The sequence below is a fragment of the Actinomadura kijaniata genome (genome assembly GCF_014138665.1).
Classification (GTDB): Bacteria; Actinomycetota; Actinomycetes; order Streptosporangiales; family Streptosporangiaceae; genus Spirillospora; species Spirillospora kijaniata.
Genome location: NZ_JACJIA010000013.1, coordinates 224,781 through 282,451, shown reverse-complemented (window position 1 = coordinate 282,451; position 57,671 = coordinate 224,781). Strand labels below are relative to the sequence as shown.

The following is a 57,671-nucleotide window of genomic DNA, read 5'->3' as shown; positions in this document are numbered from 1 at the left end:
GCGGCTCGGGGGCGTGCGCGTAGCTCTCGATCAGCGCGAAGTCGTTGCGGATGTAGGGCAGGACCAGCTCGCGCAGCTCGGGGTTGCGCATCGCCTCGGCGTCGGTGCCGCCCAGCCCGACGACCTCGGCGACGAGGGCGTCGTCGTCCTTGTCGGCGAGCCGCTCGCCGCCCCGGTCGTGCGGGGGGCGGGCGCCGGAGGCGAACAGGTGGACGGGGGTGTGCCCGCGCCGCTGGAGCAGGCGGGCGACCTCGTAGGCCAGGACCGCGCCCATGCTGTGCCCGAACAGCGCGAACGGCCGGTCGGTGAGCGGCGCCATCGCCCCGGCGATCAGGCGGGTGAGCTGCCCGGCGTCGGAGACCAGGGGGTCGCCCATCCGGTCGGCGCGGCCGGGGTACTGGACGACGTGGACCTCGACGGCGGGACTGATCTCCTTGGCCCAGGCGCGGTAGAACACCGCCGACCCGCCCGCGTGCGGCAGGCAGAACAACCGCAGCGACGCCCAGGGCCGTGCCTCGGCACAACGGAACCAGCTCATGGCGCCGCCTGGTCAGGGTCGAGGGGCGTCACCATCGCAGGCTCGCGAGCGATCGTGGAAGCGACGGGGGAAGCCCCGGCGTCACAGCGCCAGGACCGGCCGCGCGGAGGTGCGGCAATCAGCAGGGTCATGGCGCCGCCTGGGCTGGGCCGGGGAATGTCAGTCGGGGGCGTGCGCGTGGTCTTGTGAGGGGCGGGTGGGCACGTCATGGAATCAGTTCTTCCTCCTTGTCGGTTCGAGCGTCGCTCCGGGGGGCGGTCCGGGGGTCGTGCGGGAGCGGCCAGGGGGCCAGCCGGGGGTCGGGGACGAGCTTGGGCCCGGTCCGCTCGGCGGAGACCTCGAAGCCGCGCCGCCGGTAGTTGGCCAGCGCGTTCGGGTGGTCCAACGTACTGGTCCGCAACCACACGCGGGTGGCGGGGCCGGTGTGCTCGGCCCACAGCCGGCCGCGCCGCCAGGCGCGGCGGACGCACTGTTCGACCAGGTAGCCGCCGTGTCCCCGGCCGACGAACGCCGGGGTCAGCCCGACCAGGTGGATCTCGGTGTCGCCGGAGCGCTGGGCCTCGATCTCGAAGAAGCCCGCGACGGTCCCCTCGGCCATCACGATCCAGGTGCCCAGTTCGGGGCGTTCCACCCAGGCGCGCCAGTCGTCGTGGGACCAGGTGAACCGGTCGGTCCAGCAGACCCGGGCGCCGACCGCCGCGTACAGCGCGCGGTTGAGGTCGGGGGACGGCACCCGGGCCAGGGTGAAGGCCATCTCCACCGGGGGCAGCGGCGCGGGCCGCAGGTCGGCCGGGTCGCGCATCTCCATCACCCACTCGGTGACGGCGGGGACCTCCAGGGGCGGGGACGCCGTCGTCCCCGCCGCCCCGGTCCTACTCACCCATCGCCTCGATCAGGCTCTTGGGTCGCATGTCGGTCCAGTTCTCGTTGATGAAGTCCACGCAGGCCCGCCGGGTGTCCTCGGCCTTGGCGACGCTCCACCCGGCGGGGACCTCGGCGAACGACGGCCACAGCGAGTACTGGCCCTCGTCGTTGACGAGGACGGTGTAGGTGGCCTCGGGGTCCTCGAACGGGTTCGTCATCGGTGTTCCTTCCGGGTCGGGGGGTCGGGTCGGTGGCGCGGCGGGCGGAGCCCGTCGAGGCGGGCGGCCAGGACCGCGCCCATCGCGGCGACGGGTCCGGGTTCCATCAGGTGGTGGTGCTCCACGTCCAGGGGATGGTCCTCGATGTCGCCGTCCACCAGGGGGCCCCAGTTGGCGCGGGCGGTGGGCGTGCCGGGGGCGCGGTCCCGCAGGGCGGTGAAGAACAGCAGGTCGCCGCGGAACGGGCCGGGGCGGTACCCCTCGGCCTGGCGGACGCCGTTGGCGTAGTTGCGGTAGACGTTGACCAGGGCGTTCTCGTCGAGGGTGGCCAGGGCGTCGCCGCGGGCGGCGAGCACGCCCATGATCTGTTCGAGGTCGGGGTGGCCGTCGGGGTCGAGCATGGTGGCGTCCACGCCGATGCCCTGGAGGAGCTCGGGCAGCACGTCGCGCTTCCCGGAGTCCAGGTCGAGGCCGTGGTAGGAGTCGATCAGGGTGAGCAGCGCGACCCGCTCGCCGTCCCTCTGGAGGCGGGTGGCCATCTCGTAGGCGATGAGGCCGCCGAGGGACCAGCCCGCCAGATGGTAGGGGCCGTGCGGCTGGACGGCGCGGATCTGCGCGAGGTAGTCCTCGGCCATCTCCTCGACGGAGCCGGGCAGCTCGTCCTGGGTGAACGCGCGGGCCTGGAGTCCGTAGAGCGGCTGGTCGGGGCCCAGGTGCCGCTGGAACCGGAAGTACGGCCAGGCCAGGCCGCCCGCCGGGTGGACGAGGAACAGCGGCGGGCGCGTCCCGGTGGCGCGGATCGGCAGCAGGACGTCGAAGCCCGGGTCGGCGGGGGCGTCGGCGCGCAGCAGCGCCTCGACGGTCTGGCCGGTGAAGACCTGGCGGGGCGTGAGGTCGATGCCGCTCCGCCGGGCCAGGGCGCACAGCTTGAGCGCGGTGACGCTGTCGCCGCCCAGGTCGAAGAAGCTGACGTCGGCGCCGACCCGGTCCAGGCCGAGGACCTGCGCGAACAGCCCGCACAGGGTCTCCTCCGCGGGGGTGGCCGGGTCGCGGCCGAGGGCGGCCTCGTCGAACGCGGGGGCGGGCAGCGCGGCGCGGTCCAGCTTGCCGGTCGGGCCGGTCGGCAGCGTCTCCAGCGGGACGAACGCCGACGGCACCATGTACTCGGGCAGCCGGTCGGCCAGGTGGCGGCGCAGCGCCGCGGGGTCGGCCGGGGCGGCGGGGACGACATAGGCGACCAGGCGTTTCGCGCCGGGGGTGTCCTCACGGGCCAGGACGGCGGCGTTCGCCACGGCGGGGTGGTCGGCGAGGGCCGCCTCGATCTCGCCGAGCTCGACGCGGAAGCCCCGGATCTTCACCTGGAGGTCGGCGCGGTCGACGTACTCCAGGACGCCGCTCTCGGTCCAGCGCATCAGGTCGCCGGTGCGGTACATGCGTTCGCCGGGCTTGCCGAACGGGTCGGCGACGAACCGTTCGGCGGTCAGGGCGGGGCGGTCCAGGTAGCCGCGGCCGGTGCCGGGCCCGGCGATGTACGCCTCGCCGACCACGCCGGGCGGGACGGGCTGGAGGCCCGCGTCCAGCAGGTAGACGCGCATCCCGGCGCAGGGGCGGCCGAGCGGGGTGCCGTTGCCGGGCGCGGCGAGCGGGCCGCGCATCCCGAGGAGGGTGGCGAAGGTGGTGCACTCGGTGGGGCCGTAGACGTGGCCGACCTCGGTGCCGGGGCAGGCCGCCAGGACCTTGCGCATCGCCGCCGCCGAGCCCGCCTCGCCGCCGGTCAGCACCTCGGCGAGGGGCGCGAACGCGTGCGGGCGTTCCTCGGCGACCAGGTTGAACAGGGTGGTGGTGAGGAACAGGCCGGTGACCCGCTCGTCCCGGACGGTCCGTTCGAGGACGTCGGCGTCGACGCGGCCGGGCGGGGCGACGACGACGGTGCCGCCCGCGAGGAGGGGCACCCAGATCTCGTAGGTGGAGGCGTCGAACGCGTGCGGGGAGTGCATCAGGACGCGGTCGTGCGCGCCGTCGCGCAGCCGCGGGTCGTCGGCCAGCGCGACCACGTCGCGGTGGCGGATCATCACGCCCTTGGGGACGCCGGTCGAGCCGGAGGTGAACATCACGTAGGCGGTCTGGTCGGGATGCGCGGGGACGCCGGGATCGGTCGCGTCGCCGCTGACGTCGGTGACGGCGGTGACGTCGACGATCCGCGCGGCGGTGGTGAGGGCGGCGGCGCGGGGCGCGGTGGCGGCGTCCACGAGCAGGACGGGGGCGGACACCTCGTCGATCGCCCATCGGACGCGGTCGTCGGGGTAGCTGTGGTGGATCGGCGCGTAGGCGCCGCCCGCCTTGAGGATCGCGAGGGTCGCGACGACGACCTCGGCGGAGCGGTCCAGCAGCGTCGCCACGCGGGTCTCGCGGGTGACGCCGAGGGCGGCCAGGCGGCGGGCCAGGCGGTTGGCGCGGGCGTCGAGCTCGGCGAACGTGATCGGCGCGCCCGCGGCGCGGATCGCGACGGCGTCCGGGCGTTCGGCGGCCAGGCGCGCGAAGCGGCCGGTGACGGTGTCGGGCGACAGGCCGGTGTCGGCGCCCTGCCAGGCGGTGAGGAGGCGGTCGCGTTCGGCGCCGTCGAGGACGTCGATCGCGGCGAGCGGGGCGCCGGGGCGGTGGGCGAGCGTCTCCAGGACGGCGGTGAGCCGGTCGGCGAGGCGTTCGGCGGCGGCGGCCGGGTACAGGTCGGCGCGGTGGTCCAGGCGCAGCGCCAGGCGGCGGCCGGGGACGGCGGCCAGCGCCAGGGGGTAGTGGGAGGCGTCGTAGCCGTCGTGCGGGCGGATCGTGAGGCCGCCGAGGTCGGTCCCGGCGGCGTCCGGGTCGAACGGGTAGTTCTCCAGCACCGTCATCGTGTCGAACAGCGTGCCGACGCCCGACAGCCGCTGGATGTCGGCGAGCCCGACGTGGTGGTGGGCCATCAGGTCGGCCTGCTCGGACTGGAGGCGGGTCAGCGCGGCGGCCGCGGTGTCGGCGGGGCGGACGCGGACCCGGACCGGGATCGTGTTGATGAACAGGCCGATCATCCGCTCGACGCCCGGCAGCTCGGGCGGGCGGCCCGACACCGCCGCGCCGAACACCACGTCGGTGCGGCCGGTGAGGCGGCCGAGCAGCACGCCCCAGGCGAGCTGGAGGACGGTGTTGAGGGTGACGCCGTGCGCGCGGGCGCGGTCCTGGAGCGCGGCGGTCAGGTCCGCGGGCAGCAGGCGGCGGACGCGGCCGGGCGCGGCGGCGCCGGGCCCGGCCGCGCCGGGGGCGACGAGGGTGGGTTCGTCGACGCCGCGCAGCGCGCGCCGCCAGGCGTCCTCGGCGGCGGCGCGGTCCTGCCGGGACAGCCACGCCAGGTAGTTCTTGTAGGGGGTGGCGCGCGGCATGCCGGTGTCGTCGCCGCCCGCCAGGTACAGCGCGAGCAGCTCGGTCTGGAGCACCGGGGTGGACCAGCCGTCCAGCAGGATGTGGTGGTTGGTGAACACCATCCGGTGCCGGTCGTCGGCCATCCTCACCAGCACGAAGCGCAGCAGCGGCGGCCGGGCCGGGTCGAAGGGGGTGGCGCGCTCCCGGTCGGCGATCTCGGTGGCGCGGGCCTCGCGTTCGGCCTCGGGGAGGGCCGACAGGTCGATGTCCTGCCAGGGCGGTTTCACCTGGCGGTGGACGACCTGGACGGGGGTGCCCTCCTTGCGCTGGCGGAACCCGGCGCGCAGGTTGGCGTGGCGGCGCAGCAGGGTGGCGGCGGCCCGGCGCAGGGCGGCGGTGTCCAGCGGGCCTTCGAGGTCGAAGACGACCTGCGCGGTGTAGACGTCGTCGCCGTACAGGGCGTGGAAGAACAGGCCCTGCTGGAGCGGCGACAGCGGCCAGACGTCCTCGAGCTGCGACTGCTTCCTCTGCTCCGCCATCAGCCGGGCTCCCCTTCGCCGTCGAAGCCGTCGTCGAAGCCGTCGTCGAGTTCGGCGGCCAGTTCGTCGATCTCGTCCTGGTCCAGGTCCACCAGGGTCAGGTCGGAGGGGGTGAAGCCGCCGACGGGCCCGGCGCCGTCGCCGGTGACGTGCGCGACCAGGCCGCGCAGGGCGGCGGCCCAGCGGCCGGCCAGGTCGGTGAGGTCGGCCTCGTCGAACAGCGCGTCCGCCCACGTCCACACGGCGGTCAGCTCGGGGCCGGTGGGCAGGTCGCGGGTGTGGGCGTTCATCTCGATCGCGTGGACCAGGCCGAGGGCGTCGTCCTGGCCGCCCGCCAGCGCGGCCGGGTCGGCCGGGGACCAGTCGGCGGCGTCCCCGGCGGCGGCGCGGCCCAGGTAGTTGAACGCGATCTGCGGGCGGGGGCGCGGTCCGACCGTGCCCGCGACGTGGCGGAGCAGGCCGTGGCCGACGCCGTTGTCGGGGATCTCGCGGAGCTGCTCCTTGATCCGCTTGAGCGCGGTGCCGACGGCCGGTCCGCCGGAGTCCGCCTCGGCCCAGTCGACGCCGCCCGCGTCCAGGCGGACCGGGTGGATCGAGGTGAACCAGCCGACCGTGCGCGACAGGTCCACGCCGGGGACGATCTCCTCGCGGCCGTGGCCCTCCAGGTCCACCAGGACGGCGGTGTCGTCGGCGATCCCGCGGGCGCGCCGCCACTCAGCGACGGCCAGTGCCAGGGCGGTGAGCAGGGCGTCGTTGACGCGGCCGTGGAACGCGGCGGGCACGTCGGTCAGCAGCGGCCCGGTGATCTCGGGGGGCAGCGTGATGGTGTGGTGGCGGGCGGTGCCGAACGTGTCGGCCGCCGGGTCCAGCGGGCGCGTGCCGAGGAGCGGGTCGGGGGTGGCGAGGATGTCGTTCCACAGCGCCGTCTCGGCGGCGCGGGCCGGGTCGGAGGCGGCGGCGGTCAGGCGCTGCGCCCAGCGGCGGAAGGAGGTCCCGACCGGCTGGAGCCCTCCCCCGGCCCAGGCGGTCACCAGGTCGGGCAGCAGGATCCGCCACGACACCCCGTCCACGACCAGGTGGTGGAGGGTGAGCAGGAGGCGGCCGGAGTCCTCGTCGCCCGCGTCGAACCAGACGAGCTGCGCCATGACGCCGTTCGCCGGGTCGAGGCGGCGGCGCGCGGCCAGGGACTCGTCGTGGAGGACCCGGTCGAGGGCGTCGCCGGTGAGGCCGGTGACGTCCACGCGGCGGACCAGCGGGGCGGCGTCGACGGTGCCGGGCTCGGTGATCTCGAACGTCCACTCCGGGGTGGAGCGGTCGACGCGGAGCCGCAGCATGTCGTGGTGGTCGATGACCTTCCGGAGCGCGGCGGCGAGCCGGTCCGCGCCGAGCGCGGGCGGGACCCGCAGCAGCATCCGCTGGCTGTAGTCGTCCACCGGGCCGGTCAGCTCCTGGAACCACCGCATGATCGGGGTGGCGGGGACGACGCCGACGGCCGTTCCCGGGGCCTCGGCCTCGATCTCCTCGCCCTCGCCGGCGGGCCGGGCGGCGGCGGCCAGCTCCGCGACGGTCTGGTGCTGGAACACATCACGAGGCGTGATGACCAGACCCGACTGACGGGCCCGCGACACCAACTGGATCGCGATGATCGAATCACCGCCCAGATCAAAGAACCCGTCCTCCGCACCCACCCGCTCCAAACCCAGAACCTCCGCGAACAGCGCCGCGAGAATCTCCTCCTCCGGAGTGCGCGGAGCCCGGGAGGAGGCGTGGGTGGACAGGTCGGGTGCGGGGAGCGCCTTGCGGTCGAGCTTGCCGTTGGAGGTCAGGGGCAGCGCGTCGAGCGGGACGACGGCGGCCGGGACCATGTGGTCCGGCAGCGTCCGGTTCGCGAAGCGGCGCAGTGCGGCCGGGTCGATCTCCGCGCCGTCGGCGGGCACGGCGTAGGCGAGCATCCGCCGGTCGCGGACGACGACGGCGACGTCGGCCACCGAGTCGTGGCGGGCGAGGGCCGCCTCGACCTCGCCGGGCTCGATGCGGAAGCCGCGCAACTGGACCTGCTGGTCGGAACGGCCCAGGTACTCCAGGCGGCCGTCGCGACGCCAACGCCCGAGGTCGCCGGTGCGGTACATGCGCTCACCGGACCTGGAGAACGGGTTCGCGACGAAGCGTTCGGCGGTGAGACCGGGACGGCCGAGGTAGCCGCGCGCCAGGCCCGCGCCCGCCACGTACAGCTCGCCGACCACTCCGGGAGGGACCGGCTGGAGATGGCCGTCGAGCACGTAGACGCGCAGGTCGGGGATACCGACACCGATGACGCTGCCGGAGGCGGTAGCCGCAGAGGCGCGGTCCAGGGCGAGGTACGACACGTGGACCGTGGTCTCGGTGATGCCGTACATGTTGACGAGGGTCGGGGCGTCCTCCGGATGCCGCGTGTACCAGTCCTCCAGGCGGCCCAGCTCCAGGGCCTCGCCACCGAAGACGATGTAGCGCAGGGCCAGGTCCAGGCCGGGATTGTCCCGGTCGGCCGCCATGAGCTGGTAGAAGGCCGACGGCGTCTGGTTCAGCACCGTGACCTTCTCCGCCGCCAGCAGCCGCAGGAAGTCCTCAGGCGAGCGGGAGGTCAGGTAAGGAACCACGACCAGGCGGCCGCCGTACAGCAGGGAACCCCACAGCTCCCACACCGAGAAATCGAACGCATACGAGTGGAACAACGTCCACACATCATCCGGCCCGAAGTCGAACCACTGCTCCGTGGACCGCAGCAGCCGCACCACGTTCTGGTGCGGGACCACCACGCCCTTGGGACGCCCCGTCGAACCGGACGTGTAGATCACGTACGCGGGATGCTCGGGACGCAGCGGACGGACGCGGTCGGCGTCGGTCGGGTCGGTGTCCAGGTGGCCGAGCCGCTCGGCCTCCTCCATCAGGAGGCGTTCGATCGTGTCGGGCAGGACGGCGGCGGCCTCGCGCGTGCTGATGGCGAGCACGGGTTCGGCGTCGTCGAGCATGTAGGCGATGCGGTCGGCCGGGTAGTCGGGGTCGATGGGGACGTAGGCCGCGCCCGCCTTCAGCACCGCCAGCACCGCCACGACCAGCTCGACCGAACGCGGCAGCGCCAGCGCCACGAACCGCTCCGGGCCGACGCCGTGTTCGATGAGCAGGTGGGCGAGGCGGTTGGCGCGGGCCTCCAGCTCGCCGTAGCTGAGGGTCGTGCCCTCGAACGTGACCGCCGGGGACGCGGCGTGCGCCGTCACCACCGCTTCGAAGATCTCGGGGAGGGTGGTGCTCGCGTCCACGGTCGCGGTGCCGCCCGCCCAGGTGCGCAGGATCGTGCGGCGTTCGGCGCGGTCGAGGATCTCGGCGGTGCCGATGGGCGCGTCGGGGGCGTCGGCGAGTTCGCGCAGCAGGCGCTGGAAGCGGGCCGCGAGGGAGGCGGCGGTGCCGGCGTCGAACAGGTCGAGCGCGTACTCCAGCCCGGCGTCGATCCCGGCGGGGGCGCCGTCGGCGTCGTGGCGTTCCTCCAGGTGGAGGGAGAGGTCGTACTTGGCCGTGCCGGACGGCAGGGGTTGCGCGCCGCCGGTGAGGCCGTCGAGTTCGAGTTTCGCCTCGGGGTTGTTCTGGAACGTCAGCGCGACCTGGAACAGCGGGTGGCGGGCCATGGAGCGGGCCGGGTTCAGCACCTCCACCAGGCGTTCGAAGGGGAGGTCCTGGTGGGCGTAGGCGGCCAGGTCGGTCTCCCGGACCCGCGCGACCAGCTCCCGGAACGTCGGGTCGCCGCTGGTGTCGGTACGCAGGACCAGCATGTTGACGAACATGCCGACCAGGTCGTCCAGTGCCTCGTCGGTGCGGCCCGCGATCGGGGAGCCGATCGGGATGTCGGTGCCCGCGCCGAGCCGGGTGAGCAGCGCGGCGTAGGCGGCCTGCATGACCATGAACAGGCTCGCGCCGGTCTCGCGGGCCAGCGCGAGCAGCGCCCGGTGGAGGTCGGGGTCCAGCTGGAACGGGACCGTGCCGCCGCGGTGGCCCACCTCGGCGGGGCGGGGCCGGTCGGTGGGCAGTTCGAGCCGGTCGGGGAGCCCGGCCAGGGCGTCGCGCCAGAACGCGATCTGCTTCGAGACCAGGCTGTCGGGATCGTCCTCGGAACCGAACAGCTCGCGCTGCCAGAGCGTGTAGTCGGCGTACTGCACCGGCAACGGCGCCCAGTCCGGGGCACGGCCCTCGGCACGGGCGGCGTAGGCGGTGACCACATCGCGGGCCAGTGGCGCCAGGGACCAGCCGTCCCCGGCGATGTGGTGCAGGACCAGCAGCAGGACGTGCCGATCCTCCCCCAGCCGGAACAGCCGGGCGCGCAGCGGGGGCTCCACCGACAGGTCGAAGCCCCGGCCGGCCTCGGCGGCCAGCTCCGCCGGCAGGCGGGTCTCGTCGGTGGCGGTGACCGGCAGGCGCGGCCGGGCGGTGGCCGGGTCGAGGACGAGCTGCCGGGCGGTGCCGGAGGCGTCGGGGAAGACCGTGCGCAGGGTCTCGTGGCGGGCCACCACGTCGGCGAGCGCGGTTGCGAGGGCGGCGGCGTCGAGCGCGCCGTCCAGGCGGAGCGCGGCGGGCATGACGAACGTCGCCGACGGCCCCTCGAACCGGTTGAGGAACCACAGGCGCTGCTGCGCGTACGACAGCGGGACGACGTCGGGGCGTTCGGCGCGGGTCAGCGGCGGGCGGACGGTCCCGGCGGCCCGCTCCTCGTGGCGGGCGACGCGTTCGGCGAGGCCCGCGACCGTGGGGGCCTCGAACAGGGCGCGGACCGGCAGCTCCACGCCGAGCGCCGACCGGATCCGGCTGATCAGGCGGGTCGCGACCAGCGAGTCCCCGCCCAGGTCGAAGAAGCCGTCGTCGACGCCGACCCTCGCGACGCCGAGGGCCTCGGCGAACAGCCCGCACAGGATCTCCTCCCGCGGGGAGCGCGGGGCGCGGGACACGGTCGCGGCGACGCCGGGCTCCGGCAGCGCGTCCCGGTCGAGCTTGCCGTTGACCGTCAGCGGCAGCGCCTCCAGCGCGGTGATCGCCGGGACCATGTGGTCCGGCAGCCGCGCGGCGGCGTACCGGCGCAGGGCCGCGACGTCCACGGTGGCGGGGACGACGTAGGCCGCGAGCCGGCCGTCGCGGGCGACCACGGCGGCCTGGGCGACGCCCTCGAAGCGGGCGAGCACGTCCTGGATCTCGCCGGGCTCGACGCGGAACCCGCGGATCTTCACCTGGTCGTCGACGCGGCCCAGGTGCTCGATCGCGCCGTCGGCGGTCCACCGGGCCAGGTCGCCGGTGCGGTACATGCGGTCGCCGGGCGCGCCGAACGGGTCGGCGACGAAGCGTTCGGCGGTCAGGTCGGGGCGGTCCAGGTAGCCGCGCGCGAGCTGGACGCCCGCCAAATACAGCTCGCCGGGCACCCCGACCGGCGCGGGCTGGAGCGCGGCGTCGAGGACGTAGGCGCGGGTGTTGCGGTGCGGGGAGCCGATCGCCGGGCGCCCGGTCGCCGTGACCGGCTGGTTCATGGTGTCGATGGTCGACTCGGTGGGTCCGTAGAAGTTGCGGACCGCGGTCCCCTCCAGGGCGCGCAGGTCGTCCCAGAGCGCGCCGTCGATCGCCTCGCCGCCGAGCAGCAGGTGGGAGGGGCGGTGCCCGGCGGTGAGCAGGCCCGCCTCGCGCAGCGCCCGGAAGTGGGAGGGGGTGACGTTCACCAGGTCGACGCGGGCGGTGTCGACGTACCGGGCGAACGCGGCCACGTCGCGGCGCGTCCCGTCGTCGATCAGGTGCAGCTCGTGGCCGTGGAACATCCACAGCAGGCCCATCCAGGAGGTGTCGAACGAGAACGACGCCAGGTGCGCGAACCGCAGCCGCCGTCCCCCGGCCTCGGCGACCGCGGGTTCGAAGAACGTCGCGCGGTGCGCCTCGTAGTAGTTGAGGACCCCGGCGTGCGGGACGACGACGCCCTTGGGGCGGCCCGTCGATCCCGACGTGTAGATCACGTAGGCGGCGTTGTCGCCGGTCACCGGGCGGACCCGGTCGGCGTCGGTGGGGTCGCGGTCCGGGCGGCCGGGGGCGGCCGCGACACCGTCGGCGCCGATCACCAGGGCGGGCGCGGCGTCGGCGAGCATCGCGGCGATCCGGTCGGCCGGGTGGTCGGGGTCGACCGGCACGTACGCCGCGCCCGCCTTGTGCACCGCGAGGATGGCGGTGACGAGGTCGGGGGTGCGGGGCAGGACGAGGGCGACGCGGTCCTCCGCGCCGATCCCGCGCGCGATGAGCTCGTGGGCCAGGCGGTTGGCGCGGGCGTTCAGCTCGGCGTAGGTGAGGCGCCGGTCCCCCGCGACCAGGGCGACGGCGTCGGGGGTGGCGGCGGCCCGGCGTTCCCACAGGTCGGTGAGGGTGCCGGTGGGGAGGTCGGCGGTGGTGGCGTTCCAGGCGTCCAGGCGGGCGCGTTCGGCGCCGTCGGTGAGGACGACCGCTCCGGCGGGCCGCGCGGAGTCCTCGGCGAACGCCTCCAGGAAGCGCCGCGCCCGCGCCAGCAGCGCCTGCGCGACGTCACGCTCGTAGACGTCGGGGCGGTAGTGCAGGCGCAGCGACAGCTCGTCGCCGGGGATCGCCACGAACGACAGGGGGAAGTGGGTGGCGTCGTAGGACTCGAAGCCGGTGACGCGGAGGCCGTTCAGCGACCCGCCGGTGGCGTCGGGGTCGAACGGGTAGTTCTCCAGCACCGTCATCGTGTCGAACAGCGCGCCGTTGTGCCCGGCGGCCCTCTGGACGTCGGTGAGGCCGAGGTGGTGGTGCGGCAGCAGTGCGGTCTGCTCGTCCTGGAGGCGTTCCAGCAGCCCGCCCAGGGACTCGCCGGGCCGGTGCCGCACGCGGACCGGGATGGTGTTGATGAACAGGCCGATCATCTGCTCGACGCCGGGCAGCTCGGGCGGGCGGCCGGAGACGGCCGCGCCGAACACCACGTCGTCGCGGCCCAGCGTCCGGCCCAGCGTCAGGCCCCACGCGGCCTGGAGCACGGTGGACAGGGTCGCGCCGTGGCGGCGGGCGGCGCGGGACAGCCGCTTCGTCAGCCGCGCGTCCAGGGTGGTGGCGGTCCGGGCGGGCGGCACGGGCGGGCGGCCCGCCGCCTCGGGGGCGACCAGGCTCGGCCCGTCGACGCCGTCCAGGGCGCGCCGCCAGGCGTCCTCGGCGGCGGCGCGGTCCTGCCGGGACAGCCACGCCAGGTAGCTCTTGTAGGGGGTGACGCGCGGGAAGCCGGTGTCGTCGCCGCCCGCCAGGTAGAGCGCGAACAGCTCGGTCGCCAGCACCGGCGTGGACCAGCCGTCCAGCAGGATGTGGTGGTTGGTGAGGATCAGCCGGTGGCGGTCCGGGGCGGTCCGCACCAGGGCGAACCGCAGCAGCGGCGGCTTGGTGAGGTCGAACGGGCGGGCGCGTTCCCGGGCCACGACCGCGTCGGCCTCGGCCTCCGACGCGACCGTGACCTCCTCCCACGGCGGCTCGACGCCGCGCGGGACGACCTGGACGGGCCGCGACAGGTCCTCGTGCCAGAACGCGGCCCGCAGGTTGGAGTGCCGCCGCAGCAGGGTCGTGGCGGCGGTCCGCAGCGCGGCGGCGTCGAGCGGGCCCTCCAGCTCCAGCGCGATCTGCGCGGTGTAGACGTCGGCGTCGGCGTCGTCGAACAGCGCGTGGAAGAAGAACCCCTGCTGCAACGGCGACAGCGGCAGGATGTCCTCCAGGTCCCCCCGGTTCACTGGTGCTTCCTCCACGCGTCCTGAAGTTTGTCGATCTCGGTCTGGTCCAGGTCGACCAGCAGGTCCGACGGGGTGAAGCCGCCCACCGGGCCGGTGCCGTCGCCGCCGTCCACGACGTGCGCGACCAGGCCGCGCAGCGCGGTGGCCCAGTGTCCGGCCAGGGCCCGCACCCCGTCCTCGGCCAGCAGGCCGTCCGGCCAGGTCCAGGTCGCCGACAGCACCGGGCCGCCGGCCCGGTCCCGGGTGATCGCGTTGATCTCCAGGGCGTGGGCCATCGGCAGCCGCGGGTCCTCCCCGGCCGGGGGCTCCTCGGGGGCGAGCGTCCAGTCGCCGTCGCCGGGCGCGGCCCCGGCGGGGATCCGGCCGAGGTAGTTGAACGCGATCTGCGCGGGCGGCGCCTCGGCGAGCTCCTCGGCGGCCTCCCGGTCGAGGTGGCGCAGCAGGCCGTAGCCGACGCCGTCGCCCGGCACGGCGCGGAGCTGCTCCTTGACCTTCTTCAGGGCGGTCCCGGCGGCCGCGCCGCCCGCGGCGGCCTCGGCCCAGTCGGCGGTCCCGGCGTCCAGGCGGACCGGGTGGATCGAGGTGAACCAGCCGACCGTGCGCGACAGGTCCACGCCCGGCACCGCGTCCCCGCGTCCGTGGCCCTCCAGGTCCACCAGCACGCCGGTGCCGCGTCCGCCGCGCGTCCTCCGCCAGTGCGCGACGGCGAGGGCGAGGCCGGTGAGCAGGGCGTCGTTGACGCGGCCGTGGAACGCGGCGGGCACGTCGGTCAGCAGCGGCCCGGTGACGTCGGCGGGCAGCTCCAGGGTGAGGGAGCGGGCGCGGGCCGCGACGTCCACGCGGGGGTCGAGGGCGCGGTCGCCGAGCGGCGCGTTCGGGCCGTCCACGATGTCGAGCCAGGTGTCGAGCTCGGCGGTGCGGGCCGGGTCGGAGGCGGCGGCGGTGAGGCGCTGCGCCCAGCGGCGGAAGGAGGTCCCGACCGGCGGGAGCCCTCCCCCGGCCCAGGCGGTCACCAGGTCGGGCAGCAGGATCCGCCACGACACCCCGTCCACGACCAGGTGGTGCAGCAGGACGAGCAGGCGGCCCTGGGCGTCGCCCGCGTCGAGCCAGACGAGCCGCGCCATGACGCCGTTGACGGGGTCGAGGCGGTCGCGGGCGGCGGCGGCCTGCTCGGCGACGACGTCGGCGAGCTTGTCGGCGTCCAGGCCCGCGACGTCCACGCGGGTCACCAGGTCCTCGACGGAGACGGCCGGGCGGACCACCGGCTGCCACCGGTCGCCGTCGACGTCCAGGCGCAGCCGCAGCGCGTCATGGTGGTCCACGACCTTCTGGAACGCGTCCGCGAGCGCCTCCAGGCCGAGCCCGGCGGGGGTGCGCAGCACCGTCGCCTGGTGGAACCCGGCGATCAGGTCGGCGTCACCGCCGGCGCGGTCCCGCAGCCAGGCGACGATCGGCGTGACCGGGACGGGGCCGACGGCCGTTCCCGGGGGTTCGGCCTCGATCTCCTCGCCCTCGCCGGCGGGTCGGGCGGCGGCGGCCAGCTCCGCGACGGTCTGATGCTGGAACACATCACGAGGCGTGATGACCAGACCCGACTGACGGGCCCGCGACACCAACTGGATCGCGATGATCGAATCACCGCCCAGATCAAAGAACCCGTCCTCCGCACCCACCCGCTCCAAACCCAGAACCTCCGCGAACAGCGCCGCGAGAATCTCCTCCTCCGGAGTGCGCGGAGCCCGGGAGGAGGCGTGGGTGGACAGGTCGGGTGCGGGGAGCGCCTTGCGGTCGAGCTTGCCGTTGACGGTCAGCGGCAGCGCGTCGAGGGCCGTGAACACCGCCGGGACCATGTGGTCGGGGAGGCGTCCGGCCAGGTGGCGGCGGAGCGCGGCCGGGTCGTGGTCGTCGGCGACGACATAGGCGACCAGGCGTCTGACGCCGGGAACGTCCTCGCGGACGACGACGGCGGCGTCGGAGACCGCGTCGTGCGCGACGAGCGCCGATTCGATCTCGCCGGGCTCGATGCGGAAGCCGCGCAACTGGACCTGCTGGTCGGAACGGCCCAGATACTCCAGGCGGCCGCCCGGCAGCCAGCGGCCGAGGTCGCCGGTGCGGTACATGCGCTCACCGGACCTGGAGAACGGGTTCGCGACGAAGCGTTCGGCGGTGAGACCGGGACGGCCGAGGTAGCCGCGCGCCAGGCCCGCGCCCGCCACGTACAGCTCGCCGACCACTCCGGGAGGGACCGGCTGGAGATGGCCGTCGAGCACGTAGACGCGCAGGTCGGGGATGCCGACGCCGATCATGCTGCCGGAGGCGGTGGCGGCGGAGGCGCGGTCCAGGGCGAGGTACGACACGTGGACCGTGGTCTCGGTGATGCCGTACATGTTGACCAGCACCGGAGCGTCGTCGGCGTGACGGGAGTACCAGTCCTCCAGGCGGCCCAGCTCCAGCGCCTCCCCGCCGAAGACGACGTAGCGCAGGGCCAGGTCCAGGCCGGGATTGTCCCGGTCGGCCGCCATGAGCTGGTAGAAGGCCGACGGCGTCTGGTTCAGCACCGTGACCTTCTCCGCCGCCAGCAGCCGCAGGAAGTCCTCAGGCGAACGACTCGTCAGATACGGCACCACCACCAGGCGACCGCCGTACAGAAGGGAACCCCACAGCTCCCACACCGAGAAGTCGAACGCATACGAGTGGAACAACGTCCACACATCATCCGGCCCGAAGTCGAACCACTGCTCCGTGGACCGCAGCAGCCGCACCACGTTCTGGTGCGGGACCACCACGCCCTTGGGGCGACCGGTCGAACCGGACGTGTAGATCACGTACGCGGGGTGCCCGGGGTCGAGCGGGCGGACGCGGTCGGCGTCGGTGAGGTCGGTGTCCAGGTAGGCCGCGTGCGCGTCGTCCTCCAGCAGGACGCGCGGCAGGTCCTCGGGCAGCGCCCCGCCCGCCGCGCCCGTGGTGATCGCGATCACCGGCCCGGCGTCGTCGAGCATGAGGGCGGTGCGGTCGGCCGGGTGGTCCGGGTCGATGGGGACGTAGGCCGCGCCCGCCTTCAGCACCGCCAGCACCGCCACGACCAGCTCGACCGAACGCGGCAGCGCCAGCGCCACGAACCCCTCGGGGCCGATCTCGCGGGCGGCCAGGTAGCGGGCCAGGCGGTTGGCGCGGGCGTTCAGCTCGCCGTAGGTGAGGGTGGTGCCCTCGAACGTGACCGCCGGGGCGTCCGGCCGTTCCGCCGCCCGCGCCTCGAACAGGGCCGGGAGCGTCGCCCGAGTGGCGGCGCCGCCGCCGGGCAGGGCCGTGCCGCCCGCCCACTCGTCCAGGATGGTGGCGCGTTCGGCGGGGTCGAGGACGTCGGCCGCGCCGATCCGGGCGTCCGGGTCCTCCAGCAGGGCCGTCAGGTGGCGCGTGAACCGCTCCGCCAGCGCGGCGGCGGTCGCCGGGTCGTACAGGTCGAGCGCGTACTCCAGTTCCCCGGCGAGTCCGTCGTCGGTCTCGGTGAGGACCATCAGCAGGTCGAAGCGGGACACCCCGGCGTGCAGCGGTTCGGCCCGCGCGGTGAAGCCGGGGAGTTCGAGCCGGGCCTCGGGGTTGTTCTGGAAGGTCAGGCCGACCTGGAACAGGGGGTGGCGGCCCAGGTGGCGCGGCGGGTTCAGCACCTCCACCAGGCGTTCGAACGGGACGTCCTGGTGGGCGTAGGCGGCCAGGTCGGTCTCCCGGACCCGCGCGACCAGCTCCCGGAACGTCGGGTCGCCGCTGGTGTCGGTACGGAAGACCAGCATGTTGACGAACATGCCGACCAGGTCGTCCAAGGCCTCATCGGTGCGGCCCGCGATCGGCGAGCCGATCGGGATGTCGGTGCCCGCGCCCAGGCGGGTGAGCAGCGCGGCGAACGCGGCCTGCGCGACCATGAACGGGCTCGCGCCGGTCTCCCGGGCGACCTCGTCCAGCCGGGCCCGGACGCCGGCGGGCAGGGTGAAGCGGGTGGTGCCGCCGCGGTGGCTCGCCTCGGCGGGGCGGGGCCGGTCGGTCGGCAGGTCCAGTTCCTCGGGGAGCCCGGCCAGGGCGTCGCGCCAGAACGCGATCTGCTTCGAGACCAGGCTGCCGGGATCGTCCTCGGAACCGAACAGCTCCTGCTGCCAGAGCGTGTAGTCGGCGTACTGCACCGGCAACGGCGCCCAGTCCGGGGCACGGCCCTCGGCACGGGCGGCGTAGGCGGTGACCACATCGCGGGCCAGTGGCGCCAGGGACCAGCCGTCCCCGGCGATGTGGTGCATCAGCAGCAGCGCCACGTGCTCGTCGCCGCCGAGCCGGTACAGGTGGGCGCGGATCGGGGGTTCGGCGGAGATGTCGAACGCGTACCCGGCGGCCATGCCCAGGTGCGCGGGCAGTTCGGCGGCGGTGGTGTCGGTGACGTGGAGTTCGGGGCGGGCGGCGGCCGGGTCCAGGAGGTGCTGGCGCGGCACTCCCCCGCTGTCGGGGAGGATCGTGCGCAGCGACTCGTGGCGGGCGACGACGTCGCCGAGCGCGGCCTGGAGGGCGCCGGCGTCGAGCGCGCCGGTGACGCGCAGCGCGAGCGGCATGTTGTAGGTGGCCGACGGGCCCTCGAAGCGGTTGAGGAACCACAGCCGGTTCTGCGCGTAGGACACCGGCAGCGGGTCGGGGCGGTCGCGCGGCTCCAGCGCCGGGCGGCCGCGTCCGGTCCCCGCCTCGCCCAGCAGCGCGGCGAGGGCGGCGACGGTCGGGGCCTCGAACAGCGCGCGGACCGGCAGCTCGACCGCCAGGACGCGGCGGACGCGGCTGACGACCCGCATGGCGATCAGCGAGTTGCCGCCGAGCGCGAAGAAGTCGTCGTCGATCCCGACGCGGTCCAGGCCGAGCAGGTCGGCGAAGACGGCGGCGACGGCCCGCTCGCGTTCGTCGCGGGGGGCGCGGTGGGCGGCGCGCGGCGCGGTGATCTCAGGTCGGGGCAGCGCCTTGACGTCGACCTTGCCGTTGGGGGTCAGCGGCATCTCGTCGAGCAGCACGACGGCGGCCGGGACCATCGACTCGGGCAGGTGGGCGCGGACGTGGGCGCGCAGCTCCTCGGGGTCGGCCGTCCGGCCGGGCTTGGCGACGACGTAGGCGACCAGGCGTTTGACGGTGGCGTCGGCGGCGGGCGCGGGGGTGATCGGGACGGGCGCCGCGGTGCGGTGCTCCTCGATGCCGGGCAGGTCCAGGCCGGTGACGGTGACCGCGCCGCGCGACGCCACGGCCGCCTCCAGGACCCGCCGGTACCAGGCCGCGAACCGTTCGACGGTCGTGGAATCGAACAGGTCGCGGGCGTACTCGACGGTCCCGGCCAGGCCGCCGGAGCCGTCGCGCGGCTCCTCCAGCAGGAACTCCAGGTCGAACTTGGCGACCCCGGCGTCCACCGGCTCGACCTCGACGGTCAGGCCGGGCAGCTCGACGCTCGCCATCGGGTTGTTCTGCAGGGTCAGCATGACCTGGAACAGGGGGTGGCGGCCCAGGTGGCGCGGCGGGTTCAGCACCTCCACCAGGCGCTCGAACGGGACGTCCTGGTGGGCGTGGGCGGCCAGGTCCGTGTCGCGGACGCGGGCCAGCAGCTCGGCGAACGCGGGGTCGCCGCCGGTGTCGGTGCGCAGGACCAGGGTGTTGACGAACACGCCGACCAGGTCGTCCAGGGCCTCGTCGGTGCGGCCCGCGACCGGCGACCCGATCGGGATGTCGGTGCCCGCGCCCAGGCGCGTGAGCAGCGCGGCCAGCGCGGCCTGGAGCACCATGAACAGGCTGACCTGGTGGTCGCGGGCCAGCGCGGTCAGGTCCCGGTGCAGTTCCGGCGGCAGCGTGAACGCGACCTGGCCGCCCCGGTGGGAGGCGCGGTCGGGGCGCGGCCGGTCGGTCGGCAGCGGCGTCTGGTCGGGCAGGCCGGACAGGGCCCGCCGCCAGTGGGCGATCTGGCGGGCGGCCAGGCTGTCCGGGTCGTCCTCGTCGCCGAGCAGCGCGCGCTGCCAGAGGGCGTAGTCGGCGTACTGGACCGGCAGCGGCGCCCAGTCGGGGGCGCGGCCCTCGCGGCGGGCCAGGTAGGCGGTGATGACGTCGCGGGCGAGCGGGGCCAGGGACCAGCCGTCGCCCGCGATGTGGTGCAGGACCAGCAGCAGCAGGTGCTCGTCGGGGCCGAGCCGGTACAGGTGGGCGCGGATCGGCAGGTCGGTGGCCAGGTCGAAGCCGCGGGTGGCGTCCGCGAACAGCGCGCCGCGCACGTCCCCGGCGACGACCTCGCCGGCCAGCAGCGGCGGGTCGGCGTCCCCGGGGTCCAGGACGCGCTGCGCCGGCGCGCCGTCCACCTCGTCGAACAGCGTCCGCAGCGGCTCGTGCCGGGCCACGACGTCGCGGAGCGCGGCGCGCACCGCGCCGGGATCGATCTCGCCGGTGAGGCGCAGCGGGATCGGCATGTTGTAGGTGGCGGTCGGCCCTTCGAGGCGGTTCAGGAACCACAGGCGTTCCTGGGCGTGGGACACCGGCAGCGGGTCGGGGCGCGCGGCCGGGGCCAGCGCGGGGCGGACCGGTCCGGTCCCGGCCGCGACGTGCTCGGCGAGCCCGGCGACGGTCGGGGCCTCGAACAGCGCGCGCACCGGCAGCTCGGCGCCCAGCGCGGCGCGGGCGCGCGCCACCACGCGGGTGGCCTTCAGCGAGTCGCCGCCGAGGTCGAAGAAGTCGTCGTCGATGCCGACGCGCGGCAGCCCCAGCACCTCCGCGACGATCCCGCACAGGATCTCCTCGCGGTCGTCGCGCGGGCCGCGTCCGGTGGCGGCGGCGAACACCGGCTCGGGCAGCGCCCCCCGGTCCAGCTTCCCGGCCGGGTTCAGCGGCAGCTCCGGCAGCACCATGATCGCGGAGGGGACCATGTACTCGGGCAGCGTCCGGCCGGCGTGGGCGCGCAGCGCCGCCGGGTCCAGGGCGTCGGCGGGGACGCCGCCCGCCGGGACGGCGTAGGCGACCAGCGCGGTGTCGCCCGCGGCGTCCCGGCGGGCGGCGACCACGCACTGCCCCACACCGGGGTGGCCGGTGAGGGCGGCCTCGATCTCGCCGAGCTCGATGCGGAACCCGCGGACCTTCACCTGGTGGTCCAAGCGGCCCAGGTACTCCAGCTCGCCGCCGTCGTTCCAGCGGACCAGGTCGCCGGTGCGGTACATGCGTTCGCCGGGCGCGCCGAACGGGCACGCCACGAACCGTTCGGCGGTCAGGTCGGGGCGGTCCAGGTAGCCGCGCGCCAGGCCGGGCGTCGCCAGGTACAGCTCGCCGGGGACGCCGGCGGGGACGGGGCGCAGCGCCTCGTCCAGCACGTAGGCGCGCACGTTGCGCATGGGGCCGCCCATCGGCGCGCGGGCGTCGGGGTTCCCGTCGTCGAACCAGTCGGTGACGATGACGGTCGTCTCGGTGGGGCCGTAGATGTTGGAGACGCGCGCGTGCGGGGCGAGGGCGCGCAGGTCCCGCAGCAGGCGGGGCGGCAGGGCCTCGCCGCCGAGGGCGATGTCGCCGACGTCGAGCTTGAGGCCGCCGCGCGCCAGCGTCGCGGCCATCGCCGACGGCACCGCGGCGACCATGGTGCCGCGCCAGCCGCCGCGGTCGGCGAGTTCCAGCAGGTCGCGCACCACCTCGACGCAGCCGCCGGCGGTGAGCGGGACGATCCACTCGATCACCGAGACGTCGAAGTTGAGGGAGCTGGCGAACAGCACCCGGCCGAGGCGCTCGGGCGGGTAGTCGGCGACGATGGAGGCGGCGAAGTCCACGACGTTGGCGTGGGTGACGACCACGCCCTTGGGGCGGCCGGTGGACCCGGAGGTGAAGATGACGTAGGCCGGGTTGTCCGGGCGCAGGGGGCGGACCCGGTCGGCGTCGGTGACGTTCCCGCCGGGGACGCCGGTCAGGTCCAGGGCGTCCAGCTCGACGCGGCGGGCGGTGCCGGGCAGGTCGGCGCCGCCGCTGGTGATCACGCAGGCGGGGGCGGCGTCCGCCAGCATCATCGCCACGCGGTCGGGCGGGTAGGACGGGTCGACCGGCTGGTAGGCCGCGCCCGCCTTGAGGATCGCCAGCGCCGCCACCAGCAGGTCGGCGTCGCGGGGCAGGGCCAGGCCGACGAAGTCCTCGGGGCCGACGCCGAGGCCGATCAGGTGGCGGGCCAGCCGGTTGGCGCGGGCGTTCAGCTCGGCGTAGGTCAGCTCGGTGTCGCCCGCGACGACGGCGGTCGCGTCCGGGGTTCGGGCGGCCTGCGCCTCGATCAGGTCGGGGAGGACGGCGGGCGGGACGTCCAGGGCGGTGTCGTTCCACTCGCGCAGGACGCGGCGGCGTTCGGCGTCGTCGAGCAGCCCCACCTCGCGCAGCGGCGTGGCCGGGTCGGCGTCGGCGAGGGCGCGCAGGAAGCGGATGTAGCGGTCCTGGTGCCCGGCGACCTGGGACGCGGTGTACAGGTCGGGGTGGGCCTCGAAGTCGACGCGCAGGCCGTTGCCGTCGAGGTTGTCGTAGATGTTGACGGCCAGGTCGTCGATCGGGCCGATGGTGAGGGCGTGCATGCGGCCCGGTGTCCCGGCGAAGTCCAGCCGGTAGTCGAACGCCATGATGTTGACGACCGGGCCGTACAGGCGGTGCTGCCGGTCGCCCAGCAGCTTCAGGTCGCGCAGCAGGTCCTCGCGGCGGTACCGCTGGTGGCGCAGGGCGCGGGCGGAGGCGCGGGTGACGGTGCGGACCAGCTCCTCGACCGTCATGTCGGGGCGGACCTCGACGCGCAGCGGCAGGATCGATGACATCATCGCCGGGGTCTCGCGCGCCAGCCGCGTGGTGCGGCCGGTGACGGCCAGGCCGAGGATGACGTCCCGGGTGCCGGTCATGCCCGCCACGTAGGCGGCGGTCGCGGCGATCGCCAGGCCCGGGGTGGCGGTGCGCAGCCGGCGCGACCCGGCGGCCAGGGCCTCGGTCTGCTCCGGCGGGACGGTGACGGTGCGGGCGAGGTGGTCGATGGTCGGCGGCGCCGTGCCCTCGGCGAGGCCGACCGCCACCGGCCGGTCGGCGAACCGTTCGGTCCAGTAGGCGCGGTCCCGTTCGAACCTCTCCGACGCGCGGTACCCGGCCTCCTCGGCGAGCAGCGCCCGGTAGTCGCCGAGCCTGGTCGGCTCGTACTCGCCGCCGCCGGCCAGGGTCGTGTAGAGCTCGGCGGCGCGGTGGCTGAGGATCGGGCCGCAGAAGCCGTCCTGGAGGATATGGTGCGAGCGGATCCACCACCAGTGGTGGTCCTCGGCCAGGCGCAGCAGGGCGGTGCGGTACAGGCGCTCGCCGTCCAGCGGCAGCGGCTCGGCCATCCGCGCGTCGATCCAGGCGCGGGCGGCGGCGCGCGGGTCGGCGGCGTCGCCCAGGTCGACCAGCGGAATGGTCGCGTGCGGTTCCAGGAATTGCTGGACGGCCATTCCGTCGCGTTCGACGAGGCGGACGTGCATCGCCTCCAGCTCGTGGGAGGCGATCCGCGCCACCCGGTCCAGCAGCCCGTGGTCGACCGGCCCCTCGATCTCGATGTAGAGCCCGATATGGATCGGCGTCTCCGGCGTCAGTTGCTGCGCGTACCAGACGCTCTGCTGGGCGGCGGAGAGAGGAACGAACTCGGAGGACGACATCAACAGCACTTTCCCGGTCGGAGGGGGTTTCGGCGATGCCCGGGAGCGGGGCCGTTCCGGTGGCCCGGGGCGCGGGAAAAGAAGACGGAACTGCGAACTCCGGGCCGCTGCGGTCCCCTTTCCCCCCCGTCCCTCTCCGAATCGTGCCGCGCGCACGCGACCGGCGGCCCGTGTGGCTACTCGGCGGTAGCGGAGCCACAGTTAACCAGCCCGTCACATGCCTCGCAATCCCCCCGAAAGTAGAAGTTGAACCCGCGCATTACTCACGCGCGTGACAAAGGATCACCAGAGGGCGGGCGGCATGTCGGGATCGACGCTCGGCCGGTGACAAAGGTTGACGACCGAACCCGGCCAACGCGATTACGGAGGGTGATATCAGGCGCTGTCAGGCCGGATAGTCGTGGACCACGACGGCGGCCGCGCCGACCGCCGGGTGGCGTTGCAGGACCGCCTCGATCTCGCCCAGCTCCATGCGGACCCCGGAGATCTTCACCTGCCGGTCGACGCGGCCCAGGTACTGGAGCGTGGGCCGGGGGTCCCCGCCCGCGCCGGGCGGCAGCAGGCGGACGGCGTCGCCGGTGCGGTACAGGCGGCCGGTCGGGGTCGCCCCGAACGGGTCCTGGAAGAACGCGTCGCGGGTGCGCTCGTGGTCGCCCAGGTAGCCCCGGCCGACGCAGACGCCGCCGACGAACAGCTCGCCGGTCTCGTCGATGTCGCACGCCGCCCAGGTGCCGTCGTCCTCCTCGCGCAACACGTAGAGCCGGGTGTTGACGACCGGCACCCCGATCGGCAGGCGCAGCAGCTCCAGGTCGCCGGCGGTCACGGTGTGGTGGGTGACGTCGTCGGAGCACTCGGTGGGACCGTAGGCGTTGAGCAGGCGGGCGTGCGGCATGGCCGCCAGCCAGCGGCGCGACAGCTCGGTGGGCAGCTCCTCGCCGGTGGCGATCATCCAGCGCAGGCACGACAGCGAGCCCTCGGGGGCGTGCGGCAGGTCGTCCAGCAGGTGGCGGACCATGGTCGGGACCAGCTCGACGACGGTGGTCCCCCGCTCGTCGACCGCGCGGGCGAACGCCACCGGGTCGTGCGCCACCTCGTCGCCGACCACGTCGACCCGGCCGCCGACCAGCAGCGGGCACAGCATCTGCCAGACCGAGATGTCGAAGCCGAGCGGGGCGGTCTGGGCGACGGCGTCCGCGCCGGTCAGCCCCAGGTCCACGATCTTGGCGTGCAGATGGTTGACCATGCCCTGGTGCTCGACGACCGCGCCCTTGGGGCGGCCGGTGGAGCCGGAGGTGAACAGCACGTAGCGGGGCTGGTCCAGGGAGTCCAGGCGCGGATCGCCCGGCCAGGGGTCCAGGGCGTCCGCCTCCCGGACCGGGACCACGCGCACCCGCGCCGCGGCGGCGCCCTCCAGCAGCGCCGGGGCGGGTTCGCCCTCGTCCACGGCGAGCAGGAGCGTCGCGCCCGCCTGGGCGAGGACGTCGCGGACGCGCCCGGCGGGCCAGGTCTCGTCGGCGGGCACGTACACCGCGCCGACCAGCTCGATCGCCAGGAACGCCGCGACCACGGCGGCGCGGCGGGCGCCGCCGACGCCGACGACGGTGCCGGGCGCGACGCCCTCGCGTTCCAGCAGGGCGGCGACGCGGCGGGCCTCGGCCGCCAGCTCCCCGTAGGTGAGGGAGCGCGTCGCGTCGGTGACGGCGGGACGGTCGCGCTCGGCGGCGAACCGCTCCACGCGGGTGATGACGGGATCGGCCAGGTCGACCTCGCGGGCGCTGCTCATGCCGTGCCGCGCGGCCAGCTCCCGGGCGCGCCCGACCTCGGCGGCGGGGACCGGCAGCACCGGCAGCCCGTCGCGGGTCAGCAGCCGTTCGCCGACGGGTCCGCGAGCGTTCATGTTCACTCTCCGTGATGCGAAACTGATCGACCGTCATCGCCGAATAGGCGGGCGGCTCAGCTTATGTCCGCCCTCGCCGTAAGCGGACGAGAATCATCGCATAGCGTCCTACTAGCTGGTAAGTAGGGGGTTGCGGGGCGACATGCCCGAAGGTACCGTGATGCTCCGCCACGGTTCGGCCAACGGTCCGGCGGCGAACTTCGGAGCAGACGGGGGAACGGCCGCAAATTGTTTTCCGGATATTCTCCGGCACTCCGGAGAATGGACGACCGCGTTTTCCCGGAAACGGCCATTGGCATTCGTTCGAGGATGGCAGCGTGCCCATCATAAACTCGCCGCTGGAATTCAATGTCGAGGACCTGTACGTCGATCTGCGGCCGGTTCTCGGCCCGCCGCTGTTCCTCAAGTGCGAGGGGTTCAACTTCGCCGGTTCGGTGAAGCTGAAGGCCGCCGTCGCGATGGTCGCCGCCGCCGAGCGCGACGGGCGGCTGGCCCCCGGCGCGACGATCATCGAGTCGTCGTCGGGGAATCTCGGCGTCGCCCTGTCGATCATCGCCGCGAGCCGGGGCTACCGGTTCGTGTGCGTCACCGACCCGCGCTGCAACCCCGCCTCGGTGCGGGTGATGCGGGCCCTCGGCGCCGAGGTGCGGGTCATCACCCGGCCCGACGGCAACGGCGGTTTCCTGGAGAGCCGCATCCGGTACGTGCGGGGCCTGGTGGAGTCCGGCGGGTACGTGTGGCTGAACCAGTACGCCAACCCCGCCAACTGGCTCGCGCACTACGAGGGCACCGCGCCCGCGATCGACAAGGCGTTCCCCGACCTCGACGTCCTGTTCGTCGGCGCGGGCACCACCGGGACGCTGATGGGATGCGCGCGGTACTTCCGCGAGCACGGGCGGCCGGTCACCGTGGTCGCGGTCGACGCGGTGGGGTCGGTGACGTTCGGCGGCATCCCCGAGCGCCGCATGGTGCCCGGCCTCGGCACCTCCGCCCGGCCGGAGCTGGTCGACGAGTCGTTCATCGACGACGTGGTGCACGTCCCGGAGGGCGACACGATCCGCACCGTGCACGCGCTGGCCGCCAAGGGCTTCCTGTTCGGCGGCTCGACCGGCACGGTCGTGGCGGGCGCGGCGCGCTGGCTGGCCGAGCACCGCCCCGGCGCGCGGCCCGTCGCCGTCGCCCTCGCCCCCGACCTCGGCGAACGCTACCTGGACTCCATCTACGAGGAGAACTGGCTGCGCGAGAACTTCGCCGGGCTGGTCGGCCAACTGCCCGTCCCGGGCGCCGGCGTCCGCGGCGCCTGATCACCCCCGACACCCCACGGAGCCATGCCATGCCCCAGCCGTCGTTCGCCGTGATCTCCGGAGCCCAGGTCCACGAGGCCGTCCACGGGCGCGAGGAGCGGGTCACCGCGATCGTCGAGGCGGCCTACCGGCTGCACGGCGAGGGCCTGACGGTCAACCCCGACTCCTACTTCCTGCGCTTCCCCGACCGCCCCTCCGACCGGATCATCGCGCTGCCCGCGTCGGTCGGGGGCGAGGTGAACGTGCACGGCATGAAGTGGATCTCCTCGTTCCCCGGCAACGTCGCGGACGGCATCCCGCGCGCCTCGGCCGTGCTGATCCTCAACGACGCCGAGACCGGCTACCCGTTCGCGTGCCTGGAGAGCTCCATCATCTCGGCGGCCCGCACCGCCGCCTCCGCCGCGCTGGCCGCCGCGCGCCTGGCGGACGCCCGCGGCGACCGGCCCCGCCGGGCCGGTTTCCTCGGCGCCGGGCTGATCGCGCGCTACGTCCGCACCTACCTGGCGGCCAACGGCTTCGCGTTCGACGAGCTGCACGTCCACGACCTGTCGCGGGAGCACGCCGAGGGGTTCCGGGACTACCTGGAGCGCGCCGGGAAGGGCGAGGTCACGATCCACGACGCGCCCGAGCCGTTGATCCGCGCCTGCGACCTCGTCGCGTTCGCGACGGTGGCGGGCGAGCCGCACGTGACCGACCCGGCGTGGTTCGCCCACAACCCCCTGGTCCTGCACGTGTCGCTGCGCGACCTCTCCCCCGAGATCATCCTGTCGTCGTGCAACGTCGTCGACGACGTCGAGCACTGCCTGAAGGCCGGCACCTCCCCGCACCTGGCCGAGCAGCGGGTCGGCCACCGCGACTTCGTGGACGGCACCCTGTACGACGTGCTGACCGGCCGGGTCACTCCCCCGGCGGACCGGCCGGTGGTCTTCTCGCCGTTCGGGCTGGGCGTGCTGGACCTCGCGGTGGCCAAGTACGTGTACGACCGGGTCGCCGCCACGGGCGGGCTCCAGGAGGTCCCGGGCTTCTTCCACGAGATGAGGCGCTACGGCTGAGGCCGCGTCCCGGGGGCGCCGAGGGTAGGGACGCCCCCGTTCGGGGAACGCCGCCCGCATGGACAACGAACGCGACGACGTGCAGTCGCTCACCGACTTCGAGCTCCAGGTCTACGAGACGGTCGCGGAGATCGACAAGGGCGGCGGCGCCGCCGACATCGACACGCTGAGAACGCTGATCGACCGGCCGGAGGAGGACATCTGGGCGGCCCTGAGCCGCCTGGTCTCGGCCGACCACCTGCACTCCACCGCGAAGGGCTACGTCCTGGGCCCCCACGACTGGTCGGCCTGACCGGCCATCAGGAGAGGTCGGAGGTGTCCAACTCCATGGAGAGGGGTTCCGGCAGTGGGAGCGCCTTGCCGAACGTCCCCGACTCGCTGAGAGTGTAGTCATCGCCCTCGGGCTCGCTGAACAACGTCGTAGCGCGCTGTTCCCTGTCCACCAACAGGTAGAGGGGGATGTCCGCCCGTGCGTAGCAGTGACGTTTAGCCTGACGGTCGAGTTCGGGGCGGCTGGAGGTCACCTCCACGACCAGGAGGACGCCGTCGGCGGGCATCCACGGCTCCGCGTCGCCGAAGAGGTCCATCTCGGCGGGAGCGAAGGTGCCGTCGGGGATCACACGGTTCTTGGGACACCGGCCGCCGCTCGGCACGATCAGGCCCTTGGTCGGCGCGAAGTCGAGCTCGATCGCGCTCTTCCTGGCCAACTGCCAAACGATCTTCCCGATGTTCCTCTCGTGCGCACCCGTGGGGGGAGGGGTCACGACGATCTCTCCGTCAATCAGTTCAGCGCGGAAACCCTCAGGGGTGTCGAGGGCGAGGAAGCCCTCCAGGAGCCAGTCCTCCTGCATGCGCTGCTCCTCAAACGTCGCAGTCATGCTCTGCCCCTTCCTCATCGGGACAACTATAGGCGCAGAGCGTCATTGATGGAGTGCGAATCGTGACCGACGGCCCGCCTTTCCAGGTTACGGCCCAGCGGGCAGGAGCGCGATGACCGGGATGGCGGTGGGGTGGCAGGTGCGGCACAATGCCTCTTACCAAGCAAGCGTCAGGTTGGGGGTTGTCGTGGGGCTCGTGGCCACCGAGGAGCAGCAGGAGCTGCGGGGGACGTTGCGGCGGTTCTTCGCCGAGAAGTCGCCCGGCGCCGAGGTGCGGCGGCTCATGGAGGGCGAGGCCGGGTACGAGCCCGAGGTCTGGGCGCGGATGGGCGGGCAGCTCGGGTTGCAGGGGCTCGCGGTCCCCGAGGAGTACGGCGGGGCCGGGTTCGGGGTGCGGGAGCTGGCCGTGGTGTTCGAGGAGATGGGGCGGGCGCTGGTGTGCGCGCCCTACCTGGCCACGGTGATGGGCGCGGAGGCGCTGCTGTCGTCGGGGGACGAGGCGTTGCGGCGCGAGTGGCTGCCGGGGATCGCCTCCGGCGAGCGCATCGCCACGCTGGCCTGGGTCGAGGGGCGCGGCTGGGACCTGGACGACGTCGCCATGGAGGCCGTCCGCGACGGGGACGGGTGGGTGCTGGACGGGGTCAAGACGCTGGTGCTCGACGGGCATGTCGCCGACGTGGTGCTCGTGGTGGCGCGCGCGGCGGGAGAGCTCGGGCTGTTCGCGGTGGAGGGGCGCGCCGGGGGGCTGACGCGGGCCGTGCTGCCCACCGTGGACCAGACCCGGCGGCTCGCGCGGCTGGGGTTCTCCGGGGTCGCGGCGCGGCGCGTGGCGGGCGGGGACGCGCGGCGCGCGCTGGACGTGGGGCTGGTCGGGCTGGCCGCCGAGCAGCTCGGCGGGGCCCAGCGGGCGCTGGAGATGACCGTCGAGTACGTGAAGGTGCGCCGGCAGTTCGGGCGGCCGATCGGGAGCTTCCAGGCGATCAAGCACCGGTGCGCGGACATGTTCGTGCGGGTCGAGTCGGCGCGGTCGGCGGTGCTCCAGGCGGCGTCGGTGGCCGACCAGGACCCGGCGGAGCTTCCGGTGGCGGCGGCGCTGGCCAAGGCGTACTGCTCGGACGCCTACTTCCACGTCGCGGCCGAGACCGTGCAGATGCACGGGGGGATCGGGTTCACCTGGGAGCACGACGCGCATCTGTACTTCAAGCGGGCCAGGGCGTCGCAGGAGATGTTCGGCCCGCCCGCCGACCACCGCCGGCGGCTGGCCGCGCTGCTGGGGATCGGCCCCTGAACGGTCAGACGGTCGCGGCCGAGAAGTCGTCGAACGCCGCCTTCGTCGGGACCCCGCGGTGCGGGTCGGCGGAGGTGGTCAGGCCCACCGCCCCCGTGCCGGAGCCGAACGGCCGCTCCCGCCGGTCCCGGTACTCCAGGCGCCGGACGCCGTTCACCCACAGGACCAGGCGCAGGTCGCCGCCGCCGGCGTCGCACAGGGCCTGCACCAGCGAGGTCGCGCGGGGTTTCTCGGGCGCGGCCTGGGCGAGGACCGAGACGCGTTCGCCGACGTGGCGGGACAGGCGGGCCGAGCCGTCCGGCGTGACGGTGAACCCGTAGAAGTCGACGGCCCGGCCGTTCCCGCGGCCCAGGCAGTAGACGCCCGCCTCGCCGTCGGCCGCGCGGCTCTCGAACGCCACGCTCGCCGTCACCAGCACGCGGCGCGGCACGGCCGCGGCCCGCACCGGGTCCACGACGACGACGCCCGTGTCCCCGCTGGTCACGTGGAGGGCGCCGGCCGCGACGCGGGTGTAGGGGCCGGCGGCGGCGCGGGTGTCGAACGTCTGCGTCGGGATCACGAAGCTCCGGATCACCGGGGGCGGGTCCGGCGGGGCCGGGGCCGCGGGCCGGGCGGCCGGGGCGGGCGGCGGCAGGAACGCCGCGTTCGGCTCCCCGCCCGGCCGGAACGTCCCCGCCGCCAGGATCGCCGCGACGGTCAGCGCGGTCGCGGCGGCGGGCACGCGGCGGCGCGGCGGGGCGTAGGTGGGCTCGGAGGCGTCGTGGTCGCGGGACCAGCGGGACTCCAGGGCGCGGGAGACCTCCGCGGGGTCGGCCTCGGACTGGGAGGTCAGCTCGGTGAGGATCCGGCGGGCGGTCGGGCGGGCGGCGGGGTCCTTGGCCAGGGCGCGGGCGACCAGGCCGCGCAGGCGGGCGCCGGGGATGTCCAGCTCCGGCGTCTCGTGGACGATGCGGTGGATGATCTCCGACAGGGTGTCCCCGGCGAACGGGGACCGGCCCGTCGCCGCGAACGCCACCACGCACCCCCAGGCGAACACGTCGGCCGCCGCCGTCGCCCGCTCGTACCGCACGACCTCGGGGGGCAGGTAGGCGGGCGTGCCCACCACCTCGCCCGGGACGGTGACCGTGTCGTCGGTGCGGCGGGCGCGGGCGATGCCGAAGTCGATCACGCGGGGGCCGACCGGGGACAGCAGCACGTTGCCGGGTTTGAGGTCGCGGTGCACCACGCCCGCGCCGTGGATGCCGACCAGCGCCGTCGCGATGCCGATCGCCAGGTCCTCCAGGTCCGCGCCGCGCAGCGGGCCCTGCTCGCGGACCGCCCGGTCCAGGGTGGGGCCGGGCACGTACTCGGTGACGACGAACAGCGGCTCGGCGTCCAGGCGGGCGTCCAGCACCGGCGCGGTGCAGAACCGGCGGACGCGGCGGGCGGCGGCGACCTCCCGGTGGAAGCGGACGCGGAACGCCTCGTCGCCCGCCAGGTCCGGGTCGATCACCTTGAGGGCGACCGGGCGGCCCGCCCCGTCCTCGGCCAGGTAGACGATGCCCATGCCGCCCCGGCCGAGCCGCCCCACCAGCCGGTAGGGGCCCAGCCGGCCGGGGTCGTCGGCGGTCAGCGGCCGGGTCGGCGGGAGCGTGCGCGAGGTGGCGGTCACCGGTGCTCCCCCGCCGCGAAGTCGTCGAACGTCGCCTCGGCGGCGCCGGGGCCGGTCCGGGCGACGGCCAGCCCGACCATGCCGGAGCCGCCGGCGAACGCCGGGCGGGTGGGCTCGGTGCGGTCGGCGCGCTTCACCCCGTCCACCCACAGCGCCAGCCGCGTCGCCCCGGCGTCGGTCACCTCGCACAGGGCCCGCAGCCGGTGCTCGCCGGTCAGCGCGGCCCCGCCGCGGACCAGGGGCTCGGCCACGCCGTCGCGGCGGTGGGCGAGGGTGACGCCGCCGGGCCCCACCAGCAGCTCGTAGAGGCTGGGCCGCCCCCGGTCGCCGAGCCGCTGCCCCAGGCAGAAGACCCCGGCCGCGCCCGCCGTGACGCGCACGGTGGCCGACACCAGCACCCGGCGCGGCATGACCGGCTGGGACCGCCAGAGCCAGACGGCCTGGTGGGCCGCGCTGACGCGGCCGGTGTAGCGGCCGTCGCGGTAGCGGCCGTCCCCGTCGCGCGGCCAGCCGGAGCGGGTGTCGTCGAACGCGTCGGAGAGCAGGGCCGTCGCGGCGGCCGGCGCCTGGGAGCGCTCCAACGGAGGGGCGGGAGCGCCGTCCGGCCGTCCCGCCAGCACCGCCCCGGCGACCACGGCCGCCACGACGGTCACACCGGCCCCACCCGCCAGCAGCGGTCCGGGGCGCGCGCGGCGGGCCGACCCCGCCCGGTCCTCCAGCAGCGTCGCGAACACGTGCAGCGCCGTGGGACGCGCCCGCGCGTCGGGGTCCAGGGCCCGTTCGACCAGGTCGCGCAGCGGCCGGTCGATCATGCCGGGCGGCGGGGCGGCGCCGGTGTCCCCGGTGGCCGCGAACACCACCAGCCGCCCCCAGGCGAGCATGTCGTCGGCCGGGTCCCGCCCCTCCCGGGGGGCGGGGGCGTGCACGCGCGGCCCGACCGGTGTCAGCAGCACCGTCGCGGGGGTGAGGTTCCCGTGCGCGGCGTCCGCGCCGTGCAGGCCGGTCAGGGTCCGGGCCACCGCCAGCGCCAGCGCCTCCAGGTCGGCGCCGCGCAGCGGGCCCCGTTCCCGCACGACCTGCTCCAGCGTCGGCGACGCGGCCCGCGCGAGACCCGGAACCGAAACCATGCGCACCTCTCGTCCTGGCCGGGGTGGGCGCGGGGAGAATCCCAGGTAACGCCACCACCCCGGATCACGCAACCCCTGTCCAGATGAGATCACTACATAACCGATATCCGCGACAATTCGCCTATGACGGTGACGCGACGGGCCAGCGGATCGATCTACGGGCTGGCGTACGGGGACGCGCTGGGCGCGCCCACCGAGTTCCTGACCATGAAGCAGATCCACCGGCGGTACGGGGCCGGCGGTCCCCGCGAGCCGGAGCGGACCCCGGCGCTGGTCACCGACGACACGCAGATGGCGCTGGCGGTCGCCGAGGCGCTGCTCGACGCGCTGGCGAACCCGCCGTTCACCCCCGACCTGGTCACGCCGATGTGGCGGCGGCGGTTCGTGGACTGGCTGCGCAGCCCCGACAACAACCGGGCCCCGGGCGCGACGTGCCTGCGGGCCGTCGAGGGCCTGGCCGCCGGCGTCCCCTGGGCGCGGGCGACGCAGGCGGGTTCCAAGGGGTGCGGCGCGAACATGCGGGTCACGCCGGTCGGGCTCGCGCCGGGCCTGACCGACGAGCAGCGGGCCGGGGCGGCGCAGCTCCAGGCGGCGATGACGCACGGGCACCCCACGGCGCTGGCGGCCAGCGAGCTGACGGCGTTCGCGGTGTGGTGGCTGCGGGAGGGCATGGAACCCGGCGGGCTGCCCGCCGCGCTGCGGGACCGCTGCCGCTCCCAGCGCGCCGTCTACCACGCGCGCTGGCTGGGCGACCTGTGGCAGCGGCCCGGGATGGACGCCCCGGAGACGTTCATCGCGCGCGGCTGGGACGAGTGCCTGGCCGTGCTGGACCGGCTCGACGCCGCGCTGGCCCGGCCCCGGCGGGAGATCGACCCGTGCGAGCTGACCGGGGGCGGGTGGGTCGCCGAGGAGGCGTTCGCGACGGGGCTGCTGTGCTTCCTGTACTTCCCCGACGACGCGGTGGGCGCGATCCGGCGCGGGGCGGCCAGCTCGGGGGACTCCGACTCGATCGCCTGCCTGGCGGGCGCGTTCGCCGGGGCGCGCCTGGGCATGGACGCCTGGCCGCCGGAGTGGGCCGACCGGATCGAGTACGCCGACCGCCTAGGGCGTGTCGGCACGGCCTGGGACTGACTCCCAGCCGGTCCAGCCGTCGATCACGATCGCGACGACCGGGCCCCGCGGCGGGCGCTCGCGGTACTGCCGGTAGCGGGCGGCGAGCAGGTCCAGGGGGCCCCGCATCGCGGCCGGGTCGTCCACGACGTGCGCGTGGCCGTCCACGCGGACCCACCACAGGCGGTCCCAGTCGTCCTCGTAGTGGTCGACCAGCAGCGTCACGTGCGGGTTGGCGCGGACGTTGGCCAGGCGCCGCAGGTCCCGGCCGGTCTTGGGCTTGTGGTCCACGGCGGTGTAGACGGTGCCGTGGTCGACCGCGAACGTCACCGGCACCAGGTGGGGTCGGCCGCGCTCGTCCACGGTCGCCAGCCGCGCGACGGGGGCGGCGGCCAGCCTCCGTCGCGCGTCGTCGGCGTGAAGTCTGGGCATGCGGCCATCGTCTCAGTCGCGGAACTCGGGGGGCCGCCCCTCCCTGCGGGCCTGGACCGCCTCCTCGAAGTTGCGGGTGGTGAGGCGGACGAAGAGCTGGCCGAGGCCCTCGTGGCCCATGTGGGACTCCAGGCTCGCGGCGTCCAGGCCCGACCACAGCATCCGCTTGGTCAGCTCCACGCCGGGGCGGCTGAACGCGGCGATGCGCTCGGCCAGCTCGTAGGCGGTGTCGAGCAGCTTGTCGCCGGGGACGGTGCGGGAGACCAGGCCGACGCGCTCGGCCTCGGCGGCGTCCACGTCGCGGCCCGACAGCATGATCTCGAACGCGCGGGACGCGCCGATCGCGCGCGGCAGCAGGTAGGACAGGCCGAGCTCGCCGGCGGTGAGGCCGTTGTTGATCCCGGCGGCGCGGAACAGGGCGGTGTCGGAGGCCAGGCGGATGTCGGTGGCCAGCGCCAGGCACAGGCCGCCGCCGATGGCCGGGCCGTTGACCGCGCCGATCACGGGCTGGTGCAGGCGGCGCAGGGCGCGGATGACGTCGTCGAGCAGCTCCATCGAGCGCAGCGCGATCGTGGGGACGGTCAGGCCGTCGACACCGGGGACCCGGCCGGGCGACTCCAGGTCCGCGCCCGAGCAGAAGCCGCGTCCCGCGCCGGTGACGACCACGACGCGGGTGCCGTTGTCGCGTCCGATCTCCTCCAGGGCCTCGCGGAACGGGACCATGACGTCGAACGCCATCGCGTTCATGCGTTCGGGGCGGTTCAGCGTGACGAGCGTGACGTGCGGGCGGGGCTGGTCGAGCAGGACGAAGGACATCGGCACCCTTTCCGTTAACCTAGCAAGCGCTAGGTTACACGGCGGGGCCGGGCCGGGGGCTCCAGCATCCGGTCCGCCACCCGCGCGAGCTGCTCGTCGGTGAGCACGCGCGGCTCGCCGACCGCCCTGGCGCGCACGTACACGCCGCACAGCCACTCCAGCAGCCGGGCGTTCTCGTAGGCCTCCTCCAGGTCGCGGCCGATGGTGACGCCGCCGTGGTTGGCCATCAGCGCCGCCCTCCGGCCGCCCTCCATCGCCGCGCGCACGTGGGCGGCCAGCTCGGGGGTGCCGTAGGTGGCGTACTCGGCGACCCGCACCACGCCGCCCAGCAGCAGGGTGTTGTAGTGGATCGGCGGCAGCTCGGTCATGGTCGTGGCGACGACCGTTCCGTAGGTGGAGTGGGTGTGCACGACGGCCGCCGCGTCGGTCTCGGCGTACAGCGCCAGGTGCATCGGGGTCTCCGAGGACGGGGCGCGCTCCCCCTCGACGAGGTACCCCTCGACGTCCACCACCGGGCAGTCCGCGGGGGTCATCCGGTCGAGCATCATCCCGCCCGGCGTGACCGCGACCAGGTCGCCGGCGCGGACGCTGACGTTGCCCGACGCGCCCGTGACGAGGCCCGTCCCGGCCAGGCGGCGGCCGACGTCGCACAGCGCCGCCCGCTCCTCCTCCAACAACATGTGAACCACCCTCACGTTCGACGGCCCGAAGGCGTACGCTATCGCCCTCGGTCCCCCCACACCGGAGCTGTGCCATGGCCGTCGTCACCCTGGGCGCGCACATCCTCGACGTCCTCGCCCGCCCCGTCCAGACCCTCCCGAGCGGGCAGGACACGGTGGTCGTGGACCAGATCCGGGTCACCGCCGCCGGGGCCGCCGCGGGCACCGCCGTGGCGCTCGCCAGGCTCGGCAACGACGTGGTGTCGGTCGGCGCGATCGGCGACGACGACCTCGGCGACCTGCTGGTGACGATCATGACACGGCACGGGGTGGACGTGTCCGGGCTGGTCCGGCGCACCGCCGAGCAGACCGCCGCGTCGATCCTGCCGATCCGGCCCGACGGCGGGCGGCCCTCGTTCCACGCGCCCGGCGCGAACCTCACCCTCACCGCGGGCGCCGTCGACCCCGGCCTGCTCCAGGCCGCCGCGGCGATCCACCTGGGCGGGCCGGACGTGGCGTTCGGGCTGAACGACCCGGCGCTGTTCGCGGCGCTGGAGGCGGCGCGCGCGAACGGCGCGTTCGTCACCATGGACCTGCTGTCGACCATGCCCGAGCTGGTCGTGGCGGCCCGGTCGTTCCTGCCGCACGTGGACTACCTGCTGCCCAACGAGGAGCAGGCGCGCCTGATGACCGGCGAGGCCGGCCCCGGGGCCGCCGCCCGCGCGCTGCTGGCCGAGGGCCCGAAGGCCGTGGTGGTCACGCTCGGCGGCGACGGCAGCCTGCTGGTGACCGGCGCCGGGGAGCGGCACGTCCCGGCGCTGGAGGTGGACGTCGTGGACACCACCGGATGCGGCGACGCCTACTGCGCGGGCTTCGTCACCGCCCTGCTGCGCCACCGCGACCTGCCCGAGGCGGCCCGCTGGGGGACGGCGGCCGCCGCGACGGTGGCGCGGGGCCTCGGCTCCGACGCGGGCCCGGCCGACCTGGACGCCGTCCTCGGCCTGCTCCGCCGGGCCCCGGACTAGATCTTGGCCTCGCGGTCCTTCCAGTACGGGTCGCGCAGCAGCCGCTTGTAGAGCTTCCCGGTGGGGGTGCGGGGCAGCTCGGGGACGAAGTCGACCGTCTTCGGGGCCTTGTAGCCCGCCAGGGAGGCCCGGCAGTGCGCGATCAGCTCCTCGGCCAGGCCGGCGGAGGGCACCGCCTCGTCCGACGGCTCGACGACGGCCTTCACCTGCTCGCCGAACTCCTCGTCGGGGATGCCGAACACCGCCACGTCCCGCACCGCCGGATGGGTGATCAGCACGCCCTCGACCTCGGCCGGGTAGATGTTGACCCCGCCGCTGATGATCATGTCGATGGCGCGGTCGGCCAGGTACAGGTAGCCGTCCTCGTCCAGGTAGCCGATGTCGCCGGTGGTGAACAGCCCGTCCGCGCGGTGCGCCGCCGCGGTCTTGGCGGGGTCGCCCCAGTACTCCATGTCGTCGCCGCTGGTGTAGCGGAACCAGAGCTGGCCCCGCTCCCCCGGCGCCGCGGAGGTGCCGTCCTCGCGCAGCACGTGCAGCTCGGTGAGCGGCAGCGGGCGGCCCACGCTGCCGGGCTTGTCCAGCCACTCCGCCGCGGTGATCACGGTGTTCACCGACGCCTCGGTGGAGCCGTAGTACTCGTGGACGACCGGGCCGAGCCAGTCGATCATCTGGCGCTTCACGGCGGGCGGGCAGGGCGCGGCCCCGTGCCAGACGGCCCGCAGGCTGGAGCCGTCGAACGCGGCGCGCCGCCGTTCGTCCAGCCGCAGCAGCCGCACGAACTGGGTGGGCACCAGGTGCACGTTGGTGATCCGGTGCTCGTCGATCAGCCGCAGCGTCTCGGCCGGGTCGAACGACCGCCGCATCACCACCGGCCGCCCCATCAGCAACAGCAGTTGCGAGAACAGCCACTGCGCCGAGTGGTAGACCGGGCCGACCAGCAGCGACCGGCCCGGATCGGGGATCAGCAGCGTCTCGGCGAACGTCTGCCCGACCAGCCGCACCATGTCCAGCGGCAGCCCGGCGCCCAGCAGCTTGCGGCTCACGCCCTTGGGACGGCCCGTGGTGCCGGAGGTGTAGAACATCGGGAAGCCCATGACCTGGCCGGCGGGCTCGCCGTCGCCGCCGGAGGCCAGGAACGCCTCGTAGTCGGCGAACCCCTCGACCGGCCCGCCGACCGCGACCCGGGCGGCCAGCTCCAGCCCCTCGGACGCCGCCCGCGCGACGTCGCCGAACGCGTCCTCGGAGAACAGCGCCCGCGCCCCCGAGTCGGTGAGCACGTAGCGCAGCTCGTCGGCGGTCCAGTGCCAGTTGACCATCACGTAGCGCAGCCCGACGTGCCCGGCGGCGCACATCAGCTCGAAGTACTCGCGGCGGTTGCCCGCGTGGATCGCGACGGCGTCGCCGGTGGCCAGGCCGAGACCGCGCAGCGCGTTGGCGAGCCGGTCGGTGCGGGTATCCAGGTCGCGCCAGGTGGTGACGCCGTGCTCGTCGGTGAGGGCGGGCTCGTCGGGGCGGGACTCGGCGTAGGGACGGAGCAGCTCGGCCATCGCGACCTCCGGGAAGACGGTCCTGCCCTCGGACTCTAGGTCGCGGCCGGGCCGGGCGGAAGATCCGCCCCCCGAACGGGGACACGGTTCCCGGATGCGACCGCGCCGCCGCACCCGGGAACCGTGTCCACCACAGTAGACGCCTGAGCCCTCTCTCCGGTTTCCCACCTTTTAAGAAGTCCGCACCAGATCCGTGATCGATGTCCCCCGGAGTACCGCCTGTGCCGCGCTGACCAGTTGCGCGAGCCGGAACACCTCGGTCCGGTGGAACGGCGGCGCGCCGGTCCGGGCGACCAGCAGCGCCAGGTCCGGCGCCGTTCCGCCCGGCGACATCGGCGTCAGGGCGTACTGGGTGCCGTCGGCGGCGGTGAACGCGCGGTCGCGCACCGGCTCCAGGTCCGGCAGCGCCGTGTCCGGCAGTCCCCCCAGGCTGGCGTGGGCGATCCGCGCCCCGCCGGGACCGGTTTCGGCCAGCGCCGCCCAGTCCGCGCTGAGCAGCGCGGGCACCGCGTCGGTCAGGGTGACCGCGCCGCGCGCGGGGGCGGAGGCCAGCTGCCCGATCAGCGCGGCGTCCGGAAAGGCCCCCTGCGGCTCGACGGTCGGCCAGACGCCGACGATGTCCACGCCGGGCACCGCGCCGAGCCCGTCGACGAGCCGGTCGATCCCCGCCCCCGACGGCCAGGAGACCGTGAAGTCGTCCAGCGCACGGCCGTTGTCGCGTTCCAGGACGTTCATCTGCACCACGTCCGCGCCCGCCGCGCCGAGGGTGCGCGCCACACTCCCCAGCGAGCCGGGCCGGTCCGGCAGCCGAACGCGAATCCGCAACAACATCGTCACCTCCAGTGTCCCCCGCGCCACGCGCGACGTCCGCACCAGCGTCCGGCAGCGACGTTTCGGACGTGTTACCCGTCCGTGTCGCCGCCGAGAAGAACCGGGCGTCACCGTCACGACACACCCAACGGAAGGTCAACGCCAGACCTACCCCCGGCACCTGCGGGCCGTTAAGGTAACTGCACGTGTCGAGCGACCGGGATCGCCCAGTCAGCGCGGAGGCCCAGGTGGAGTCCGAGCCCGATCCCAACATGCCCGGTCCCGCCGCGCCCGAATCCCCCGAATCCCCCGCGTCCCCCGCGTCCGGCGAACCCCCCGCGTCCGGCGGGTCCCCGGACGGGGCCGGCGTCGCCGCCGCGCTCGCCGCGCTGACCGAGCAGCTGCGGCGCGAGCACGAGCGCGCCGCGCACCGCGAGAAGGTCATCGACCGGCTGCACGAGGAGAACCAGCGGCTGCGCCGCGACGAGCTCCAGGCCGCGTTGGAGCCGCTGCGCGCCGCGCTGTTCCGGCTGCACGACCAGACGCGGCGCGCCGCCGGGGACTGGGCCGCCGCGCCGCCCGACCCCGTCCAGGCCGTCCGGCTGCTGGGCGCCCTCGCCGACGACGTCGCCGACGCCCTGGCGCGCGTCGGGGTGGAGCGCTTCACCGTCGAGCCCGGCGACCCCTACGACCCGGCCCGGCACCGCCCCGCCGGGGTGGACCCGGCCCCCGACCCCACCTCCGACGACACCGTGACCGCCGTGCTGTCGGACGGCTTCGAACGCGACGGCCGCGTGGTGCGCAAGGCCGCCGTGCGGGTGGCGCGGCTGCCCCCGGACGCGGGCGCCCCGGCTCGGCCGAGTCGCCTGCGCGACGGCGGCCGGAGCGAGACCATGAACACGCGATGACAGACGCGACGAGGACCACCGACGCCGACGGGTGAGAGGGACATGGCTGTCTACGGGATCGACCTGGGAACCACCTACTCCTGCATTGCCTCCATCGACGATGTGGGACGCCCCGCGGTACTGCGCAACCTGGAGGGCACCGACACCACCCCGTCGGTGGTGTACTTCGAGAGCTCCGAGAACGTGGTGGTGGGCCAGACCGCCAAGGACACCGCCGTGCTGGAGCCCGACCACGTGGTCAGCCTGATCAAACGGGACATGGGCCGGGAGGTGAGCCGGACCATCCACGGGTTCGACTACACCCCCGAGGAGCTGTCGGCGTTCATCCTGCTGAAGCTGGCCACCGACGCGCGCACCACCACCGGCGAGGAGACCCGCGACGTCGTGGTCACCGTCCCGGCGTACTTCGGCGCGGCCGAGCGGGACGCCACCCGCAAGGCGGGCCGCATCGCCGGGCTCAACGTGATCGACATCGTGTCCGAGCCGATCGCCGCCGCCATCACCTACGGGGTGCTCAACCCCGAGACCGACCGCACGATCCTGGTCTACGACCTGGGCGGCGGCACGTTCGACACCACCGTGATCGCGCTGCGCGGCGGGCACATCGAGGTGGTCTGCACCGACGGCGACCACGAGCTGGGCGGCGCCGACTGGGACGCGCGGCTGGTGGAGTACCTGGCCGAGCGGTTCCGCGCCGAGCACCCCGACGCCGGGGACCCGCTCGACGACCGGGCGACCGAGCAGCAGCTGCGGCGCGACGCCGAGGACGCCAAGAAGGCGCTGACCGTCCGCACCGCGCACACCGTCCGGGTCGTGCACGCCGGGCGGACCGCCGCGATCGAGGTGACGCGGGAGAGGCTGGAGGAGCTGACCCGCGACCTGCTGGACCGCACGATCGAGATCACCGGGCGGACCCTGGCGACCGCCGCCGACAAGGGCGTCCACGACTACGACGACCTGGTGCTGGTCGGCGGGTCCACCAAGATGCCGGTGGTCGCGGCGCGGCTGGAGACCGAGCTCGGGCTGCGGCCCCGGCTCCAGGACCCGGACCTCGCGGTCGCCAAGGGCGCGGCGCTGTACGCGTTCGAGGAGACCTACCGGCGGCTGGTGCGCGAGGGCGCGGTGGACCGGGCCCGCGAGATGGCGAGCCGGGCGGGTCTGTCGGCCGAGCAGGAGGAGCAGATCGCCGGGCGGCGCATCCGCACGGTCGCCTCGCACGCGTTCGGGATCGTGGTGGTGGACCGCGAGACCGGCGCCGAGAGCGTCGCGCACCTGGTGCACGCCAACGACGAGCTCCCCGCCGCCAGGACCGAGGACTTCTACACCCTGCACGACGACCAGGCGATCGCCGACGTGCGCGTGATGGAGCAGGCCGGCAGCGTCGAGTCGCCCGAGCCGGTCGACAACACCGAGATCGCGCGCGGTGAGATCCGCGTCCCGCCGGGCAAGAAGGCGGGCTGGCCGATCGGGGTGACGTTCGCGCTGGACGCCTCCGGGCTGCTGAACGTGACGGCCGTGGAGAAGGAGACCGGCGAGCGGCTGGAGCTGAAGGTCGACGTCGGCGGCATGTCGGAGGAGGAGGTCGAGAGATCCCGCAAGGCCCTGTCCCGCGTCCAGGTGAGCTGACGGTGTTTCAAGGCCCCGGCCCACGACACTCGCCTGGCGGCTCGCGTCGTGACCGTGCCCTGGCGAGTGCGACATCGCTTCGCGATCTTCCCGGTGGGGCTCGCCTCCGGCGTCGCCCCACCGGTCAGGTCACGCACTCGCGCCGTGGCCGGGGCCGTTTCGGAACAGACCCTGGCCGTAGCCGTGCGGAGGCGCGGCCGGAGGCGGGGCGTTGACCTCCGGCGGCTTCGACTCCGACTACCAGCGGGGCGTGCTGGAACCGGCGCGGGCCGCCGGGGACCAGCCGCCCGAGGACCTGCGGCTGCGGTACGCGCTGGAGGACCCGCTGACGCCCGACCGGGTGACCGCGCGGGTCAAGCAGGTGCGGCAGTGCTGGCGGCGCTCGCGCGGGCAGCTGAAGTACCGGCGGCTGGTGGACCGGCTGGAGGCCGAGCACCGCGAGCTGGCGCCGCTGTTCGCCGCCGCCGAGCGCGGCGACCTCGGGCCGCTGGAGGAGCGGCTGCGCGGCGGCCGGGAACGCGCCCGGCGGCGGCGGAGCGCGGCCCGCGCCCGGCTCGCCGACGCGGCGGGGCTGCTGCGGATGGTGACGCCCGCCGAGGTCGAGGACATCGCGCGGACGGCGGGCGTGGCCCGCGCCGAGCTGGAGGAGCTGGCCCGGCGGGACCGGATCGAGGTCCGCGAGCCGGACCCGCTGCCCGCGTCCGCGCCGTACCAGGCGTTCGGGAAGGTCCGCGAGTCGCTGGAGGTGCTCGGGCGGCGGCACCTGGCGGACTTCCTGTTCGGGGCGCGGCTGGCCGGGCCGATGCGGGTGCTGGACGGGTTCGCGGCGCGCGGGGTGGTGCTGGACTCCAGCGCGGTGTTCAACGCGGCGTCGCGGTGGGCGCGGCGCAGCCGCGACACCAGCACCACGCACGCCGACACGGTGCTGGCGGCGCTGCGTTCGGGCCCCGACCCGGCCGACCTGGTCCGTTACGACATCGTGGAGCGGCTGCGCGAGCGGCTGCGGCAGCGCGCCTCGGAACGGGCGCTGCTGCGGCACGCCACCGAGGACCTCGGGGTCGAGGAGGACGACGCGCGCCGCCTGGTGTTCGCGGTGCTGCGGGAGGGCGCGCCCGGCGGGGGCGTGGCCGGGCGGCTGCGGGCCCTGCTGGACGGAGGCGAGGTGCACGCCGCCGCCGAGCTGGCCAACGCCGCCCAGGAGAGCGGGACCGAGCTGCCGGAGGAGGCCGCCGTGCTGGCCACCGAGGCGCGGCGGCGGGTCGCGACGGCGTCGAGGCTGCGGGAGGCGGCGGTCGCCGAGCCCGACCCGGACCGGGCGTGGCGGCTGCTGGCCGACGCGCTGCGGCTGGTGCGGGACCTGCCGGGGGCCGCCGAGCACCAGCGGCGGCTGCCGCCCCTGCCCGTGCCGTCGCTGCGCGCCGACGTGGACGTGGGCGGCGGCGAGCGTTCGGTGCGGCTGTCGTGGGAGGAGTCGCCGTCCACGGCCGGTGAGGTGATCTACCACGTGGTGCGGCGGGCCGGGCGCCCGCCGCGCGGCCCGGCCGACGGCGACCCGGTCCCCGGGCGGCACTCCTCCGGTCTGCGCGACGACCGGCCGCCGGTGAACGTCCCGCTGTACTACGGCGTGGTCGCGATCCGGGGCGAGGCCGCCGCCCCTCCCGCGGTGGCGGGTCCGCTGGTGGTGCGGCCCGAGGTCCGCGAGGTAGAGCTGGCGCCCGGCGACGGGGTGGTGACCGGGCGGTGGCGCTGCCCGCCGGAGGCCGCCCGGGTCGTGGTGCTGCGCGAGGGCCGGGTGGTGGCGACCGGCCGCGAGGGGTTCCAGGAGCGCGTCCCCAACGGCGTCACCCACCACTACCGGATCCGCGCCGTCTACCTGGAGGAGGACGGCGGGGAGGCCGTCACCGCGGGGGTGGGGGCGTCGGTGACGCCGACCGCGCCGCCCGACCCGGTGTACGAGCTGGCGGCCGTGCCCGACCCGGCCGATCCGGGGCTGCTGCTGGTGCGGTTCGACCCGCCCGCGCACGGCACGGTCGAGCTGGTGCTCACCGAGGAGGCGCCGCCGTGGCCGCGCAGCGCGCTGGTGCCGGTCGCGGAGGTGCGGCGGGAGGGCCGCCGGCTGGCCGCGACGCCCGTCGAGGGCGGGCTGACCGTCCGGCCGGGCGCCGGCGGGTGGCTGCTGGCGGTGACCGTCGCCGAGGACACCGCCGCGATCGGCGCCCACCACCGGCACGTGAACCTGCCGCCGCCGCGCCGCCTGGTCGCCGACCGCCGGGGCGAGCGGGTCCACCTCGGGTTCGACTGGCCGCCGGACGTGACCGAGGTGGAGGTGTCCTACCGGATCGGCGCCGACCGCATCGCCACCGGCCGCATCGAGGCCCACCTGGCGGAGAGCGGCCGGGTCGAGCCGGGGCGGCTGGACTCCGGCGCGCCGGAACGGCTGCTGGTCAGCCGCGCCGCCTACGAGACCCAGGGCGGGGTGCGGCTGGACGTCCCCGAGGACGAGCCGGTCGAGATCGCCGTCGCCGCGTCCGGGACGGCCGCCGGGACGCGCGTCACCGGCCCGCCGGTCACCACCGAGCTGGCCGCCCGCGCCGTCGTGCGCTACGACCTGGAGCGGTCGGGGCCGCCGTGGCGCAGGACGCTGACGGTCCGGCTGACCTGCGCGCGGGCGCTGCGGATCGCGCGGCTCCACCTGGTGCTGCGGGCGGGTCGGGTGATGCCGCACCGGCCCGGCGACGGCGAGACGGTGGGGACGTGGGAGGACGTTCCGGTGCCGGGCGAGCTGTCGGTCCCGTTCCCCGCCGTGTCGGGGCCGTGCTGGCTGCGCTGTTTCGCCGATGATGAGGGCGTCGAACTCGGCGACCCCCCGATCCGCCGGCTGCGGATCGGCCGATGATCCCCGGGAGGAACCGGTGTCCCTGCCGTCTCGGGTGAGCCTGTCCCCACGGGCGGAGATCACCTGCCCGTACTGCTTCGCCGAGCTGGCCCCCGCGCGGATCCCGTTCCGCTGCCGGGGGCGGGCGGGCCGCCGCGCGGGCTGCGCGCCCGTGCTGGACGAGCGGCTGGCCGCCTACACCGGCTCGACGGCGGGCGCGTCGCTGCCGCCGGTGTTCCCCGCGCCCGGCCGCCGCCGCGCCGAGGGCCGCGCCGGCTGCCCGCACTGCGGCCAGCCCACCGGCAGCCGCGTCTGCCCCGAGTGCCACAACCCGCTGCCGTCCGCGTACTGCGACTCGCCGGGCCGGATCGTCGCGCTGGTCGGGGCGAAGAACGCGGGCAAGAGCACCTACATCGCGGTGCTGCTGCACGAGCTGATGAACCGCGTCGGGACGGAGCTGGACGCCTCGCTGGTGGCGTGCGACGACCGCACGATCGAGCGGTACAGGCGCGACTTCGCCCGGCCCCTGCTGGAGGAGCGGCGGCTGCTGCCGACCACCGCCAGCGCCGCGACCGCGCCCCGCGAACCCCTGGTCTACCTGCTCACGCGCAGCCGCCGCACGCGGTTCGCGCGCGAGCGCACCGACTCCCTGGCGCTGGTGCTGTTCGACACCGCCGGGGAGGACCTGCGCAGCCGGGAGGTCCGCGACCTGCACCTGCGGTACCTGGAGGCCGCCGACGCGATCATCTTCCTGGTCGACCCGCTCCAGCTGCCCGGCGCGCGGCCGGTGCTCGGCGACGCCCCGGTCGCCGAGCCCGACAGCGAGCCGATCGACATCATCGCGCGGGTCACCGAGGCGCTGCGGCAGCGGCACGGCTCCCGTCCGAACGAGCGGCTGCCGGTGCCGGTCGCGGTCGCCCTCACCAAGGTCGACCTGCTGCGCCCGTCGCTGCTGCGGCAGTCGGCGCTGCACCGCGGCCGGTCCGGGACCGGGGTGCTGGACCTCGACGACCGGGACGCGGTGCACGAGCAGGTCCGGGCGCTGCTGCACGAGTGGCAGGCCGGGCAGCTCGACACCTATCTGGGGCAGCGGTACGCCGACTACGCGCTGTTCGGGCTGTCGGCGCTCGGCGGGCGGCCCGAGGGCGACCGGGTCGGCGCGGGCGGGGTGCGCCCGCACCGGGCCGAGGATCCGCTGCTGTGGCTGCTGTACCGGTTCGGGATGCTCGACGGCGTCCGGGGGAGGTGACCGCGTGGCCTGGCAGCTCCACTACACCTCCGCGCGGCGCGGCCCGACCGGGCGGGCGGGCTTCCAGTTCGTGGCCGAGACGCCGGGCCTGCCCGACGGGGTGCGGGCGAGGGTGACGCCGTACCTGTCGTACCGGCCGCCGCCGGACGCGCCGCTGTCGCCGGACGCGGCGGAGCTGGAACGGTTCCCGGTGGCGCTGCTGTACGACGTGGTGGAGGGGCGCCCGCTGCTGCTGCGGTGCCGCTACCTGGGGCGCGACTACTCGGGTCGGTACGGGAACTTCTTCGCCCACGCGGTGGTGGCCGACCCGGACGAGCTGGAGGGCCTGCGGCCCGCCGAGCTGTGGGAGGCGCCGCTGTGGGCCGAGGAGCCCTCCGGGGATCCCGACCTCCCGGCGCTGGAGGACCTGGTCCCGGACGCCGGGGTCGCGCCCGACGCGCTCGCCGGGTGGCTGGCGGGCGTCCCCCACGCCCACGCCCTGCTGGCCCGCCTGGTGGACGCGGTCACCGACGTGCTGGACCGCGGCCACGGCCGGGTCGTGCTGGTGGCTCGCGACGTGGCGGACGTCGCCCGGTGGATCGCGGTGCTGTCGTACTCGCTGCCGGTCGCGGCGACGGCGCGGATGTCGTTCGTGACCTACAGCGCCGACCCGGAGGGCGCCGGGCAGCGCCTGGTGGGCACCACGCCGGACGTGTGGGCGGCGGCCCGCCGCCCCGCCGGGCACGCCTTCGTCCTGGACGGGCCCGTCCCCGGCGGCGAGCCGAGCCGCTTCGCGCGCATGGTCGCCGCGTTCTGGCGGGAGGCGGACCTGCCCGGCCTGGACGCCCTGGCGGAGCTGGCGACGCTGGAGCCGGCGGCCCTGGACCGGGCCGCCGCCCTGCTGGCCCTGTGCCGGGGCGAGACCGGAATCCCCCCGGACGAGGAGGCGGCCGCGGCCGCGCTGCTGGCCCGCCACGGCACCGCGATCCCCGACTGGGTGTGGCGGGACCTGGTCCCCGGCGTGCCGTCGATGGGCTTCGACCTGGCGGTGGCGGTCCACGACCGGGCCCGCGCCGCGGACGCGGCGGACGTGGCCGCCCAGTGCGCCGCCCGCGCGACCGCCCTGGCCCTGACCACCCGATCCCCCTCAGCGCGGGCATCCGCCCCCCGGACGCCCGGCGGCGCGCAGGGAGCGGCGCGGCCCGCCGACGCGTGCGCGGGATCATCAGCCGGGCTCCCGGCGCCTGGAGACGTCTTGGCGCGGTTGCCTCGGTGTGCTCTGCCCGCCGGGGTGGGGGTGGAGGTCGCGGCGGTGGTGGGGGCGGCGCTCGGGGCCGCTTCCGGGGTGGCCGAGGTCGCCTGGATCGTCGCGGTGGCGGATCGGGTCGGGGTGCCCGTCGATCCGGCGGAGGTGACGGCCGCTGTGGCGGCGCGGGTGCGCGGCGCCGACGTCGTGGCGGCGTTGGAGGTGTGCCCGGACGCGATGCGCGGGGCCGTCGTGGACGGGGTGCTGCGGGGGCTCGGGGAGGCCGGTGAGGAAACGCGCCGGGGGGTGCTCACCGATGACGTTTGTGATGTGTTGTACGGCGATCCCGAACCGCTGTGCGCCGTCCCCCTGGTGGCGTTGGCGGTGCTGGGGTCGGTGGGGCGGCGGTACCGGGAGCGGCGGGTCGCGGTGACCGGGCGGATGCTCGGGCTGCGGGTGTTCCCCTCCGACCTCGACCCGGTGCTCCGGGAGGTCTGGGCGGTGCCGCCGTCGCCCGGCGAGTGCCTGGAGCTGATGGAGGATCATGTCGATCGGTTCCGGGGGCATCCCGCGCTGGCGGTGCTGCCGTCGCGGGCGTTCACCCGGCTCGCGGTGCCCGAGGGGGAGCGCCTGACCGGGGCCGACGCGCTGCGGCTGGCCGAACGCGTCCGGGCGCTGCTGCCCGACGGGACCGCCGCGCGGGACGCCGACGTCGTCCGGGCCTGCGCGGCTCTGGCGCGGGCCGAAGCGCCCGAGGACGCGGCGCGGGCGCTGGGCGCGATCGCCTTCACGGCGGGCGCCTCGCGGCGGTTGCGGGACGAGGCGTTCGCCGGGGCGGCGCGGCGGCTCGCGCGCCGGGACCCGGGGTTCCGGGCGGAGGTGCTGGCCGCCGCGTCCGAGCGGGTGCGGACCCGGCTCGCCGAACGCTGGGCCGCCGGGCCGCCGGACCGGGCGGGCCGCGTCGAGCTCCTGGAGGTCGTGCTGCGGCTGCGCGGCCATGGCGTCGCCGACGCGGCCCTGGACGCGTGGGCGCGGGCGGCGGTGGGGCGGCGGTTCGGCGGGCGGCGGCTGGAGCACCGCTTCTCCGGCGACCCCGGGCTGCGGGCCGCGCTGCGCGATCTGATGGACGGGAGGTGAGCCCGTGCATCCCCTCGTCGCCCTGATCGTCGGCCTGCTGTGGGTCGGCGTGATGTGGGTGGGGTTCTGGCTGGTGTTCCCGGTGCTGTTCCCCGTCACGCTGGCCGCCGCCGGGCTCGGCGCGGTCGGCGTGTACCTGCTGCACGCCGCCCGGACGCTCGCCCCCGCCACGCTGCACGGCCCCTCGCCGGTCGCCGAGCCGGAGGTGTCCTACCGGCACTACCTGCTGGGGCAGGTCTGGCGGGACTGGTGGGCGATCACCGCGACGGTCGTGCCGAGGGTGGCGCGGACCGGCCGCGCCCTCCTGCTGAGGATCACCGTGGTGCTGCTGGGCGGGCCGTGGGGGTTCTTCACGTTCCCGGTCTGGGCCGCGCTGTGCGCGGGGATCCTGGCGGCGGCCGTGCCCGCCGCCGCGCTCGGCGCGGCGCTGACCGTGCTGTACGGCGCCGTCGCGGCGGTCGGGCTGGCGGGCTGGCTGGTGTGCGTGCTGGCGCTCGCCGCCGTGGAGCGCGTCTTCATGGCCACCGGCCGGATCCTCCAGACGTGCCCCCACCCGTTCTGTTACGAGCGGATCGGGCTGCCGGTGTACGAGTGCCCCGGCTGCGGCGCGCGGCACCCCCGGCTGGCGCCCGGCCCGGCGGGGGCGTTCCGGCACGTGTGCCGGTGCGGGACGCGGCTGCCGACGACGGTGCCGCTCGGCCGGTTCCGGCTGGCGGCGTACTGCCCGCACTGCGAGGGGCGGCTGCCGGACCGCATCGGGCGGGTGCGGGTGGAGCCGCTGCCCTTCGTGGGCGGCCCGGCGGCCGGGAAGACCACGTTCATGATGCTGGGCATCCGGGCGCTGCACGCGCGGGCGCGGGCGGTCCACGGGCGGCTGGCGTTCGTGGAGGAGCGGCACGCCCACGCCTACGCGCAGGAGATCCGCGAGTTCGCCGAGGGCGGGCGCGCGGCCAAGACCGGGCCCGGCCTGCCGCTGGCGACGATGCTGGACGTGGAGCTGCCCGAGCCCGCGAACGCCCGGAAGGTCTCGCACCGCATCCTGTACCTGTTCGACCCGGCGGGCGAGCACTACACGGGGGCGACCGAGGTGGAGTCGCTGCGCTACCTCGACCACGGCGAGGCGCTGCTGTTCGTGGTGGACCCGTTCGCGCTGCCCCGCGTCCGGCACGCGCTCACCGCGGCCGAACGCGCCCTCGCCGAGGCGGCGGGCTCCTCGGAGGAGGACCCCGCCGACACCCTGCAGCGCGTGCTGAACGAGCTGCGCACCCGCCCCGACCAGGGCCGCCAGCAACGCGTCGCCGTCGTCGTGACCAAGCTCGACCTGCTGGTCCGCACCGGGATCGGCGGGGGCCTGGCCGGCGACGGCGACCTGCGCGGCTGGCTGGAGCGGGTCGGGCTCGGCAACATGGTCCGCGTGCTGGACCAGGTCGCCGGGCGGGTCCGCTACCTCGGCTCGGGCCTGGACACCGACCCCGACGAGATCGCCGACCTGCTGTGCTGGGTGGGCGGGCTGTCCGGCGAGCGCGGCCTGGCCGGGCGGTCGCCCGACCCCGGCGCGGAGGTGCCGGGCACCGCGCCGCTGCGCGCGCCCTGGCCGGTGCGGGGCCGGGGCGACGGCCGCGTTCCCGTGGGCTACCAGGTGGGCCGGTGGACGGTGCTGGCGGGGGTGGCGGCGGTGACGGCGGCCGCGATGACCGCCGCGTCGATCGCCGCCGCCGAACGGCTCCCCTTCTGAATCCGGGCACGCGGAAAACGATGCCCGGACCGTCCACGTGCGAACTCCGTGCCGGTGGCGGGCGTCCAACGCCACACGAGGGGGTACGACCCCGCCTGGAGATGGGGGCGGCACATGCCCGAGAACGACCCGAACCGGCACCCCGGACCACCCGCCGGGGAGGGCGGGGCCGCGCGGCCCGCCGACGAGCGGGCGGCCGACGAGCGGGCGGAGCCGGGGCCCGAGGCCCCCGGGGAGGGGGCCGAGCGGGCGCCCCAGGGGCCTGAGCTGTCCCGCAAGGCGATGCTGCTGCTGGGCGGCGGGGCCAGCGTGGGCGCGGCCCTGGTGCTCGGGGCGAGCCTGCTGGTCGGCGGGCCCGGCGGGGCCGGGCACGGCGGCGCGGAGCCGTCCGAGCGGATCCGGCCGGTGGGCGACGGGCCGGTCTCCCCCGGCGCGCCGACGGCCGTCCCGCAGCTGGCCGGGACGGGGTCGATGGCGGCCGTGGGGCTGCTGGCGGCGCGCCGCTTCCCGCTCGGCGGGATCATCCAGGTGCCGTCGTCGCAGCGTCCGGGCCTGGTGCTGCGCAGCCATCCCCCGGCCGGGGCGTCGGTCTCCGGCGGCACGCCCGTCACGCTGTACGTGTCGGCGGGCCGCGTCGGCGGCGACCGGGTCACCGTGCCGTACCTGGTCGGGCTGGGCGAGGCGCAGGCCCGCGCCAGCGCCGCCGCGCTCGGCCTGACCGTGCGGACCTCCGGCGCCGGGGCCACGGTGCGCGCCCAGCAGCCCGCGCCCGGCTCCAGCGGCCCGAACGGCGCGACCGTCGCCCTCACCCTCGGGTGACTGTGACACATCACACTGTCTGACACGGCAGATAACGGTCCGTCATCGCGTTACCTTCACCAACGCACCCTCCGTCGGAAAGGTGACGAGATGACCGCGACCGCGCCCGAGACGACCCGCGCCCTGGACCTGGACCCGGACGCCCAGGACCTGCTGTTCCGCGAGGCCCGGACCGCTAACGCCTTCACCGGCGAGCCGGTCGGCGACGAGCGGGTCCGCGCGATCTACGAGCTGGTCAGGTGGGGCCCGACCGCGATGAACGGCCAGCCGATGCGGCTGGTGGCCGTCCGCTCCCCCGAGGCCCGCGCGCGCCTGCTCCCGCACCTGGCCGAGGGCAACCGGGCCAAGACCGCGAGCGCGCCGCTGACGTTCGTCGTGGCCGCCGACACCGACTTCCACGAGCACCTGCCGGCCGTCTTCCCGCACGCCGCCGGGGCCCGCGACGCGATGGCCGCCAACCCCGGCCGCGAGGCCATGGCCCGCTTCAACGCCGCCATCCAGCTCGGCTACCTCATCGTCGGGATCCGCGCCGCCGGGCTGGCCGCCGGACCGATGGCCGGGTTCGACGCCGAGGGGATCCGGCGGGAGTTCCTGGACGGCACCCCGCTCGTCCCGATCGCCGTGGTCAACGTCGGCCACCCCGGCCCCGACGCCTGGTTCCCCCGCAACCCCCGGCTGGCGTTCGAGCAGGCCGTCGCCATCGTCTGAGCCGTCCCCCGCACCGCGCGCCCGTCCCGTTCAGGAGTTCCCCCATGGCCGAGGCCCCCTCCCCCACCGCCGCCCCGCCCGGCGCCTCCCCCGTCCCGCCGCCCGCCTCCCGCGGGCGGCGGATCCGGCTGGTGATGCTGCTCGGCGCGCTCAGCGCGATGGCGCCGCTGTCGACCGACATGTACCTGCCCGCGTTGCCGCAGGTCAGCCAGGACTTCCACACCGGCGCGGCGCAGGCGCAGCTCACCTTGACCTTCAGCGTGGTGGGCCTGGCCCTCGGCCAGGTCGTGGCCGGGCCGCTCAGCGACCGGCTGGGCCGCCGCCGCCCGCTGCTGGTCGGGATGGCCCTCTACACGGTGGCGTCGCTGCTGTGCGCGCTGGCCCCGTCGATCGGGACGTTCGCCGCGCTGCGGCTGGTGCAGGGCGCGGCGGGCGCGGCCGGGATCGTCATCGCCCGGGCGGTCGTCCGCGACCTGTACGACGGGACCGCCGCCGCGAAGTTCTTCTCGACGCTGATGCTGGTCAACGGCCTGGCCCCGATCCTCGCGCCCGTGCTGGGCGGCCAGCTGCTGCGGCTGACCCCCTGGACGGGCGTGTTCGCGGTGCTCGCCGGGATCGGGGTGCTGCTGTTCCTGGGGTCGCTGCTGTGGCTGGGCGAGACGCTGCCGGCCGGGCAGCGGCAGACCGGCGGGCTCACCGCGACGCTGGGAACGTTCCGGGAGCTGCTGGCCGACCGGGCGTTCGTGGGCTACGCGCTGGCGCAGGCGCTGGCGTTCGCGGCGCTGTTCACCTACATCTCCGGCAGCCCGTTCGTGCTCCAGGACCTGTACCACCTGTCGCCGCAGGCGTTCAGCGTCGTGTTCGCCGTCAACTCCCTCGGCATCATCGCCGCCGGGCAGATCAGCGGGCGGCTGGTGGGCCGGGTGCGGCTGCGGCGGCTGCTCGGCGCCGGGCTGGCGACCGTCACGGCCGGCGGGATCGCCCTGCTGGCGGCGGTGTCGGCCGGCCTCGGCCTGGTGGCCGTGCTGCCCGCGCTGTTCCTGGTCGTGGCGGGCCAGGGCCTGGTGCTGCCCAACGCCACGACGCTGGCGCTGTCGGGCCGCCCGCCCCGGGTCGCCGGGAGCGCCTCGGCGCTGGTGGGGCTGGCCCAGTTCGCGCTGGGCGGGGCCGCCGCGCCGCTGGCCGGGATCGGCGGGAACGGCACGGCGCTGCCGATGGCGATCACCATCGCCGCGACGGCCCTGGCGGCCGCGGCGGTCCTCATCCTCGTCCCGCCCCGCCACTCCGCCGACACGCCGTCGAACTGACCCCGCGGAAGGTCGCGAAGCCACCGGGCCGAGGGGCCGTGGACACGGCGGCGGTCGAGGCGGGCCGGCCCGGCGTCCGGCGACGTGGTGCCGCGCCGCCAGAGCCGCCGCTAGCGCGGGGCCAGGGCCGCCAGGACGAAGGCCGAGACCTCCGTGGCGATCTCCTCGGCGGTCCTCGGGCCGTCGGGGCGGTACCACTGCGGTAGCTGGTTGACCATGCCCAGCGCGATCTGCGTGACCGTCTCGGCCGAGGCGACCGCCGCGAACACGCCGTCCTTCTGGGCGTTCTCCACCAGGTCGCGGAACGCCACGTGGTAGCGGCGGCGGTCGGCGCGGACCGCGCGGCGGCGCTCGTCGTCCAGGTTGTGCATCTCCTGGCCGAACACCTTGGCCTCGTCGACGTGCGCGGCGGTGCTGCGGATCAGCTCGGTGAGGATCGCGCGCACCGTCTCGGCGGGCGGCAGCCCGGCGGCCAGGACCCGGTCCAGGTCGGCGAGCTGCCGGGTGATCAGCGAGTGGTAGATCTCGTAGAGCAGGTCGGTCTTGGAGTCGAAGTAGTGGTAGAGCGCGCCCTTGGTGACCTCGGCCGCCGCCACGACCTCCTGCACCGACGTGCCGTCGAAGCCGCGCTCGGCGAACAGCCGCACCGCCGCGTCCAGGATCCGCCGCCGGACCGGCACCGCCTGCTCACCGACCGACATCTTCGCTTCCTCCCCCATTGACGGGTGTGTGTCACCGCACTTAGCTTGCCAGAGACCGACCGGTCGGTATGCACGGGACCGGCAGCAGGAACCGGCAGCACGGAGGAGCCCCGATGCCCGTAGTCGAGACCGTCCGCGGCCCCGTCGACGTCGCCGCGCTCGGCCGCACGTTCATGCACGAGCACGTGTTCGTCCTGGACACCGAGCACATCCAGAACCACGGCGCGGGCGCGTGGTGGGACGAGGAGGAGCGGGTCGCCGACGCGGTCGCCAAGCTGCGCCAGCTCGTCGACCGCGGCATCACCACGATCGCCGACCCGACCGTGTGGGGCCTCGGCCGGTACATCCCGCGCGTCCGGCGGATCGCCGAGCAGGTCCCCGAGCTCAACATCATCCCCGCGACCGGGCTCTACACCTACAACGACGTGCCGTTCCAGCTGATCTACCGGGGGCCGGGCACGCTGCTGGGCGGGCCGGACCCGCTGGTGGAGAACTTCGTGCGCGACCTGACCGAGGGCATCGCCGACACGGGCGTGAAGGCGGCGTTCCTCAAGTGCGCGATGGACGCGCCCGGCCTCACCCCCGGCGTCGAGCGCGTCATGCGCGCGGTCGCCGCCGCGCACCGCGAGACCGGCGCGCCCGTCACCGTGCACACCCACAGCGACAGTCACGCGGGCCGCGTCGTGGTGGAGCTGCTCGGCAAGGAGGGCGTGGACCTGTCGAAGGTCGTGATCGGGCACGCGGGCGACAGCAACGACCTGGACTACCTGATGGAGCTCGCCGACACCGGCGCGATCCTCGGGATGGACCGGTTCGGGCTGGACCTGCTGAACCCGACCCCCGACCGGGTCGCCACGATCGCGGCGCTGTGCGAGCGCGGCTACACCGACCGGATGGTGCTGTCGCACGACGCGGCCTGCTACATGGACTGGTTCGGCCCCGACCCCGAACTGCTGCGCGACCTGGCCCCCAACTGGAACTACCGGCACATCACCGACGACGTCCTCCCGGCGCTGAGGGAGCGGGGCGTGACCGACGCGCAGATCGACCAGATGCTGGTCGGCAACCCGCGGCGCTACTTCACCCGCGATTCCTGACGGCACGATGCACGCGGAGCCCACCGAGCGGAACGGCGCGGGCTCACCGGGATGCCTGGTGGTGCCGGCGGCGCTGCTGGTCCTGCTCGCCGTCGTCCTGCTCCGGCCGCTGCTGGGCGACGACCGGGGCGCCGCGCCCCCGGCGACGACGGCGACGGCGCCGCCGGCCGGCACCGCGAAGCCGAGCGGGCGGCGGCCCGGCGTGGTCAACATCGAGAGCGAGCAGGCGCTGCGCGGCACCCGCAGCGCCGGGACCGGCATCGTCGTCACCCCCTCCGGCCTGGTGCTGACCAACAACCACGTCATCCAGGGCGCCACGTCCCTCACCGGCACCGACACCGACGACCGCCGCACCTACCGGGCCCGCGTGCTCGGCTACGACAAGAACGGCGACCTGGCCGTCCTCCAGCTGGAGGGCGCGTCGCGGCTGAAGCCCGCCGTGTTCGGGGACGCCGCCCGGGTGCGGATCGGCGACCCGGTCACCGCCGTGGGCAACGCGGGCGGCCGGGGCGGCGCCCCGTCGGTGGTGACCGGCAGGGTCACGGCGCTGGAGCAGGTGGTGACGGCCCGCGACGCCAACGACGGCAGCGTGGAGCGCCTCACCGGCCTCATCGAGACCGACGCCCCGCTGCGGCCCGGCAACTCCGGCGGCCCGCTGCTCAACTCCGCGGGCGAGGTCATCGGCGTCAACACGGCGGCGTCGGCCGACTACCGGATGGACTCCGGCGACGCCCGGCAGGGCGCCGCGCGCGGCTACGCCATCCCCTCCGGCCACGCGCTGGCCGTCGCCCGCCAGATCGAGCGCGGCGAGGCGTCGGCGACGGTGCACATCGGGCCCACGCCGCTGCTGGGCGTCCGGGTCCGGGCCGGGGGCGGCTCCGGCGCGCTGGTGGAGGAGGTGGTCCCCGGCGCGCCCGCCGAGGCCGCCGGGGTCCCGGAGGGCGCGGTGATCGTCGCGTTGGGCGGCCGTCCGGTCGACTCCCCCGACGAGCTGACCGAGCTGCTCCTGGCCCACCGTCCGGGCGACACGGTCCGCCTGGAGTGGACGGGGCCGGGCGACGGGACGCGCCGCGCCGCCGACGTCCGGCTCGCCGAGGGCCCGCCCCAGTAGCCGTCAGTCCCGCGCCATCCGGCGCAGGGCGTGCTCGGGCCGGTGGGCGGTGACACCGGAGTCGATGACGACGGTCTGGCCGGTGACGCACCGCGCCTCCGCCGAGGCCAGGAACGCGACCAGCGCGGCGACGTCCTCGGGCTCGCAGGCGTCGGGCAGCACGCGTTCGGCGGCCTTCAGCGCGTCCAGCCTGCCCGCCGCCTCCCAGGCGCGCTCCTCCGGGTCCCAGCCCTCGGGGATGTCGGGCCAGTTCCACAGGATCTCCGGGCTGAGGCCGAAGACGTGCTCGTGCATCAACGTGGCGCCCGCGTCGGCGACCGGGCCCCGCACCGTCTCGATCATGAGGTGGGCACCACCGGGAACCTCGGGTGGTCGAACGGCTCGTTCACCGTCAGCCCCAGGCCGTCGGTCTGGCCGTAGGGCGCGCCGGTGTAGAGCGTCGCCGCGTCGAAGTAGGTCGCGGTGAACGACAGCCGCGGCCGGTCGCGCCGGTTCGCCGGGGCGCCGTGGACCACCAGGCCGTGATGGACGGTCGCGTCGCCCGCCGCCAGGTCGAACGGCTCCGACAGCTCCAGGGTCTCCAGCCACGGATGACGGCTGAGCGCGTCGTCGTCCTCGCGTACGAAGCTGCGGCCCAGCGGCCCGTACCGGTGCGAGCCCTCGTAGAAGCGCAGCGCGCCCATGTCGGCGGGGACGTCGTCCAGCGCCAGCCACACCGTCAGCATCGACGCCCGGTCCATCGGCATCCAGGGGAAGTCCTGGTGGAAGGCGGTCGCGCCGTGCCCGCCCCCGTCGGCGGCGGGCTCCTTGACCAGCAGGTTGGTGACCTGGAGGCGGACGGCGTCCACCCCGGTCAGCAGCCGGGTCGCGGCGCGGGCCAGCACCGGCGACAGCGCCAGCGCCGCGAACGCCGGGTCGTGCCGCGCGATGTCGCGGTCCTGCCCGAACGCCCGGTCCACGAGGGCGTTGCGGAACCCGCCGGGCCGCTCGTCGAGCCGTTCCAGGGCCCGTTCCCGCAGGTCGGTGACGAACTCCGCGCCGACCAGGCCGGACAGCCGCACCCAGCCGGCGGCGCGGAAGCGCGCGGTCTCCCGCTCGGTCACCTCGCGGACGGGGGCCTGTGTCACCGGAACGCCCATGGGCGTGACGGTAACGCCGGACCCGGGGCCGTAGCAAGCGCTTGGTATGTCGTGCGGGGATGCGACCGTTCCGTTTCGCGGCGGTGCTGCGGTCGGCGGGGTCCGGGCGCGCGTGGGCCGACGGGGCACGCCGCCTGGAGGACGCCGGGTTCGACGCGCTGCTGGTCCCCGACCATCTGGGCGGCCCCCGGCTCGCCCCGGTCGCCGCGCTGACGGCGGCGGCCTGCGCCACGACCCGGCTGCGGGTCGGCACGCTGGACCTGCTGTCGGACGGGCGGCTGGAGTTCGGCGTCGGCACCGGCTGGATGGCGCACGACTACCACCGCGCGGGCCTGCCCCTGGACCCGCCCGGAACGCGCGTGGACCGCCTCGCCGAGGCGATCGACGTGCTGAAGGGGCTGTGGCGCGGCGGGCCGTTCGGCTACCGGGGCGCGCACTACCGCCTCGACGGGCTCCAGCAGGAGCCCACGCCCGTCCAGCGCCCCGGGCCGCGCCTGCTGCTGGGCGGCGGCGGTCCCCGGATGCTGCGCCTGGCCGCCCGCGAGGCCGACGTCGTCAACCTCACCACGCGCACGCTCCCCGACGGCTCCGGCCCCGACCCGGCCGACGGCGGCCCGGACGCGTTCCGCCGCAAGGTCGAGGTCCTGCGGGAGGCGGCCGGCGACCGCTTCGGCGACCTGGAGCTCGGCACCTCGGTCCTGGCGGTCGGCGCGGACCGCGCCCCCGCGGCCTGGAGCGCCGCCGACCCGGCCGCCCAGCACGACACCCCGCAGGTGCTCCCCGGCGACCCCGCCGCGATCACCGAACACCTGCTCCGCTGGCGCGCCGACCTCGGCCTGTCCTACTTCGTACTACACCACGAGACCGACCTGCCCGCGTTCACCCCCGCCGTCACCACCCTGGCCGGCCGCTGAACGCTCCGGGGACACCGGACGTTCATCGAAGGGTTCGCCACTTTTCGCGGCCGGGCGATCGCCGTGCGTGGGCGCGGCGTACCATGTGGGCGTCCCCCCGACCCCTACGCGACCCGCGAGGCAGCGGTGGCGAGTCCGCAAGCATGGCCGGGCAACCTGCCCGCCGAGACGAGCAGCTTCATCGGCCGCCGGGACGAACTGGCCGAGGTGCGTCGCACGCTGGACCGCGCGCGGCTGGTCACCCTGCTGGGGCCGGGCGGGGTGGGCAAGACCCGGCTGGCGCTGCGGGCGGCGTCCGGGGTGCGCCAGGCGTTCCCCGGCGGCGTGTGGCTGGTGGAGCTGTCGGCGCTGCGCGCCCCCGAGCTGATCGCCCACACCGTCGCCCAGACGCTGCGGCTGCCCGGCCCGGCCGCCGGGGACCCGGTCGACCTGCTGGCCGACCACCTCGCCGACGCCGCCCCGACGCTGCTGATCCTGGACACCTGCGAGCACCTGGTGCACGCCTGCGCGATGCTCGCCGAGACGCTGC

The 57,671-nt window shown here is 75.4% G+C and carries 37 protein-coding genes (2 of these 37 cut by a window edge); 19 read left to right on the top strand and 18 right to left on the bottom strand.

Annotated elements, in window-relative coordinates; genetic code table 11:
- The 7 genes from HNR61_RS37700 to HNR61_RS37670 all read right to left on the bottom strand — a co-directional run.
- Positions 1–538, bottom strand: the 5' portion of a protein-coding gene (locus tag HNR61_RS37700; RefSeq protein WP_182847905.1) for a thioesterase II family protein. 200 nt of this gene lie to the left of the window's left edge; the window shows 538 of its 738 coding nt (coding positions 1–538); it begins with the start codon at positions 536–538; its stop codon lies beyond the left edge, outside the window.
- Between the two features lie 205 nt (positions 539–743).
- Positions 744–1,418 carry a GNAT family N-acetyltransferase gene (locus tag HNR61_RS37695; protein ID WP_312898298.1) on the bottom strand — a complete coding sequence of 225 codons (675 nt, stop codon included), beginning with the start codon at positions 1,416–1,418 and terminating at the stop codon, positions 744–746.
- Positions 1,411–1,620, bottom strand: coding sequence for an MbtH family protein (locus tag HNR61_RS37690; RefSeq protein WP_067811133.1), 210 nt, complete (start codon positions 1,618–1,620; stop codon positions 1,411–1,413). Before HNR61_RS37690 ends, HNR61_RS37695 begins: the two co-directional genes overlap by 8 nt.
- Positions 1,617–5,552: a non-ribosomal peptide synthetase gene (locus tag HNR61_RS37685; RefSeq protein WP_182847904.1), complete on the bottom strand. Its 3,936-nt coding sequence runs from the start codon at positions 5,550–5,552 to the stop codon at positions 1,617–1,619. Before HNR61_RS37685 ends, HNR61_RS37690 begins: the two co-directional genes overlap by 4 nt.
- Complete coding sequence (locus tag HNR61_RS37680) at positions 5,552–13,324, bottom strand: non-ribosomal peptide synthetase (protein ID WP_182847903.1); 7,773 nt, start codon at positions 13,322–13,324, stop codon at positions 5,552–5,554. The genes HNR61_RS37685 and HNR61_RS37680 overlap by 1 nt, the downstream gene beginning before the upstream one ends.
- The gene (locus HNR61_RS37675; protein WP_182847902.1) at positions 13,321–22,995 is read right to left on the bottom strand and encodes a non-ribosomal peptide synthetase; all 9,675 of its coding nucleotides are present in this window, start codon (positions 22,993–22,995) and stop codon (positions 13,321–13,323) included. The genes HNR61_RS37680 and HNR61_RS37675 overlap by 4 nt, the downstream gene beginning before the upstream one ends.
- A gap of 385 nt (positions 22,996–23,380) precedes the next feature.
- A complete protein-coding gene (locus HNR61_RS37670; RefSeq protein WP_182847901.1) occupies positions 23,381–24,892 on the bottom strand; it encodes an amino acid adenylation domain-containing protein in 1,512 nt (503 codons plus the stop codon).
- A 317-nt stretch (positions 24,893–25,209) separates the two neighbouring features.
- On the opposite strand from HNR61_RS37670, the gene sbnA reads away from it, so the two are divergent.
- Genes sbnA through HNR61_RS37655 form a run of 3 tightly spaced genes read left to right on the top strand, consistent with a single transcriptional unit; the run spans position 25,210 to position 27,540 of the window.
- Complete coding sequence (gene sbnA, locus HNR61_RS37665; protein ID WP_182847900.1) at positions 25,210–26,196, top strand: 2,3-diaminopropionate biosynthesis protein SbnA; 987 nt, start codon at positions 25,210–25,212, stop codon at positions 26,194–26,196.
- Positions 26,197–26,225: 29 nt separating this feature from the next.
- Positions 26,226–27,248, top strand: coding sequence for a 2,3-diaminopropionate biosynthesis protein SbnB (gene sbnB / locus HNR61_RS37660; RefSeq protein ID WP_182847899.1), 1,023 nt, complete (start codon positions 26,226–26,228; stop codon positions 27,246–27,248).
- A gap of 58 nt (positions 27,249–27,306) precedes the next feature.
- Entirely contained in the window at positions 27,307–27,540 is a 234-nt protein-coding gene (locus HNR61_RS37655) for a hypothetical protein (RefSeq protein ID WP_182847898.1), read from the top strand.
- A gap of 7 nt (positions 27,541–27,547) precedes the next feature.
- On the opposite strand, the gene HNR61_RS37650 is transcribed toward HNR61_RS37655, so the two are convergent.
- A complete protein-coding gene (locus HNR61_RS37650) occupies positions 27,548–28,144 on the bottom strand; it encodes a Uma2 family endonuclease (RefSeq protein WP_246444627.1) in 597 nt (198 codons plus the stop codon).
- A 169-nt stretch (positions 28,145–28,313) separates the two neighbouring features.
- Here HNR61_RS37650 and HNR61_RS37645 point away from each other — a divergent pair, with 169 nt between their 5' ends.
- A complete protein-coding gene (locus HNR61_RS37645; RefSeq protein ID WP_312898297.1) occupies positions 28,314–29,414 on the top strand; it encodes an acyl-CoA dehydrogenase family protein in 1,101 nt (366 codons plus the stop codon).
- Between the two features lie 4 nt (positions 29,415–29,418).
- On the opposite strand, the gene HNR61_RS47035 is transcribed toward HNR61_RS37645, so the two are convergent.
- A complete protein-coding gene (locus tag HNR61_RS47035) occupies positions 29,419–31,065 on the bottom strand; it encodes a serine/threonine-protein kinase (protein ID WP_312898296.1) in 1,647 nt (548 codons plus the stop codon).
- On the bottom strand, positions 31,062–32,198 hold the full coding sequence (locus tag HNR61_RS37635) for a serine/threonine-protein kinase (protein WP_182847897.1): 1,137 nt from the start codon (positions 32,196–32,198) through the stop codon (positions 31,062–31,064). The genes HNR61_RS47035 and HNR61_RS37635 overlap by 4 nt, the downstream gene beginning before the upstream one ends.
- Positions 32,199–32,315: 117 nt before the next feature.
- Here HNR61_RS37635 and HNR61_RS37630 point away from each other — a divergent pair, with 117 nt between their 5' ends.
- Positions 32,316–33,323: an ADP-ribosylglycohydrolase family protein gene (locus tag HNR61_RS37630; RefSeq protein WP_182847896.1), complete on the top strand. Its 1,008-nt coding sequence runs from the start codon at positions 32,316–32,318 to the stop codon at positions 33,321–33,323.
- Here HNR61_RS37630 and HNR61_RS37625 read toward each other — a convergent pair.
- The 3 genes from HNR61_RS37625 to HNR61_RS37615 are packed head-to-tail and all read right to left on the bottom strand — an operon-like array spanning position 33,294 to position 35,230.
- Entirely contained in the window at positions 33,294–33,734 is a 441-nt protein-coding gene (locus HNR61_RS37625; protein WP_182847895.1) for a TIGR03668 family PPOX class F420-dependent oxidoreductase, read from the bottom strand. The two genes, HNR61_RS37630 and HNR61_RS37625, sit on opposite strands and share 30 nt — an antisense overlap.
- A 12-nt stretch (positions 33,735–33,746) precedes the next feature.
- The gene (locus HNR61_RS37620) at positions 33,747–34,550 is read right to left on the bottom strand and encodes an enoyl-CoA hydratase (RefSeq protein ID WP_182847894.1); all 804 of its coding nucleotides are present in this window, start codon (positions 34,548–34,550) and stop codon (positions 33,747–33,749) included.
- A gap of 29 nt (positions 34,551–34,579) precedes the next feature.
- Complete coding sequence (locus HNR61_RS37615; protein ID WP_182847893.1) at positions 34,580–35,230, bottom strand: class II aldolase/adducin family protein; 651 nt, start codon at positions 35,228–35,230, stop codon at positions 34,580–34,582.
- Between the two features lie 74 nt (positions 35,231–35,304).
- On the opposite strand from HNR61_RS37615, the gene HNR61_RS37610 reads away from it, so the two are divergent.
- Entirely contained in the window at positions 35,305–36,234 is a 930-nt protein-coding gene (locus HNR61_RS37610; protein ID WP_182847892.1) for a carbohydrate kinase family protein, read from the top strand.
- Here the strand turns inward: HNR61_RS37610 and HNR61_RS37605 are convergent.
- Complete coding sequence (locus tag HNR61_RS37605) at positions 36,231–37,781, bottom strand: AMP-binding protein (protein ID WP_182847891.1); 1,551 nt, start codon at positions 37,779–37,781, stop codon at positions 36,231–36,233. The two genes, HNR61_RS37610 and HNR61_RS37605, sit on opposite strands and share 4 nt — an antisense overlap.
- Before the next feature lie 171 nt (positions 37,782–37,952).
- On the bottom strand, positions 37,953–38,612 hold the full coding sequence (locus tag HNR61_RS37600) for an ACT domain-containing protein (protein ID WP_182847890.1): 660 nt from the start codon (positions 38,610–38,612) through the stop codon (positions 37,953–37,955).
- 227 nt (positions 38,613–38,839) lie between these two features.
- On the opposite strand from HNR61_RS37600, the gene HNR61_RS37595 reads away from it, so the two are divergent.
- The 9 genes from HNR61_RS37595 to HNR61_RS37555 all read left to right on the top strand — a co-directional run bounded on the left by HNR61_RS37595 (position 38,840) and on the right by HNR61_RS37555 (position 52,180).
- Positions 38,840–39,499, top strand: coding sequence for a nucleotide exchange factor GrpE (locus tag HNR61_RS37595; RefSeq protein WP_312898295.1), 660 nt, complete (start codon positions 38,840–38,842; stop codon positions 39,497–39,499).
- A gap of 42 nt (positions 39,500–39,541) precedes the next feature.
- Entirely contained in the window at positions 39,542–41,125 is a 1,584-nt protein-coding gene (locus HNR61_RS49600; RefSeq protein WP_182847889.1) for an Hsp70 family protein, read from the top strand.
- A 211-nt stretch (positions 41,126–41,336) separates the two neighbouring features.
- Positions 41,337–44,021: a SaeA-related protein gene (locus HNR61_RS37585; protein ID WP_182847888.1), complete on the top strand. Its 2,685-nt coding sequence runs from the start codon at positions 41,337–41,339 to the stop codon at positions 44,019–44,021.
- A gap of 16 nt (positions 44,022–44,037) precedes the next feature.
- Positions 44,038–45,249, top strand: coding sequence for a TRAFAC clade GTPase domain-containing protein (locus HNR61_RS37580; protein WP_312898294.1), 1,212 nt, complete (start codon positions 44,038–44,040; stop codon positions 45,247–45,249).
- Positions 45,250–45,253: 4 nt separating this feature from the next.
- The gene (locus HNR61_RS37575; protein ID WP_182847887.1) at positions 45,254–47,611 is read left to right on the top strand and encodes a GAP1-N2 domain-containing protein; all 2,358 of its coding nucleotides are present in this window, start codon (positions 45,254–45,256) and stop codon (positions 47,609–47,611) included.
- 4 nt (positions 47,612–47,615) lie between these two features.
- Positions 47,616–49,346, top strand: a complete 1,731-nt coding sequence (locus HNR61_RS37570) for a TRAFAC clade GTPase domain-containing protein (RefSeq protein ID WP_182847886.1) — start codon at positions 47,616–47,618, stop codon at positions 49,344–49,346.
- Between the two features lie 114 nt (positions 49,347–49,460).
- A complete protein-coding gene (locus tag HNR61_RS37565) occupies positions 49,461–50,165 on the top strand; it encodes a PASTA domain-containing protein (protein ID WP_182847885.1) in 705 nt (234 codons plus the stop codon).
- A 90-nt stretch (positions 50,166–50,255) separates the two neighbouring features.
- Entirely contained in the window at positions 50,256–50,873 is a 618-nt protein-coding gene (locus tag HNR61_RS37560) for a malonic semialdehyde reductase (protein WP_182847884.1), read from the top strand.
- Between the two features lie 44 nt (positions 50,874–50,917).
- Positions 50,918–52,180, top strand: a complete 1,263-nt coding sequence (locus HNR61_RS37555) for a multidrug effflux MFS transporter (protein ID WP_182847883.1) — start codon at positions 50,918–50,920, stop codon at positions 52,178–52,180.
- A gap of 110 nt (positions 52,181–52,290) precedes the next feature.
- Here the strand turns inward: HNR61_RS37555 and HNR61_RS37550 are convergent, their stop codons facing one another.
- Positions 52,291–52,881 carry a TetR/AcrR family transcriptional regulator gene (locus tag HNR61_RS37550; RefSeq protein WP_182847882.1) on the bottom strand — a complete coding sequence of 197 codons (591 nt, stop codon included), beginning with the start codon at positions 52,879–52,881 and terminating at the stop codon, positions 52,291–52,293.
- Positions 52,882–52,994: 113 nt separating this feature from the next.
- Between HNR61_RS37550 and HNR61_RS37545 the strand changes: the two genes are divergently transcribed.
- Complete coding sequence (locus HNR61_RS37545) at positions 52,995–53,978, top strand: phosphotriesterase family protein (RefSeq protein ID WP_182847881.1); 984 nt, start codon at positions 52,995–52,997, stop codon at positions 53,976–53,978.
- 7 nt (positions 53,979–53,985) lie between these two features.
- The gene (locus HNR61_RS37540) at positions 53,986–55,089 is read left to right on the top strand and encodes a S1C family serine protease (RefSeq protein ID WP_182847880.1); all 1,104 of its coding nucleotides are present in this window, start codon (positions 53,986–53,988) and stop codon (positions 55,087–55,089) included.
- A gap of 3 nt (positions 55,090–55,092) precedes the next feature.
- On the opposite strand, the gene HNR61_RS37535 is transcribed toward HNR61_RS37540, so the two are convergent.
- A complete protein-coding gene (locus HNR61_RS37535) occupies positions 55,093–55,431 on the bottom strand; it encodes an SDR family oxidoreductase (protein ID WP_182847879.1) in 339 nt (112 codons plus the stop codon).
- Positions 55,428–56,228 (bottom strand): phytanoyl-CoA dioxygenase family protein, encoded by an 801-nt coding sequence (locus HNR61_RS37530; protein ID WP_182847878.1) that lies wholly within the window; start codon positions 56,226–56,228, stop codon positions 55,428–55,430. Before HNR61_RS37530 ends, HNR61_RS37535 begins: the two co-directional genes overlap by 4 nt.
- 59 nt (positions 56,229–56,287) lie before the next feature.
- Between HNR61_RS37530 and HNR61_RS37525 the strand changes: the two genes are divergently transcribed.
- Both HNR61_RS37525 and HNR61_RS50230 read left to right on the top strand, forming a co-directional pair.
- A complete protein-coding gene (locus tag HNR61_RS37525; protein ID WP_182847877.1) occupies positions 56,288–57,142 on the top strand; it encodes an LLM class flavin-dependent oxidoreductase in 855 nt (284 codons plus the stop codon).
- 126 nt (positions 57,143–57,268) lie between these two features.
- Positions 57,269–57,671 carry the start of an ATP-binding protein gene (locus HNR61_RS50230; RefSeq protein ID WP_182847876.1) on the top strand. It continues 1,670 nt past the right edge of the window, so 403 of the gene's 2,073 nt are visible here — the first part of the coding sequence; it begins with the start codon at positions 57,269–57,271; its stop codon lies beyond the right edge, outside the window.

What these genes read in the sequence shown, in the direction of transcription:
- HNR61_RS37690 (WP_067811133.1), bottom strand. Translation starts at nt 1,620, where the DNA reads ATGACGAACCCGTTCGAGGACCCCGAGGCCACCTACACCGTCCTCGTC.
- HNR61_RS37685 (WP_182847904.1), bottom strand. Translation starts at nt 5,552, where the DNA reads ATGGCGGAGCAGAGGAAGCAGTCGCAGCTCGAGGACGTCTGGCCGCTG.
- HNR61_RS37675 (WP_182847902.1), bottom strand. Translation starts at nt 22,995, where the DNA reads ATGTCGTCCTCCGAGTTCGTTCCTCTCTCCGCCGCCCAGCAGAGCGTC.
- HNR61_RS37670 (WP_182847901.1), bottom strand. Translation starts at nt 24,892, where the DNA reads ATGAACGCTCGCGGACCCGTCGGCGAACGGCTGCTGACCCGCGACGGG.
- sbnB (WP_182847899.1), top strand. Translation starts at nt 26,226, where the DNA reads ATGCCCCAGCCGTCGTTCGCCGTGATCTCCGGAGCCCAGGTCCACGAG.
- HNR61_RS37655 (WP_182847898.1), top strand. Translation starts at nt 27,307, where the DNA reads ATGGACAACGAACGCGACGACGTGCAGTCGCTCACCGACTTCGAGCTC.
- HNR61_RS37650 (WP_246444627.1), bottom strand. Translation starts at nt 28,144, where the DNA reads ATGAGGAAGGGGCAGAGCATGACTGCGACGTTTGAGGAGCAGCGCATG.
- HNR61_RS37630 (WP_182847896.1), top strand. Translation starts at nt 32,316, where the DNA reads ATGACGGTGACGCGACGGGCCAGCGGATCGATCTACGGGCTGGCGTAC.
- HNR61_RS37625 (WP_182847895.1), bottom strand. Translation starts at nt 33,734, where the DNA reads ATGCCCAGACTTCACGCCGACGACGCGCGACGGAGGCTGGCCGCCGCC.
- HNR61_RS37620 (WP_182847894.1), bottom strand. Translation starts at nt 34,550, where the DNA reads ATGTCCTTCGTCCTGCTCGACCAGCCCCGCCCGCACGTCACGCTCGTC.
- HNR61_RS37615 (WP_182847893.1), bottom strand. Translation starts at nt 35,230, where the DNA reads ATGTTGTTGGAGGAGGAGCGGGCGGCGCTGTGCGACGTCGGCCGCCGC.
- HNR61_RS37610 (WP_182847892.1), top strand. Translation starts at nt 35,305, where the DNA reads ATGGCCGTCGTCACCCTGGGCGCGCACATCCTCGACGTCCTCGCCCGC.
- HNR61_RS37605 (WP_182847891.1), bottom strand. Translation starts at nt 37,781, where the DNA reads ATGGCCGAGCTGCTCCGTCCCTACGCCGAGTCCCGCCCCGACGAGCCC.
- HNR61_RS37600 (WP_182847890.1), bottom strand. Translation starts at nt 38,612, where the DNA reads ATGTTGTTGCGGATTCGCGTTCGGCTGCCGGACCGGCCCGGCTCGCTG.
- HNR61_RS49600 (WP_182847889.1), top strand. Translation starts at nt 39,542, where the DNA reads ATGGCTGTCTACGGGATCGACCTGGGAACCACCTACTCCTGCATTGCC.
- HNR61_RS37565 (WP_182847885.1), top strand. Translation starts at nt 49,461, where the DNA reads ATGCCCGAGAACGACCCGAACCGGCACCCCGGACCACCCGCCGGGGAG.
- HNR61_RS37560 (WP_182847884.1), top strand. Translation starts at nt 50,256, where the DNA reads ATGACCGCGACCGCGCCCGAGACGACCCGCGCCCTGGACCTGGACCCG.
- HNR61_RS37555 (WP_182847883.1), top strand. Translation starts at nt 50,918, where the DNA reads ATGGCCGAGGCCCCCTCCCCCACCGCCGCCCCGCCCGGCGCCTCCCCC.
- HNR61_RS37550 (WP_182847882.1), bottom strand. Translation starts at nt 52,881, where the DNA reads ATGTCGGTCGGTGAGCAGGCGGTGCCGGTCCGGCGGCGGATCCTGGAC.
- HNR61_RS37545 (WP_182847881.1), top strand. Translation starts at nt 52,995, where the DNA reads ATGCCCGTAGTCGAGACCGTCCGCGGCCCCGTCGACGTCGCCGCGCTC.
- HNR61_RS37540 (WP_182847880.1), top strand. Translation starts at nt 53,986, where the DNA reads ATGCACGCGGAGCCCACCGAGCGGAACGGCGCGGGCTCACCGGGATGC.
- HNR61_RS37535 (WP_182847879.1), bottom strand. Translation starts at nt 55,431, where the DNA reads ATGATCGAGACGGTGCGGGGCCCGGTCGCCGACGCGGGCGCCACGTTG.
- HNR61_RS37530 (WP_182847878.1), bottom strand. Translation starts at nt 56,228, where the DNA reads ATGGGCGTTCCGGTGACACAGGCCCCCGTCCGCGAGGTGACCGAGCGG.
- HNR61_RS37525 (WP_182847877.1), top strand. Translation starts at nt 56,288, where the DNA reads ATGCGACCGTTCCGTTTCGCGGCGGTGCTGCGGTCGGCGGGGTCCGGG.